Origin of the sequence: Kitasatospora mediocidica KCTC 9733 (genome assembly GCF_000744225.1) — a bacterium.
Taxonomy (GTDB): domain Bacteria; phylum Actinomycetota; class Actinomycetes; order Streptomycetales; family Streptomycetaceae; genus Kitasatospora; species Kitasatospora mediocidica.
Genome location: NZ_JQLN01000005.1, coordinates 975,300 through 1,030,946, shown reverse-complemented (window position 1 = coordinate 1,030,946; position 55,647 = coordinate 975,300). Strand labels below are relative to the sequence as shown.

Annotated in this window: 54 protein-coding genes and 1 riboswitch; of the genes, 35 read left to right on the top strand and 19 right to left on the bottom strand. The window is 72.6% G+C overall.

What is annotated here, in order from left to right:
• The first annotated feature begins 214 nt into the window (after positions 1–214).
• The 3 genes from BS80_RS18595 (at position 215) to ygfZ (ending at position 2,337) form a co-directional block, all read left to right on the top strand.
• Positions 215–817 (top strand): FABP family protein, encoded by a 603-nt coding sequence (locus BS80_RS18595; RefSeq protein WP_035798842.1) that lies wholly within the window; start codon positions 215–217, stop codon positions 815–817.
• Positions 818–890: 73 nt separating this feature from the next.
• Complete coding sequence (locus BS80_RS18590; RefSeq protein ID WP_035798839.1) at positions 891–1,340, top strand: Fur family transcriptional regulator; 450 nt, start codon at positions 891–893, stop codon at positions 1,338–1,340.
• Positions 1,341–1,371: 31 nt separating this feature from the next.
• The gene (ygfZ, locus tag BS80_RS18585; protein WP_035798836.1) at positions 1,372–2,337 is read left to right on the top strand and encodes a CAF17-like 4Fe-4S cluster assembly/insertion protein YgfZ; all 966 of its coding nucleotides are present in this window, start codon (positions 1,372–1,374) and stop codon (positions 2,335–2,337) included.
• Between the two features lie 9 nt (positions 2,338–2,346).
• Here ygfZ and dtd read toward each other — a convergent pair whose 3' ends face one another.
• A complete protein-coding gene (dtd, locus tag BS80_RS18580) occupies positions 2,347–2,781 on the bottom strand; it encodes a D-aminoacyl-tRNA deacylase (RefSeq protein WP_083974890.1) in 435 nt (144 codons plus the stop codon).
• A 371-nt stretch (positions 2,782–3,152) separates the two neighbouring features.
• On the opposite strand from dtd, the gene BS80_RS18575 reads away from it, so the two are divergent.
• Positions 3,153–3,707, top strand: coding sequence for an RsiG family protein (locus tag BS80_RS18575; protein ID WP_051966764.1), 555 nt, complete (start codon positions 3,153–3,155; stop codon positions 3,705–3,707).
• A 58-nt stretch (positions 3,708–3,765) separates the two neighbouring features.
• Positions 3,766–4,731, top strand: coding sequence for an asparaginase (locus tag BS80_RS18570; RefSeq protein ID WP_035798831.1), 966 nt, complete (start codon positions 3,766–3,768; stop codon positions 4,729–4,731).
• Positions 4,732–4,848: 117 nt separating this feature from the next.
• Here BS80_RS18570 and BS80_RS18565 read toward each other — a convergent pair whose 3' ends face one another.
• Positions 4,849–5,343: an inorganic diphosphatase gene (locus BS80_RS18565; protein ID WP_035798828.1), complete on the bottom strand. Its 495-nt coding sequence runs from the start codon at positions 5,341–5,343 to the stop codon at positions 4,849–4,851.
• A 109-nt stretch (positions 5,344–5,452) separates the two neighbouring features.
• Between BS80_RS18565 and dacB the strand changes: the two genes are divergently transcribed.
• The 6 genes from dacB (at position 5,453) to folE (ending at position 12,991) form a co-directional block, all read left to right on the top strand.
• Positions 5,453–6,817 (top strand): D-alanyl-D-alanine carboxypeptidase/D-alanyl-D-alanine endopeptidase, encoded by a 1,365-nt coding sequence (dacB, locus tag BS80_RS18560; RefSeq protein ID WP_051966763.1) that lies wholly within the window; start codon positions 5,453–5,455, stop codon positions 6,815–6,817.
• Positions 6,818–6,867: 50 nt separating this feature from the next.
• On the top strand, positions 6,868–8,031 hold the full coding sequence (locus BS80_RS18555; RefSeq protein ID WP_035798825.1) for a zinc-dependent metalloprotease: 1,164 nt from the start codon (positions 6,868–6,870) through the stop codon (positions 8,029–8,031).
• Positions 8,032–8,228: 197 nt separating this feature from the next.
• Positions 8,229–9,380 (top strand): tRNA lysidine(34) synthetase TilS, encoded by a 1,152-nt coding sequence (tilS, locus tag BS80_RS18550; protein ID WP_035798823.1) that lies wholly within the window; start codon positions 8,229–8,231, stop codon positions 9,378–9,380.
• A 43-nt stretch (positions 9,381–9,423) separates the two neighbouring features.
• On the top strand, positions 9,424–9,978 hold the full coding sequence (gene hpt / locus BS80_RS18545) for a hypoxanthine phosphoribosyltransferase (RefSeq protein ID WP_035798821.1): 555 nt from the start codon (positions 9,424–9,426) through the stop codon (positions 9,976–9,978).
• Between the two features lie 257 nt (positions 9,979–10,235).
• A complete protein-coding gene (gene ftsH / locus BS80_RS18540; protein WP_035798820.1) occupies positions 10,236–12,284 on the top strand; it encodes an ATP-dependent zinc metalloprotease FtsH in 2,049 nt (682 codons plus the stop codon).
• 101 nt (positions 12,285–12,385) lie between these two features.
• The gene (gene folE, locus BS80_RS18535) at positions 12,386–12,991 is read left to right on the top strand and encodes a GTP cyclohydrolase I FolE (RefSeq protein ID WP_035798818.1); all 606 of its coding nucleotides are present in this window, start codon (positions 12,386–12,388) and stop codon (positions 12,989–12,991) included.
• A gap of 26 nt (positions 12,992–13,017) precedes the next feature.
• On the opposite strand, the gene BS80_RS18530 is transcribed toward folE, so the two are convergent.
• Complete coding sequence (locus tag BS80_RS18530; RefSeq protein WP_035798816.1) at positions 13,018–14,205, bottom strand: alpha/beta hydrolase; 1,188 nt, start codon at positions 14,203–14,205, stop codon at positions 13,018–13,020.
• Between the two features lie 363 nt (positions 14,206–14,568).
• Between BS80_RS18530 and BS80_RS18525 the strand changes: the two genes are divergently transcribed.
• The 7 genes from BS80_RS18525 (at position 14,569) to BS80_RS18495 (ending at position 20,898) form a co-directional block, all read left to right on the top strand.
• On the top strand, positions 14,569–16,413 hold the full coding sequence (locus tag BS80_RS18525; RefSeq protein ID WP_083974886.1) for a phosphatidylglycerol lysyltransferase domain-containing protein: 1,845 nt from the start codon (positions 14,569–14,571) through the stop codon (positions 16,411–16,413).
• Positions 16,414–16,446: 33 nt separating this feature from the next.
• Complete coding sequence (gene folP, locus BS80_RS18520) at positions 16,447–17,301, top strand: dihydropteroate synthase (RefSeq protein WP_157536371.1); 855 nt, start codon at positions 16,447–16,449, stop codon at positions 17,299–17,301.
• A 20-nt stretch (positions 17,302–17,321) separates the two neighbouring features.
• A complete protein-coding gene (locus tag BS80_RS18515; RefSeq protein WP_408607390.1) occupies positions 17,322–17,819 on the top strand; it encodes a nuclear transport factor 2 family protein in 498 nt (165 codons plus the stop codon).
• Positions 17,820–18,027: 208 nt separating this feature from the next.
• On the top strand, positions 18,028–18,387 hold the full coding sequence (gene folB / locus BS80_RS18510; protein ID WP_035801807.1) for a dihydroneopterin aldolase: 360 nt from the start codon (positions 18,028–18,030) through the stop codon (positions 18,385–18,387).
• 49 nt (positions 18,388–18,436) lie between these two features.
• On the top strand, positions 18,437–19,036 hold the full coding sequence (gene folK / locus BS80_RS18505; protein WP_035798815.1) for a 2-amino-4-hydroxy-6-hydroxymethyldihydropteridine diphosphokinase: 600 nt from the start codon (positions 18,437–18,439) through the stop codon (positions 19,034–19,036).
• Positions 19,037–19,171: 135 nt separating this feature from the next.
• Positions 19,172–19,663 (top strand): DUF3180 domain-containing protein, encoded by a 492-nt coding sequence (locus tag BS80_RS18500; RefSeq protein ID WP_035798814.1) that lies wholly within the window; start codon positions 19,172–19,174, stop codon positions 19,661–19,663.
• A gap of 92 nt (positions 19,664–19,755) precedes the next feature.
• Positions 19,756–20,898, top strand: a complete 1,143-nt coding sequence (locus BS80_RS18495) for a hypothetical protein (RefSeq protein WP_157536369.1) — start codon at positions 19,756–19,758, stop codon at positions 20,896–20,898.
• Between the two features lie 62 nt (positions 20,899–20,960).
• Here BS80_RS18495 and BS80_RS18490 read toward each other — a convergent pair whose 3' ends face one another.
• Both BS80_RS18490 and BS80_RS18485 read right to left on the bottom strand, forming a co-directional pair.
• Positions 20,961–21,536: a TerD family protein gene (locus BS80_RS18490; RefSeq protein WP_035798811.1), complete on the bottom strand. Its 576-nt coding sequence runs from the start codon at positions 21,534–21,536 to the stop codon at positions 20,961–20,963.
• A 121-nt stretch (positions 21,537–21,657) separates the two neighbouring features.
• On the bottom strand, positions 21,658–22,143 hold the full coding sequence (locus BS80_RS18485; RefSeq protein WP_035798810.1) for a hypothetical protein: 486 nt from the start codon (positions 22,141–22,143) through the stop codon (positions 21,658–21,660).
• Between the two features lie 75 nt (positions 22,144–22,218).
• Between BS80_RS18485 and arfB the strand changes: the two genes are divergently transcribed.
• Positions 22,219–22,650 (top strand): alternative ribosome rescue aminoacyl-tRNA hydrolase ArfB, encoded by a 432-nt coding sequence (arfB, locus tag BS80_RS18480; RefSeq protein ID WP_035798807.1) that lies wholly within the window; start codon positions 22,219–22,221, stop codon positions 22,648–22,650.
• 18 nt (positions 22,651–22,668) lie between these two features.
• Here arfB and BS80_RS18475 read toward each other — a convergent pair whose 3' ends face one another.
• Positions 22,669–23,202, bottom strand: coding sequence for a flavin reductase family protein (locus tag BS80_RS18475; protein ID WP_035798805.1), 534 nt, complete (start codon positions 23,200–23,202; stop codon positions 22,669–22,671).
• A gap of 418 nt (positions 23,203–23,620) precedes the next feature.
• On the opposite strand from BS80_RS18475, the gene BS80_RS18470 reads away from it, so the two are divergent.
• Positions 23,621–25,531 (top strand): GGDEF domain-containing protein, encoded by a 1,911-nt coding sequence (locus tag BS80_RS18470; RefSeq protein ID WP_035798803.1) that lies wholly within the window; start codon positions 23,621–23,623, stop codon positions 25,529–25,531.
• Positions 25,532–25,664: 133 nt separating this feature from the next.
• Complete coding sequence (locus BS80_RS18465) at positions 25,665–26,684, top strand: carbohydrate-binding protein (protein WP_157536367.1); 1,020 nt, start codon at positions 25,665–25,667, stop codon at positions 26,682–26,684.
• Between the two features lie 33 nt (positions 26,685–26,717).
• Here the strand turns inward: BS80_RS18465 and nagA are convergent, their stop codons facing one another.
• The 3 genes from nagA to BS80_RS18450 form a co-directional block, all read right to left on the bottom strand.
• Positions 26,718–27,890, bottom strand: a complete 1,173-nt coding sequence (nagA, locus tag BS80_RS18460) for an N-acetylglucosamine-6-phosphate deacetylase (RefSeq protein WP_035798800.1) — start codon at positions 27,888–27,890, stop codon at positions 26,718–26,720.
• Positions 27,887–28,939 (bottom strand): ROK family protein, encoded by a 1,053-nt coding sequence (locus BS80_RS18455; protein ID WP_083974884.1) that lies wholly within the window; start codon positions 28,937–28,939, stop codon positions 27,887–27,889. Before BS80_RS18455 ends, nagA begins: the two co-directional genes overlap by 4 nt.
• A gap of 125 nt (positions 28,940–29,064) precedes the next feature.
• Positions 29,065–29,994: an SIS domain-containing protein gene (locus tag BS80_RS18450; RefSeq protein WP_035798798.1), complete on the bottom strand. Its 930-nt coding sequence runs from the start codon at positions 29,992–29,994 to the stop codon at positions 29,065–29,067.
• A gap of 170 nt (positions 29,995–30,164) precedes the next feature.
• Here BS80_RS18450 and BS80_RS18445 point away from each other — a divergent pair, with 170 nt between their 5' ends.
• From BS80_RS18445 to otsB, 4 genes are all read left to right on the top strand, one after another.
• The gene (locus BS80_RS18445; RefSeq protein WP_035798795.1) at positions 30,165–30,959 is read left to right on the top strand and encodes a DeoR/GlpR family DNA-binding transcription regulator; all 795 of its coding nucleotides are present in this window, start codon (positions 30,165–30,167) and stop codon (positions 30,957–30,959) included.
• 178 nt (positions 30,960–31,137) lie between these two features.
• Entirely contained in the window at positions 31,138–32,406 is a 1,269-nt protein-coding gene (locus BS80_RS18440; RefSeq protein WP_232246523.1) for an extracellular solute-binding protein, read from the top strand.
• A gap of 49 nt (positions 32,407–32,455) precedes the next feature.
• Entirely contained in the window at positions 32,456–32,686 is a 231-nt protein-coding gene (locus BS80_RS18435; RefSeq protein ID WP_035798792.1) for a DUF3263 domain-containing protein, read from the top strand.
• A 30-nt stretch (positions 32,687–32,716) separates the two neighbouring features.
• Positions 32,717–33,568 carry a trehalose-phosphatase gene (gene otsB / locus BS80_RS18430; RefSeq protein ID WP_035798790.1) on the top strand — a complete coding sequence of 284 codons (852 nt, stop codon included), beginning with the start codon at positions 32,717–32,719 and terminating at the stop codon, positions 33,566–33,568.
• A 36-nt stretch (positions 33,569–33,604) separates the two neighbouring features.
• Here otsB and BS80_RS18425 read toward each other — a convergent pair whose 3' ends face one another.
• Positions 33,605–35,050: an alpha,alpha-trehalose-phosphate synthase (UDP-forming) gene (locus tag BS80_RS18425; RefSeq protein WP_035798786.1), complete on the bottom strand. Its 1,446-nt coding sequence runs from the start codon at positions 35,048–35,050 to the stop codon at positions 33,605–33,607.
• Between the two features lie 19 nt (positions 35,051–35,069).
• Positions 35,070–36,107, bottom strand: coding sequence for a glucosyl-3-phosphoglycerate synthase (locus tag BS80_RS18420; RefSeq protein WP_035798781.1), 1,038 nt, complete (start codon positions 36,105–36,107; stop codon positions 35,070–35,072).
• Between the two features lie 136 nt (positions 36,108–36,243).
• Positions 36,244–36,390: riboswitch (SAM riboswitch) on the top strand.
• 17 nt (positions 36,391–36,407) lie between these two features.
• Between BS80_RS18420 and thrC the strand changes: the two genes are divergently transcribed.
• The 5 genes from thrC to BS80_RS18395 all read left to right on the top strand — a co-directional run bounded on the left by thrC (position 36,408) and on the right by BS80_RS18395 (position 41,085).
• Entirely contained in the window at positions 36,408–37,688 is a 1,281-nt protein-coding gene (gene thrC, locus BS80_RS18415) for a threonine synthase (RefSeq protein ID WP_035798777.1), read from the top strand.
• Between the two features lie 35 nt (positions 37,689–37,723).
• Positions 37,724–38,002 (top strand): MoaD/ThiS family protein, encoded by a 279-nt coding sequence (locus tag BS80_RS18410; RefSeq protein ID WP_035798774.1) that lies wholly within the window; start codon positions 37,724–37,726, stop codon positions 38,000–38,002.
• A 478-nt stretch (positions 38,003–38,480) separates the two neighbouring features.
• A complete protein-coding gene (locus tag BS80_RS18405) occupies positions 38,481–38,687 on the top strand; it encodes a cold-shock protein (RefSeq protein WP_035798772.1) in 207 nt (68 codons plus the stop codon).
• A gap of 319 nt (positions 38,688–39,006) precedes the next feature.
• On the top strand, positions 39,007–40,629 hold the full coding sequence (gene groL, locus BS80_RS18400) for a chaperonin GroEL (RefSeq protein ID WP_035798769.1): 1,623 nt from the start codon (positions 39,007–39,009) through the stop codon (positions 40,627–40,629).
• A gap of 99 nt (positions 40,630–40,728) precedes the next feature.
• Positions 40,729–41,085: a hypothetical protein gene (locus BS80_RS18395; protein WP_035798767.1), complete on the top strand. Its 357-nt coding sequence runs from the start codon at positions 40,729–40,731 to the stop codon at positions 41,083–41,085.
• 3 nt (positions 41,086–41,088) lie between these two features.
• Here BS80_RS18395 and BS80_RS18390 read toward each other — a convergent pair whose 3' ends face one another.
• The gene (locus BS80_RS18390) at positions 41,089–41,739 is read right to left on the bottom strand and encodes an HD domain-containing protein (RefSeq protein ID WP_035798765.1); all 651 of its coding nucleotides are present in this window, start codon (positions 41,737–41,739) and stop codon (positions 41,089–41,091) included.
• An 81-nt stretch (positions 41,740–41,820) separates the two neighbouring features.
• Here BS80_RS18390 and BS80_RS18385 point away from each other — a divergent pair, with 81 nt between their 5' ends.
• On the top strand, positions 41,821–42,507 hold the full coding sequence (locus BS80_RS18385) for a copper homeostasis protein CutC (RefSeq protein WP_035798764.1): 687 nt from the start codon (positions 41,821–41,823) through the stop codon (positions 42,505–42,507).
• A gap of 56 nt (positions 42,508–42,563) precedes the next feature.
• On the opposite strand, the gene BS80_RS18380 is transcribed toward BS80_RS18385, so the two are convergent.
• On the bottom strand, positions 42,564–44,609 hold the full coding sequence (locus BS80_RS18380) for a HelD family protein (RefSeq protein ID WP_035798762.1): 2,046 nt from the start codon (positions 44,607–44,609) through the stop codon (positions 42,564–42,566).
• 307 nt (positions 44,610–44,916) lie between these two features.
• Here BS80_RS18380 and BS80_RS18375 point away from each other — a divergent pair, with 307 nt between their 5' ends.
• On the top strand, positions 44,917–45,150 hold the full coding sequence (locus tag BS80_RS18375) for a hypothetical protein (RefSeq protein ID WP_157536365.1): 234 nt from the start codon (positions 44,917–44,919) through the stop codon (positions 45,148–45,150).
• An 8-nt stretch (positions 45,151–45,158) separates the two neighbouring features.
• Here BS80_RS18375 and BS80_RS18370 read toward each other — a convergent pair whose 3' ends face one another.
• The 3 genes from BS80_RS18370 to BS80_RS18360 are packed head-to-tail and all read right to left on the bottom strand — an operon-like array spanning position 45,159 to position 50,130.
• The gene (locus tag BS80_RS18370) at positions 45,159–46,793 is read right to left on the bottom strand and encodes a DNA repair helicase XPB (RefSeq protein WP_035798759.1); all 1,635 of its coding nucleotides are present in this window, start codon (positions 46,791–46,793) and stop codon (positions 45,159–45,161) included.
• A gap of 45 nt (positions 46,794–46,838) precedes the next feature.
• Positions 46,839–47,582 (bottom strand): peptidoglycan editing factor PgeF, encoded by a 744-nt coding sequence (gene pgeF / locus BS80_RS18365; protein ID WP_035798756.1) that lies wholly within the window; start codon positions 47,580–47,582, stop codon positions 46,839–46,841.
• Between the two features lie 10 nt (positions 47,583–47,592).
• Complete coding sequence (locus BS80_RS18360; protein ID WP_035798754.1) at positions 47,593–50,130, bottom strand: helicase-associated domain-containing protein; 2,538 nt, start codon at positions 50,128–50,130, stop codon at positions 47,593–47,595.
• Positions 50,131–50,292: 162 nt separating this feature from the next.
• On the opposite strand from BS80_RS18360, the gene BS80_RS37825 reads away from it, so the two are divergent.
• On the top strand, positions 50,293–51,282 hold the full coding sequence (locus BS80_RS37825) for a hypothetical protein (protein ID WP_051966761.1): 990 nt from the start codon (positions 50,293–50,295) through the stop codon (positions 51,280–51,282).
• Positions 51,283–51,328: 46 nt separating this feature from the next.
• Here the strand turns inward: BS80_RS37825 and BS80_RS18350 are convergent, their stop codons facing one another.
• Entirely contained in the window at positions 51,329–52,213 is an 885-nt protein-coding gene (locus BS80_RS18350; protein ID WP_051966760.1) for a class I SAM-dependent methyltransferase, read from the bottom strand.
• Positions 52,214–52,287: 74 nt separating this feature from the next.
• A complete protein-coding gene (locus tag BS80_RS18345; RefSeq protein ID WP_035798752.1) occupies positions 52,288–53,241 on the bottom strand; it encodes an ABC transporter substrate-binding protein in 954 nt (317 codons plus the stop codon).
• 70 nt (positions 53,242–53,311) lie between these two features.
• Between BS80_RS18345 and BS80_RS18340 the strand changes: the two genes are divergently transcribed.
• Complete coding sequence (locus BS80_RS18340; protein ID WP_035798750.1) at positions 53,312–53,950, top strand: HAD family hydrolase; 639 nt, start codon at positions 53,312–53,314, stop codon at positions 53,948–53,950.
• Between the two features lie 31 nt (positions 53,951–53,981).
• Here the strand turns inward: BS80_RS18340 and BS80_RS18335 are convergent, their stop codons facing one another.
• Complete coding sequence (locus BS80_RS18335; protein WP_035798748.1) at positions 53,982–54,215, bottom strand: hypothetical protein; 234 nt, start codon at positions 54,213–54,215, stop codon at positions 53,982–53,984.
• Positions 54,216–54,403: 188 nt separating this feature from the next.
• On the opposite strand from BS80_RS18335, the gene BS80_RS18330 reads away from it, so the two are divergent.
• Entirely contained in the window at positions 54,404–55,468 is a 1,065-nt protein-coding gene (locus tag BS80_RS18330; protein WP_051966759.1) for an alpha/beta hydrolase, read from the top strand.
• Positions 55,469–55,647 lie beyond the last annotated feature (179 nt).

Below are 55,647 nucleotides of genomic sequence, written 5' to 3'. Positions count from 1 at the left end.
CGTATCCGTCCGCTATCGACATACCGGGAGCGCACCGTGAGTGGCCTCGAACTCTTCTACGACGGCCTGCTGGCCCTGATGGCCGTCCTGATCACCTGGTTCGCCATCTTCTCCGTGATGAAGCTCTACCAGGGCCAGCGCTGACCTCTCCCGTACGGTTGGACCACGTACGGCTGAGCCGGCACGCCCCCCGCCCCCGACTGCGACCAGGATCATGATCGAGATTCCTTCTGACCTCCACCCGGACGTCGTTTCGCTGGCCTTCCTTCTCGGCACCTGGGAGGGCGCCGGGGTTTACGCCCCGCTGCCGGTCGAAGGGGGCCCGGACACCGAGAAGTGCAACTTCGGCCAGGAGGTCGTGTTCCGGCACGACGGCCGGCCGTTCCTGGAGTTCCGCTCACGGACCTGGGTGCTGGACGACGAGGGCGAGAAGATCCGCCCGCTGGAGAACGAGCACGCGTTCTGGCGCGTCACCAGCAACCAGCGGGGCACCAGCGGCGCGCGTGGCGTGGAGATCTCCTCCGTGCGCGACGACGGCACCGTGGAGATCTGGTACGGCGAACTCGCCGACGGCAAGCCGCAGATCAACGTGACCACCGACGCGGTCGCCCGGATCGAGGGCTCGGCCCCGTACAGCGGCGGCAAGCGGCTGTTCGGCTTCGTCAACGAGGAACTGCTCTGGGTCGGCGAGAAGGCCGCCCCCGAGGTGCCGCTGCGGCCGTACATGTCCGCGCAGCTCAAGAAGGTGCTCAGCCCGGCTCAGTTGATCAAGGACATCAACGACCTGCCGGACGACGGCATCGCCTTCTTCCGCTGATCGCCCGGCCGTCCGGTCGCCGCTGATCCCTACACTGGACCCCCGGGACCTCTATCCGAGCAGGGGCAGCATCGTGGCGAACAACGGGACGACCGCGTCGTCCGACTGGAAGACCGACCTGCGCCAGCGTGGCTACCGGCTCACCCCGCAGCGACAGCTGGTGCTGGAGGCGGTCGACGTGCTCGACCACGCCACGCCGGACGAGATCCTCAACCAGGTCCGGCTGACCGCCAGCGGGGTCAACATCTCCACGGTCTACCGGACCCTGGAGCTGCTGGAGGAGCTCGGGCTGGTCTCGCACGCCCACCTCGGCCACGGTGCGCCGACCTACCACCTGGCGGGTCGGCACACCCACCTGCACCTGGTCTGCCGGGACTGCGACGGGGTCACCGAGACCGACACCGCGATCGCCGCCCCGCTGATCGACAGCCTGCGCACCCAGCACGGCTTCGACACCGACCTCAAGCACTTCGCGATCTTCGGCCGCTGCGCCGACTGCACCGCCAAGCTCCCGCCCGAGTAGCCCGCCGGCCGGGCGTCGTAAGCTGACTGCCATGAAGAGCCCGCTGCTGTCCCTGCCCGGTGCCGTCCCCGCCGAAGGGGCCGACGAAGGCGTCGCGGCCCACTACGGCGACCTCTTCCGCGAGCAGCGCGAGCTGGCGGCGGGCCGGGCGTTCGTCGATCTGTCGCACCGCGCCGTGATCACCTTCACCGGCCCCGACCGGTTGGCCTGGCTGCACCTGCTGCTGACCCAGCACGTCAGCGAGCTGCCGCCGCAGCAGGCCACCGAGGCGCTGATCCTGTCCCCGAACGGGCACGTCGAGCACGCCCTCTACCTGGTCGACGACGGCACCACCACCTGGGCGCACGTGGAGCCGGGCACGCAGCAGGCTCTGATCGAGTACCTGGAGCGGATGAAGTTCATGTACCGGGTGGAGATCGCCGACGCCACCGACGAGTTCGCGGTGGTGCATGTGGCCTCCGGCTCCACCGCGTCCGCCGACGGCGCCGCCGCCGTGCGCGAACTCCCGTACGGGCGTGACCTGTTCCTGCCCCGCGCCGAACTCGCCTCGGCCACCCGTGGGTTCGGCTCGCCGGCCGGGATCTGGGCGTACGAGGCGCTGCGGATCGAGGGCCACCGCCCGCGGCTCGGCTTCGAGACCGACCACCGCACCATCCCGCACGAGGTGGACTGGCTGCGTTCCGCCGTCCACCTGCAGAAGGGCTGCTACCGCGGCCAGGAGACGGTGGCCCGGGTGCACAACCTGGGCAAGCCGCCGCGCCGGCTGGTCTTCCTGCACCTGGACGGCACCGAGGAGGTGCTGCCGCCGCACGGCACCGAGGTGCGGCTCGCCTCGGACGGCCCGGAGGCCCGCGCGCTGGGCTTCGTGACCTCCTCGGCCCGGCACTTCGAGCTCGGCCCGATCGCGCTGGCCCTGGTCAAGCGCAACGTCCCGGTCGACGCGCTGCTGCGGGCCGGCACCGTCCCGGCCAACCAGGACGTGGTGGTCCCGCAGTAGCGGGCCCGCTCAGACCTCCAGCAGCACGGTGAACGGCCCGTCGTTCACCAGCGACACCTTCATGTCCGCGCCGAACCGGCCGGTCTCCACCGTGGCGCCGAGCGTGCGCAGTTGCGCCACCACCTCGTCGACCAGCGGTTCGGCGACCGGTCCGGGCGCCGCCGCGTTCCAGGTGGGGCGGCGCCCCTTGCGGGCGTCGCCGTAGAGCGTGAACTGGCTGATCACCAGCAGCGGTGCGTTCAGGTCCGAGCAGGACTGCTCGACCTCGCCGCCGTCGAAGAGCCGCAGCGTCCAGAGCTTGCGGGCCAGTTGGGCCGCCTTCTCGCCGGTGTCCCCGTGGGTCACCCCGACCAGGACGCACAGCCCAGGCCCCTCGATCGCGCCGACCTGCTCGCCGGCCACCGTCACGGCGGCCCCACTCACCCGCTGCACCACTGCTCGCATGCGGGCCATTCTGCCCGGGGCGCGCCGATGGCCGGTACGCGCCGGTGGTGTGCGCCGTCCGCCCCGGGGCGGACCGGGTGGTGACGGCCACTGCCAGGTCATATCAGCCATACCCGTTCGCCACGGGGCCGTTCGGGTGCATCTGCGCCCCGTCGGCGACCGGGGGGTGGCACGATTCGGGACGGCACCGGGCTCCGGAGGCGGGCGCGAGCGGTCGACCGAGAGTTCGAGCGCTCGTACGTCCGTACCGGACGCGCTCGCTCATGTGGGTGGCGCCGGGCCGGCCGGGGAACCCCGGAGGGGCCGATGGGCGTGCCTCAGTGGAGTGCGGCCGTAAGGGCGGGACCAGGACAACGGCAGGTGGTTGGTCGATGGACACGAACAGAGTGCCGAGCGAGCCCGAGGTGGCCCAGGCGGAGCTGGGGACGCTCGGCCTCGACGCGCTGCGCACCCTGCGCCGGGACGCCCGGGAGCAGGAGGCCGACCTGTCCTACCTGCGCCGCCTGTTGCAGGGCCGGGTGGACATCCTGCGGGCCGAACTCGACCGCCGCACCCTGGACCGCAGGCAGCGACCGGTCCACCCGGACACCCTGCTGCACCGGCTCCCGCAGATCCTGGCCGACGCGCCGTCGCCGGTGCGCAGCTCGGCCCGGCACGTCACGCTGGGCCCCCCGCGCGGCGAGCAGTACCGCGAGGAGGCGGACGCCCTGATGGGTGACGTGCAGCTGGCGGACCTCGCCGCGCACGCCTCGGCGGAGCTGCTGGCCGCGCTGGACCGGCTCACCGCGCACGAGCGCGAGGTCTCCGGCCGGCGCCAGCTGCTGCAGCGGACGGCGGACGGCTGCAGCGCCGAGATCACCCGGCGGTACCGTGAAGGTGAAGCGCGGGTCGACGACCTGCTCGCCGGAGGCACGCCGGCCGACTGAGACCCGGTCGCCACGGACGCCGCCGACACCCTCGTCCGCTCCGGAAGGCTCTCACCCCATGCCCGACTCTGCCGATCTCCTGCCCGTTCTCGCCGAGGTGGTGCGCTCCGGCTTCACCGAGGGCCACCACCGGGGTTCCCTGGTGGTCCTCGCCGCCGACGGGACGGTGGACCTCGCAGTGGGCGCGCCCGAGCGCCCGATCTTCCCCCGGTCCTGCAACAAGCCCTTCCAGGCGGTGGCCACCCTGCGGGCCGGCCTGCCGATCGAGGGCGAGCTGCTGGCGCTGGCGGCCGCCAGCCACTCCGGAGAATCGTTTCACCTGGACGGTGTGCGGACCATCCTGGCCGGCGCGGGACTGGCGGCCGAGGACCTGCAGACCCCGCCCGACCTGCCGCTGGACCCGACCGAGGCCGAGCACCACCTCGCGGCCGGCGGGACCAGGGCGCCGCTGCTGATGAACTGCTCGGGCAAGCACGCCGCCTGGCTGGCCGCCAGCAAGGCCAACGGCTGGGAGACCGCCAGCTACCTGGACCCCGGGCACCCGATCCAGCGGCTGGCCCAGGAGGCGCTGGAGGAGGCCTCCGGCGAGTCGATAGCCGCCCTCGGGACGGACGGCTGCGGCGCGCCGCTGCACGCCGTCTCGCTGGTCGGCCTGGCCCGCGGCTACCGCTCGCTGCTCCTCGCCGAGCCCGGCACGCCGCAGCGCCGGGTGGCGGACGCGATGCGCGCGCACCCGCAGTACGTGGCCGGTACCCGCCGTCCCGACACCTGGCTGATGCAGGCGGTCCCGGGGACGCTGTCCAAGATGGGCGCGGAGGCCGTCCAGGCGGTGGCCCTGCCGGACGGGCGGGCCCTCGCCTTCAAGATCGACGACGGCGCCGGCCGGGCGCTCGGCCCGGTGCTGGCCGCGGTGCTGCGCCGGCTCGGGCTGGACGACGCGGTGCTGGAGCGGATCGGCGCGGCTCCGCTGCACGGCGGCGGCGCGGTGGTGGGCGAGATCCGCGCGGTGGTCGAGGGTCTGTAGCCCGGACACACCGGAGGCCGGGGTCGGTGGAGTGTGTCCACCGGCCCCGGCCTCCGGGCCGAGCAGCCGTCAGGGAGCCTCGAAAGAACGAGAACGACCGGTCGCGACCGAACGCCCTCAGTGGGCGTGGCCGGACTCCTCAAGGCGCTTGACCGAGGCGACGATCTCGGCCTCGGCCTCGATGCGGCCGACCCAGGCCGCGCCCTCGACGGACTTGCCGGGCTCGAGGTCCTTGTAGACCTCGAAGAAGTGCTGGATCTCCAGGCGGTCGAACTCCGACACGTGGTGGATGTCCCGCAGGTGCTCCCAGCGCGGGTCGGTGGCCGGGACGCAGAGCAGCTTGTCGTCGCCGCCTGCCTCGTCGGTCATCTGGAACATGCCGATGGCACGGCACTTGATCAGGCAGCCGGGGAAGGTCGGCTCGTCCAGGATGACCAGGGCGTCCAGCGGGTCGCCGTCCTCGCCGAGCGTGCCCTCGACGAAGCCGTAGTCGGCCGGGTAGCGGGTCGAGGTGAAGAGCATCCGGTCCAGACGAAGGCGACCGGACTCATGGTCCACCTCGTACTTGTTGCGGGAGCCCTTCGGGATCTCGATGGTGACGTCGAACTCCAACGGTTCCTCCAAGGTAGGGACTGACAGAATCCAAGTGTCTCCTACGGGAGGGAGTGCTGTGGAAAGGGGATGGGCAGTGGCAGGGGCAGGGACACGTAGAGGTGCACGGGTGGTGCTGTCGTCGGCCGTGACCGTGGTCGCGCTGGTCGTGGGCGGTACGGGGGCTTCGGCGGACGGGACGGCGGCTCCGGCGGCAGCGGCGCCCGCGCCGGCCGTCCTCGCCCCGGCGGTCACCACGGCGGGGGACGACATACCGACCACCGCCGGCCTCCAGCGCGCGCTGGCCCAGCTGGTGCAGGACAAGGCGCTCGGCACGCTGAACTTCGCGGTGACCGACGGCGGCACCGGCAAGCTGCTGCTCGGCTCCGGCGAGGGGACGCCCGCCACTCCGGCCTCCACCACCAAGCTGGCCACTTCCGTGGCGGCGCTCACCCTGCTGCCGGCCGACACCCGGATCACGACCCGGGTGGTGGCGGGCGCGACGCCCTCCGACATCACTCTCGTGGGTGGCGGGGACCCCACGCTCAGCGGACTTCCGGTCGGTCAGATCCGGATCGCCGGCGCGCCGGTGGACACCGACTCGGCCCCCGCCTCACTGATCGAGCTGGCCCAGCGCACCGCCGCCGCGCTCAAGGCGGCCGGCGTCGCCACCGTGCACCTCGGCTACGACACCTCGCTCTTCACCGGTCCGGCCGCGCACAAGTACAACGACGGGTACAACATCGGCCCGATGGCGTCGCTGATGGTGGACGAGGGGCGCAACGACCCCACCGAGGACACCGACGTCCCGCCCCGGGTGGTCGACCCGGCGGCCCAGGCGGCGGGCAGGTTCGCCGACCTGCTGGGTGCTCAGGGCATCACGGTGGGCGGCAAGCCGGCCCAGGTGGTGGCGGCGGCGGGCGCGGCGCCGCTGGCCCAGGTGCAGTCGCCCACCCTCGCCCGGTTGGTCGAGCGGCTGCTCACCAACTCGGACAACACGCTGGCCGAGGCGGTGGCCCGGCAGGTGGCGATCGCCGCGCACCAGCCGGTCAGCTACGACGGTGCGGCCGCCGCCGTCACCCAGACGCTGCAGGGGCTCGGCATCCCGATGGCGGGCGTCCAGCTGAACGACGGCAGCGGGCTGAACGTCAAGAACACCATCCCGCCGCTGGTGCTCTCCGACCTGCTCGCCCTCGCCGCCTCCCCCGAGCACCCGCAGCTGCGCCCGGTCCTGACGGGCCTTCCGATCGGGGCCTTCAGCGGGACGCTGCTCAGCCGTTTCAACGCCGCCCAGGGCACCGTCGGCGGCGCCGGCATCGTGCACGCCAAGACCGGCAGCCTCAGCAACGTCAACACCTTGGCGGGCACCGTGGTGGACGCCGACGGACGGCTGCTGGTCTTCGCCCTGATGACCAAGACCACAGCCGGCGCGGACACCGCGCGCGCCGCGATGGACCGCATCGTCACGGCGCTGGCCGGCTGCGGCTGCAAGTAAGACCGACCGGCACATGGTGGGCGGCGTCGCGGAGCACGTACGGTGAGGGCATGACGAGCGCGAGCGGCGGTGCCGACATGGTCGACTGGAATCTCGCGGTCGCGACGGCGGTCCGATTGGCCCGGCCGGGCCCCCAGGTGACCCGGGACGAGGCCCGCAGGGTGGTTTCCGAGCTGCGCGAGCACGCCCGCACCGCGGAGGGCGCGGTGCGCGAGTTCACCGGCATGCGCTCGACCAGCCTGACGGCCGAGGGCGCCGCGCCGGTCCTGGTGGTGGACCGCCCGGGCTGGGTGCGCGCCAACGTCGCGGGCTTCCGGACGGTGATCAGGCCGTTGGAGCAGAAGCTCTCGGCCCGCCGGGCCGGCAGCACCGGCGGCGCGGTGCTCGGCGCGGTGGGGGAGAAGGTCACCGGGGTGGAGGTCGGCGCGGTGCTCGCGCTGCTCTCCGGCAAGGTGCTCGGCCAGTACGAGACCTTCGCCGCCGCCGAGCCCGCCGAGCGCGGCGTCCCGCACACCCCCGACAGCCCGGCCGGGCTGTTCGACCAGCCCCGGCTCGGACCGGACCAGCCGGGACCCGGCCGGCTGCTGCTGGTGGCACCGAACATCGTCCAGGTGGAGCGGGAGCTGGACGTCGACCCGCACGACTTCCGGCTCTGGGTCTGCCTGCACGAGGAGACCCACCGCACCCAGTTCACCGCCGTCCCCTGGCTGCGCGACCACGTCCAGGCGGAGGTGCAGTCCTTCCTCGCCGAGACCGACGTGGAGCCGACCGCGCTGCTGGAACGGCTGCGCGAGGTGCTCTCCCCGTCGGACCGCCCGCAGCGCGAGACCCTGCTCGAACTGGTCCAGACGCCCGCCCAGCGCGAGATCCTGAACCGGCTGACCGCCGTCATGTCGCTGCTCGAAGGCCATGCGGACGTGGTGATGGACGGAGTCGGCCCGAGCGTGGTGCCGAGCGTGGGCGAGATCCGGGAGAAGTTCCAGCGCCGCCGGGACAAGGGCGCGGGCCGGCTCGACCTGCTGCTGCGCCGGCTGCTGGGGATGGACGCCAAGCTGCGCCAGTACCAGGACGGCGCGGTCTTCGTGCGCGGTGTGGTGGACCGGATCGGGATGGACGGCTTCAACCGGGTCTGGACGTCCCCGAACACCCTCCCGACCAAGGACGAGATCCACAACCCGGCCGCCTGGGTGGCGCGGGTCGGACGCCAGTCCTAGCCGCGCCCCTCGGACGGGTGATCGGGTGAGGTGAAGATACGTTTCTTCATTCACCCGTCCGTGGGACGGTGGTCGTACCGGTGGCGCGGGTGGCCCGACCGCACCCCCACTTCTGCGACGATCTGTGAGCATTCGGTAACGGGCTGCTATCAGTGCCTCTGGTCGCGTGCCCGCCCCCAGCAGAGGAGTTGCTCACCGTGGGTCCACATCCCGCTGTCGCGGCGATACGCCTGGCCGTCCGCCGCGCCCTCGCCGACCTCGTGGCCGAGGCCGGCGCCGCCTTCACCGCGCCGGCCGCCGTCCCCGCCCGGTCCGGCGCTGTCGCGGCCGTCGCGACGGCCACCGCCGCCTCGCCCGCCACCGTCCTGATCGGCAACGCCCGGCGCCACCCCTCGGGCCTGCCGCGCACCCCCGCCGCCCCCGGCTCCCCGCTCGTCCTGGTCGCCGTCAGCGGCGGCGCGGACTCCATGGCGCTCGCCACCGCCACCGCCTTCGAGGCGCCCAAGCTCGGTCTGCGGGTCGGCGCCGTCACCGTCGACCACGGCCTCCAGGACGGCTCCGCCGCCCGCGCCCTCCAGGTCGTCGAGCGCCTGCGCGCGCTCGGCCTGGACCCGGTGGAGGCCGTCCCGGTCCGGGTCGGCCGCCAGGGCGGGCCCGAGAACGCCGCCCGCGACGCCCGCTACGCCGCGCTCGACGAGGCCGCCGAGCGCCACCAGGCGCTGGCCGTCTTCCTCGGCCACACCCGCGACGACCAGGCGGAGACCGTGCTGCTCGGCCTGGCCCGCGGCTCCGGCGCCCGCTCGCTGGCCGGGATGCCCGCGCAGAAGGGCCGCTACCGCCGCCCGCTGCTGGACCTCGACCGCTCCGCCACCCGGCAGGCCTGCACCGCACAGTCCATCCCGGTCTGGGACGACCCGCACAACATGGACCCCGCCTACACCCGCGCCCGGGTGCGCCACGAGGTCCTGCCGGTGCTGGAGAAGCACCTGGGCAACGGCGTGGTGCAGGCGCTGGCCCGCACCGCCCGGCTCTTCCGCGACGACGCCGACGCCCTGGACCAGTGGGCCGACGTGGTGGAGAAGGACCTCTCCCGGCGTGATCTGCACGACGGTGCGGGCACCCTGGACGCCGTCCGGTTGGCCGAGCTGCCCTCGGCCGTCCGGCGCCGGGTGCTGCGCCGAACCGCGCTGCGGGCGGGCTGCCCGGCCGGTGATCTCTTCTCCCGGCACCTGGAAACGGTGGATCTGCTGGTCACCGCGTGGCGGGGCCAGGGGCCGCTCCACCTACCCGGGGGCGTCGAGGTCACCCGAAGGTGTGGCAACCTGGTGTTTCGGCGGCAGGGCGACTGACGCCGAAACAACAGGACCACGAACACTTGAGGACGTACTCCCGGTGGACGACAAGGACATGGGCGCCGACCTGGCGAAGGTGCTCATCAGCAAGGACGAGATCGACGCCAAGCTCCTGGAGCTGGCCGAGCGGATCGACCGGGACTACGCCGGGAAGGACCTGCTGATCGTCGGCGTCCTCAAGGGCGCCGTGATGGTCATGGCCGACCTCGCCCGGGCCCTGCACTCCCAGGTGACGATGGACTGGATGGCCGTCTCCTCGTACGGCATGGGCACCAAGTCCTCCGGCGTGGTGCGGATCCTCAAGGACCTCGACACCGACATCGCGGGCCGGGACGTGCTGATCGTCGAGGACATCATCGACTCCGGCCTGACGCTCTCCTGGCTGCTCGGCAACCTGGGTTCGCGCGGGCCGGCCTCGCTGGAGGTGTGCACCCTCCTGCGCAAGCCGGACGCGGCCAAGGTCGAGATCGACGTCAAGTACGTCGGCTTCGACATCCCCAACGAATTCGTCGTGGGGTACGGCCTGGACTACGCGGAGAAGCTCCGCAACCTGCCGTTCATCGGTACGCTCGCCCCACACGTCTACGGCGGCTGACGCAGAAGCCGTAGATCAGGGAACAGTCCGCCGGTCCCGCCCGTTGGAGTCGGCGGATGGACAACTCCACAGACACCAGCAGGTCGCGCTTCCACGGAGCGGGGCACCACTGCTGTACGGTCAAATTACCCGCTCTTCGTACGACTTCCAGCCGGCTGGGAGCGGGGTGCACATGCACATACCGGATGCGCCGACGGCCGAGAGCCGTGCAGCGCCGTTGAGTGGCAGGAGGGACGGGGCGGCAACGCCCCGCATGGATGGACGTCAAGCGATACTTCCGCGCGCCGATCGCATGGATCCTCCTGGCCGTCGTCGCCGTCATTGTGCTGATGCAGGTCGTTTCTGACTCGAACGGCTACAAGACGGTGGACACCGGCCAGGTCGTTGCAGCGATCGACGCGGGCCAGGTCAAGCAAGCCCAGATCACCACCGGTGATTCCAACACCGTCAAGATCGAACTGCTCCCGGGCGCCAGCCTCACCAACGCCGGATCGGGCGGCAAGAGCCCGTCCGGCAGCAAGTTCCAGGCCTCCTACATCGGGGACCAGGGCAAGGACATCGCCAACACGTTGCAGAGCCAGGTCAACAAGGGCTCCCTGCCGCAGGGCTACACGATCAGCCCGGAGAAGCAGTCGACCTTCGTCAGCCTGCTGCTCTCGATGCTGCCCATCGTGATCATCGTGCTGGTCTTCCTCTTCCTGATGAACCAGATGCAGGGTGGCGGCTCGCGGGTCATGCAGTTCGGCAAGTCCAAGGCCAAGCTGCTCACCAAGGACACCCCGAAGACCACCTTCGCGGACGTCGCGGGTGCGGACGAGGCGGTGGAGGAGCTCCACGAGATCAAGGAGTTCCTGCAGGAGCCGGCCAAGTTCCAGGCCGTCGGCGCCAAGATCCCCAAGGGTGTGCTGCTCTACGGCCCGCCCGGAACCGGTAAGACGCTGCTGGCCCGCGCCGTCGCCGGCGAGGCCGGCGTGCCGTTCTACTCGATCTCCGGCTCCGACTTCGTCGAGATGTTCGTGGGTGTCGGCGCGAGCCGGGTCCGCGACCTCTTCGAGCAGGCCAAGGCGAACGCCCCGGCGATCGTCTTCGTCGACGAGATCGACGCCGTCGGCCGGCACCGCGGTGCGGGTCTCGGCGGTGGCCACGACGAGCGCGAGCAGACCCTCAACCAGCTGCTGGTCGAGATGGACGGCTTCGACGTCAAGGGCGGCGTGATCCTGATCGCCGCCACCAACCGTCCGGACATCCTGGACCCGGCGCTGCTGCGCCCGGGCCGCTTCGACCGCCAGATCGCGGTCGAGCGCCCCGACCTGCAGGGCCGCCTGGACATCCTGAAGGTGCACCAGAAGGGCAAGCCGGTCGCGCCGGACGTCGACCTCAAGGCCGTCGCCAAGCGCACCCCCGGCTTCACCGGTGCGGACCTGGCGAACGTCCTCAACGAGGCCGCGCTGCTGACCGCCCGCTCGGACAAGAAGCTGGTCGACAACCTCACCCTCGACGAGGCGATCGACCGCGTGGTGGCGGGCCCGCAGAAGCGGACCCGGATCATGTCCGAGAAGGAGAAGAAGATCACCGCGTACCACGAGGGCGGACACGCCCTGGTCGCGGCGGCCTCTCCGAACAGCGACCCGGTCCACAAGATCACCATCCTGTCCCGCGGTCGTGCGCTCGGCTACACCATGGTGCTGCCGGAAGAGGACAAGTACTCGACGACCCGTAACGAGATGCTCGACCAGCTGGCGTACATGCTGGGCGGGCGCGCGGCGGAGGAGCTGGTCTTCCACGACCCGACCACCGGCGCCTCGAACGACATCGAGAAGGCCACCGCCACGGCTCGGGCCATGGTCACCCAGTACGGGATGACCGAGCGGCTCGGCGCGATCAAGTTCGGTTCGGACAACTCCGAGCCGTTCCTGGGCCGCGACATGGGCCACCAGCGCGACTACTCGGAAGAGGTCGCGGGGCTGGTCGACGAAGAGGTCAAGAAGCTCATCGAGAACGCCCACAACGAGGCCTGGGAGATCCTGGTCGAGAACCGGGACGTGCTCGACAACCTGGTTCTGGAGCTCCTGGAGAAGGAGACCCTGAACAAGGAGCAGATCGCCGAGGTCTTCAAGTCGATCGTCAAGCGTCCGGCCCGGCCGGCCTGGACGGGCTCGTCCCGTCGCACGCCGTCCACCCGGCCGCCGGTGCAGTCTCCGAAGGAGCTGGCGCTCACCAACGGCGCCGCCGCTTCGCTGGAGGCCACCGCGGTGGACATCGTGAAGCTCCCGCCGGTCATCGGTGACAGCACCTCCGAGAGCTGACCGAACCGCACGGAATGGATGCCGCGCCCCCGGGGTTTGTACCCTGGAGGCGCGGCATCTCTGCTGCTCAGCAACTTCTCCCCTGCACTAGCGAGGCTCGAATGATCGACCCGGTGACGCTCGACGGTCAGTCCGCCATCGGCACCTTCGACCAGAAGCGCGCCGAGAACGCGATCCGCGAGCTGTTGCTCGCCGTCGGCGAGGACCCGGACCGTGAGGGTCTGCTGGAGACGCCGGCCCGGGTGGCCCGGGCGTACAAGGAGATATTCTCCGGTCTCTGGCAGGAGCCCGAGGACGTCCTGACCACCACCTTCGACCTCGGCCACGACGAGATGGTGCTGGTCAAGGACATCGAGCTGACCTCGGTCTGCGAGCACCACCTGGTCCCGTTCCGCGGGGTCGCGCACGTCGGCTACATCCCCTCGGTCAGCGGCAAGATCACCGGCCTGTCCAAGCTGGCCCGGCTGGTCGACGTCTACGCCCGCCGCCCGCAGGTGCAGGAGCGGCTGACCAGCCAGGTGGCCGACGCGCTGATGCGGATCCTGGAGCCGCGCGGGGCGATCGTCGTGGTGGAGTGCGAGCACATGTGCATGTCGATGCGCGGGATCCGCAAGCCCGGGGCCAAGACCATCACCTCGTGCGTGCGCGGCCAGCTGCGTGACCCGGCGACCCGGGCCGAGGCGATGAGCCTGATCATCGGCCGCTGACCGCCCGTCGGCCGCCGCCGGCCGCGTCAGCTGCGCGGCTCGCGGTCGGGGGGCGGCGCCAGCCGGTCGCTCATCCACTCCAGGGCGGCCGGCAGCTCACGGCGCCAGGTGTCGAAGCTGTGGCCGCCGTCGGGGAGGAAGAGCGACTCCACGCTGAACTCCGGGTGCGCGGCCGCGACCGGCTGGGCGACGGAGAGGAACTGCTGGGTCGCCGGGTAGTTGTCCTCGGTGCGGGTGGAGACCACCAGCATCGAGACCTTGGGTGCGGGCATGTTCTGCAGCCGCCAGGCCAGGTCGTACTGCTGGGCCAGCCCCGGGTTGCCCGAGTAGAGGTCGCCGCTGCTGCCGAACGGGTCCGGCACCACCGTGTAGTCCGCGTGCAGCCCGGCCGCCGCGCTGTACGTGTCGGGGAAGCGCGCGGCCAGCCGCAGGGCGCAGCCGCCGCCGGTCGAGTAGCCGAGGACGCCCCAGGAGCCCGCCGAGCGGCTGACCCGGTAGGCCGAGCGCAGCGCGGTCGGGACGTCCTTGGCGAACCAGGTCTCGGTCTGCGGTCCGCCGGGGACGTTCACACACTCGGTGTCGCGCGGCGCGGCCACACTGGGGCGGGCCATCACGACGATGGTCGGTTCCATCTTCCCGGTCCGCTGGAGGTCCCAGATCGTCTTCGGCTCGTCCATCTCCTTCAGCAGGTGCAGCGGCGTCCCGGGGAAGCCGGCCAGGCTGAGCAGGACGGGGAAGCGGTGCCGCGCGTACTTCGGGTTGAAGTACTCGGGAGGCAGGTAGATGAACATCTGGTCGGAGAGACCGGACTCCTTGCCGTGCACCAGGACCGAGTCCACCCGCCCTACCTGCTCCGGGGTGCCCTGCGGGACGTCGTCCGCCTCCAGACCGCCTTCGGTGGTCGGCTGGACCAGCGCGTCGGTCTTCGGAGGACTGCTCTTGCCCGTTCCGCCGACCGGGGGAGCGAGCGCCAGCGGGGCGTCCCCCGGGTGCAGTAGGTCGTCCCAGGAGGAGTAGAAACCGTACGTGTGATTGACGGCCAGCGCACAGACGGCCAGTACAGTCAGTTGAGTGACCGTCAGCAGGCAGATCCGGCCGAGCATCGGCAGCAGCCGCTGCGGGGCCAGCCTGGGCCAGAACCAGAGCGTTGCCAGAACGGTCAGGACGGCGAGTGCTACCAGGGCATACACCAGACCGCTGCTGGTCAAATTCATGCGACGGGCTCCCCGGGCGGAGGTGGCTGTGCTGTCGGTTCATCATCGGAGTGCGGTCGGGGCACGGCCACCGGAGTTCGTCCCCTACACCGGGGGAACGCGAGGCGAACGGCGTACGGCACGGGCACGGGGGGAGCCGGTCGGACGGCTTCACCCACACGAACCAAGGGCCTAGACTTCGGCGTTGCGCTCTGCGCGGTGCGCGGCCGAGCCGTCTGCCAGGCGTCGCAGCTACCACAAGGCCAAGGGATTACCCCCTCTTGACGGTCATTTTGTCAAGGTAAGGAATACGCATGAAGGTCCATCCCAGCTCATCCCTCAGGGTGACCGGACACCCCTCCGCACCCTCTACGCTGAGTTTTCATGAGCGTTCCCGTGTCCGCTGAGTCGTCTCCCGAGCAGCCCCGTCGCCGAGGTCTGCAGACGCTGCGAACCCAAGCCTCCACCGTCCCCCGCGCCTGGCTGCCGGGGGCGGTCGGCTATGCCTGCCTGCTGATCGGCCTGGTGGACATCGCCAGTGCGATCTTCCCGAAGCTGAAGCGCTCCAGGATGCATACCTGGACCGGCCAGCTGCCCGGCGGCACCACGACCCTCGCCGCGGCCGGCACGCTGGTCATCGGCATCCTGCTGGTGTTGCTCGCGCACGCGCTGCGCCGCCGCAAGCGCCGGGCCTGGCGGATGGTCTGCGTGCTGCTGCCGCTCGGCGCCGCGCTGCACGTCCTGCGCTGGCACCAGATCGGCCCGGCCGTGGTCTCGATGACCCTCTTCGTCGTGGTCCTTGTCCACCGGCGGGAGTTCTACGCCAAGGCCGACCCGCGTACCCGCTGGCGCGCTCTGTTCAACCTGATCGTGATGGGCGCCGTCAGCCTCGCGCTCGGCCTGCTGATCGTCAGCGCCCACCCGCACTCCGAGATGGGCAACCCGGACCTGCTGGCCCGGCTGAAGGAGACCGTCTGGGGGCTGTTCGGCCTGGACGGTCCGGTCGACTACCGCACCGACCGCACCCGTGACCTGGTCGGCTACTCGCTGGCCGCGCTCGGCCTGGTGACCGCCTTCACCAGCGGCTACCTCGCGCTGCGCCCGGAGAAGCCCGAGCCGGAGCTGACCGCCGAGGAGGAGGTCAAGGTCCGCGCGCTGCTGGACCGGCACGGCGAGCGCGACTCGCTGGGCTACTTCGCGCTGCGTCGCGACAAGAGCGTGCTCTTCTCGCCGACCGGCAAGGCGGCGATCTCCTACCGGGTGATCTCCGGCGTGATGCTGGCCTCCGGCGACCCGGTGGGCGACGTCGAGGCCTGGCCCGGCGCGATCAAGGTCTTCATGGCGGCGGCCCGCGAGCACGCCTGGGTGCCGGCCGTGATGGGCTGCAGCGAGGTCGGCGGCGAGGTCTGGACCCGCGAGGCGGGCCTGGACGCGCTGGAGCTCGGCGACGAGGCGATCGTCGACGCGAGCACCTTCTCGCTGTCCGGCCGCGCGATGCGCAACGTCCGACAGATGGTCAAGCGGATCGAGCGCAACGGCTACTCGTGCAAGGTCCGTCGGGTCGGCGAGCTGGACCGCGCGGAGAAGCTGCGGATCGCGGACGCCGCGGCCCGCTGGCGCGGCACCGACACCGAGCGCGGCTTCTCGATGGCGCTGGGCCGCTTCGGCGACCTGGGCGACGACGAGTGCGTGGTGGTCACCGCCCACAAGGCCCCGGAGGAGGGCGAGCCGGCCGGCGGCGACGACCTCAAGGCGGTGCTGCACTTCGTTCCGTGGGGCCCGGACGGCATCTCGCTGGAGCTGATGCGCCGTGACCGCGCGGCCGACCCCGGCCTGAACGAGCTGCTGATCGTGGCGGCCCTGCAGGCCGTCCCGGCGCTCGGCGTGCGCCGGGTGTCGCTGAACTTCGCGATGTTCCGCTCGGCGCTGGCCCGCGGCGAGCGGATCGGCGCCGGTCCGGTGCTGCGCGCCTGGCGCGGACTGCTGGTCTTCCTCTCGCGCTGGTTCCAGATCGAGTCGCTGTACAAGTTCAACGCCAAGTTCCAGCCGGAGTGGGAGCCGCGGTTCCTGGTCTACCCGAGCACCCGGGACCTGCCGCGGATCGGCTTCGCGGCGATGCAGGCCGAGGCGTTCATCACCCTGGGCATGCCGAAGTTCGGGCGCAAGCGCCAGCGGCAGGGGCTGCTGCCGGCTCCGACCGGGCCGGAGTCGGTCGCTCCGGCCGCCTGACCGGGCGGCGGGCGATGGCCGGATAATAGGGCCATGAACAACCCGCTGCCCGGCCTCGCGCACCTCGACCGCTGCGCCGTGATGGGCGTCGTCAACGTCACCCCCGACTCGTTCTCGGACGGCGGCCTCTGGCTCGATCCGGAGGCCGCCGTCGCGCACGGTCTGGACCTGGTGGCCCGCGGCGCGGACCTGGTGGACGTGGGCGGCGAGTCCACCCGTCCGGGGGCCCACCGGGTCACCGAGCAGGAGGAGCTGCGCCGGGTCGTCCCCGTGGTCCGGGAGCTGGCCGCGGCCGGGGTGGTGGTCTCGGTGGACACCATGCGGGCCGCCGTCGCCGAGCAGGCCGTGGCAGCCGGTGCCCGGCTGGTCAACGATGTCTCCGGCGGCCTGGCCGACCCCGCGATGGCCGCGGTGGTGGCCGAGCTGGGGGTGCCGTTCGTGGTGATGCACTGGCGCGGCCAGTCGGCCGACATGGACCGCCTGGCGGTCTACGGGGACGTGGTGGCCGAGGTGGCGGCCGAACTGCGCGAGCGGGCCGACGCGTTGCTGGCCTCGGGGGTCAAGGAGGAGCAGCTGATCCTCGACCCGGGTCTCGGCTTCGCCAAGACCACCGCGCACAACTGGGCCCTGCTGGCCGGTCTGGACGCGCTCACCGCGCTGGGCCGGCCGGTCCTGGTGGCGGCTTCACGCAAGCGCTTCCTGGGTACGCTGCTGGCCGACCCGGAAACCGGGGAGCCGCGGCCGGCCCGGCAGCGCGACGACGCCACGGCGGCGGTGTCGGTGCTCTCCGCACGCGCCGGGGCCTGGGCGGTCCGGGTGCACGACGTCGCGGGGACCGCCGATGCGGTACGGGTCGTGGCGGCCTGGCAGGCTGCCGGGCAGAGCTGACCGAGGGAGTGGGTGGTGGCGTGGCTGGTGACGGCGCGTTGAGCAACGGGGCGGCGGCAGGGTCGCTGGAGGCGGACCGGGAGGCCGTGCTGGCGGCGAACCAGCGCCTCTACGACGCGTTGGAGATAGGCGATCTGGAGGCGATAGAGGACGTCTGGCTCTCCGCCGCGGACGCCGACGACAAGCACGGCGTGATCTGTGTGCACCCGGGATGGCCGGTGCTGCGCGGCCGGGCCCAGGTGACCCGGTCCTACATGCTGATCATGATGAACACGGAGTACATCCAGTTCTTCCTGACCGACGTCGAGGTCGAGGTGCAGGGCGATGTGGCCCTCGTCACCTGTACGGAGAACATCCTCTCCGGGGGCGAGGCCGAGGAGGAGGGCGAGCTCGGCCCGCTGGTCGGCGGCAAGGTCGTGTCGACCAACCTTTTCCGCCGTACCGAGGCGGGCTGGCGGCTCTGGTCGCACCATGGCTCACCGGTGCTGACCAGCGGCGATGACGAGGACGAGGACTGAGGCCCGACGGTGTGCGCGGGGCCGGCGGGAATGCCCCGACGGACACCTGATGTTCACCCTGCTCGACGCACCGTCGTGCGTGGCCGATGCCCGGGCCGGGTAGGAGCGCTCCATCCGTGGCACCGTGCTGTCATGTGCCACGGGTAGATTCGATGGACGGCGGGCGACGAAGCCTGCCGTTCCAAGATCAGGAGCAGTGATTCAGTTGCTGGACCGCGTCACCCTGCGGGGCCTGCGTGCCCGCGGCCACCACGGCGTCTTCGAGCGGGAGCGGATCGAGGGGCAGACCTTCGTGGTCGACCTCGTGCTCCACCTGGACACCCGCCCGGCCGCGTCCGGCGACGACCTCACCCGTACGGCGCATTACGGCGTCGTCGCGGAGGAGGTCACCGCGATCATCGCCGGCGAGCCGGTCGACCTGATCGAGACCCTGGCCCAGCGGATCGCCGACCAGTGCCTGAAGCACGCGGCGGTCGAAGAGGTCGAGGTCACCGTTCACAAGCCGGACGCGCCGATCACCGTGCCGTTCGACGATGTGACCATCACCATCCACCGGGGCCGCGCGTGACGTCCCCGGTGTTTCCGTGTCCGATCGCTTCAGCCGCAGAGGGAATCCGATGAGCACCAGCGACCCGACCGCCTCGCCGACCACGTTCGACCTGGAGCGCCGGGTCGACTCGGCCGACACCACCCTGCACAACCCGCGCTACGCCGTGGTGGCCCTGGGCAGCAACCTGGGCAACCGGCTGGAGACCCTCCAGGGCGCCGTGGACACCCTGGCGGACACCCCCGGGCTGAAGATCAAGGCGGTCTCCGCGGTCTACGAGACGCCCGCTCTCGGTGGTCCGGGCGAGCAGCCCAACTTCTACAACGCCGTGGTCGTGCTGCGCACCACACTGCCGCCGCGCTCCCTGCTGGAGCGGGCCAACGCCATCGAGGACGCCTTCGGCCGGGTCCGCACGGTCCGCTGGGGCGCCCGCACGCTGGACGTCGACATCCTCAGCTACGAGGGCGTCACCAGCGACGACCCGGTGCTGCTGCTGCCGCACCCGCGCGCGCACGAGCGGGCCTTCGTGCTCGCGCCCTGGGCCGACGCCGACCCCGCCGGTGAGCTGCCGGGCCTCGGGCTGGTCGCCGACCTGCTCAAGGAGCTGGGCGGCGAGGGCGCGCAGGGCGTGCTCCGCCGCGAGGACATCCAGCTGCGGCTGCCGGAGTAGCGCGGCGACCGGCCGGTCCGGGCGGGCCGGGGAACTCCGGGAGGGTCCCCGGCCGTACCAATGGGGGGCGTCCGTGCCGGTACGGTGGCCGGGCGCCGCTAAGTGTGACCGTTCCCGGGGAAGGACCCTGTCCGAGTGAAGCTGCTCCGCCTCCGTCTGCTGATGGCCATCGTCGTGGTCTCGACGGCGCTGTCCTGGGCCGGTGCCAAGCTCTGGAACTCGCTGGACTCGCTGCCCGGCGTGCCGGCCGCGGCGCCGGTGGTGCTCGCGGCGGTCGCGGTGGTGCTGCTGGCGACGGCGATCTCGCTGCGGACCAGACTGAAGGCGGTCCGCGACCGGGTCCCCGGCGCCAAGGGCGTCGACCCGCTGGGCGCCGCCCGGGCGGTGGTGCTGGCGCAGGCCAGCGCGCTGGTCTCGTCGGTGGCGACGGGGATCTACGCGGGGCTGGGGATCTTCCTCGCCACGCTGCCGGACTTCAGTGCGCACCAGGGCTCGGCGATCACCGCCGGGCTCGCGGTGGTGGCCGGTGCCGGGGTGATCGCCGCGGCGCTCTGGCTGCAGCACGTCTGCAAGCTCCCCGAGGACGACGGCAACGGCGGCAAGGGCGCGGCCCCCAGCCCTCGCTGACCTCCGCGGCGCCCGCCGGATCCGGTCCGGACGCCGTTCCTTCTGCGGCCCCTACTGGCGGGCCCTCTTCGTCGCACGCTAGTTTCTTGCTCATGCCACGCGGACGCCACCGTCATTCCTCCGTTCTGAGCCGGGCCCTGCCGCCGGCCGCCGCCGCCGTCGTCACAGTGGCCGCTCTGGCCGCGCTGGTCGCCAGCGGCGACACCGAGCTGGTCCGCTCGGTGGGCGTCGCCGCGGTACTCGCGGTGCTGGGGCTGGCCCTGGTGCTCCGTCAGCGCGACCGGGCCGCCCGGGCCGCCGCCGATGTCGCGGCCATCCGCCGGGTCCGGGACGAGGAGCGCTTCGAGGAGCAGCTGGCCGAGGCCGAGTACGCGGCCGAGGTCGCCGAGGAGCGGGCCACCCGGCTCGGCCGGCGGCTGACGGCGGAGAAGTCCCGGCTGGCGAAGGTCGAGACCGAGCTGGCCCGGCTGCTGCGCGAGCGGGCGGTGATGGCGGCCGAGCAGGCGCTGAAGGAGGCCGAGGCGGCCCAGCGGGCGATCGAGGCGACCCGGCCCAGGCACCCCGTCACGGCGGTCGCGTACCTGCGGGCGGCCTCCGCCCTGCGGCACCTGGAGCGGCGCGCGCAGGCGGCCCGGACGCAGCGGGAGGCGGAGCTGCGGGCCGAGCGGCGGCGTTCCCTGGCCGAGCAGGAGCCGGGCGCCGCCCCCGACGCGGCGGGCCGGGGCGACGCCGGCCACCAGCAGGCCCTGGAGGTGCCCCGGATCGGCCGGCTGGAGCCGGCCCACCCGAGCGCCCACCAGACGGCGCAGCAGCCGGTACGGCAGGCTGTGGCAGCCTCCCCGGTGCGTCCGGTGCTGACCGGCCCGGCGGAGCCGCTCGCCGGTGCGCCGGCGACCTCGGTCGCCCCGGTCGAGCGGCAGCGTCCGCGCCCGCAGCCGGCCGGCCAGGGCCGGCCCGGCAACTTCAGCTTCTTCGGCCGCGGTGCGGTGGCGGGCGCTGCGGCGCTGCGGGCGGCCGCCCCGGCGCCCTCGGTCGGCAGCGTCTCCGAGCTGGCGGACCAGCAGCCGGCCCAGCAGCCAGCGCCGGTGACGGTGGCTCAGGATCTCGCGGACGTCCTCGGTGACGAGGTGGCCGGTGCCCCCGTGGGCGGCGCCCCGCGTCCGGCCGTGGTCGACCTGACGCCGGAGGACGAGACCGAGCTGCTCGACCTGCCGGAGCTGCGCGCCGCGCACTGACGCGCGAACACCGGTCCCCCCGACGCGCCGCGTCGGGGGGACCGGTGCTTTTGGCGCCTGCGTCAGAGCGCCACGCCGAAGTCCTGGGCGATCCCGGCCAGGCCGGAGGCGTAGCCCTGGCCGACGGCGCGGAACTTCCAGTCGGCGCCGTTGCGGTAGAGCTCGCCGAAGATCATGGCGGTCTCGGTGGCGGCGTCCTCGGAGAGGTCGTAGCGCGCGAGTTCGGCGTTGCCGGCCTGGTTGAGCACCCGGATGTAGGCGTTGCGGACCTGGCCGAAGCTCTGCGAGCGGTTCGTCGCGTCGTAGATCGACACCGGGAAGGTGATCCGGTCGGCCCCGGCGGGCAGGCCGGCCAGGTCGACGTTGATCACCTCGTCGTCGCCCTCGCCGTCACCGGAGCGGTTGTCGCCGGTGTGCACGACGGTGCCGTCCGGGGAGCGCAGGTTGTTGAAGAACACGAAGTGTCCGGCGGAGAGCACCTTGCCGGAGGCGTCCAGCACGATGGCGCTGGCGTCGAGGTCGAACTCCGTACCGGTGGTGGTCCTGGCGTCCCAGCCGAGGCCCACGGAGACCGCGGTCAGCCCGGGGGCCTCCTTGGTCAGCGAGACGTTGCCACCCTTGGAGAGGCTCACTGGCATGGTGTGTGGTGTCCCTTCGTCGCGTGCTCGTGTCGGGAAGAACGAGGGCGGGGGACCCGGTGGTTCCGGATCGGGGCGACCGATTGCCAAGAAATGCCCATGGATCGGTATAAACGGCAGGTCAGATCCGCGGGAAGCGGCCCTGGACGGTCCAGATGTTCGGGTTGTCGGCGAGCCCGGAATGCAGGTCCGCCAGGTCTGCCAGGACGTCCTGCAGGAAGTCCCGGGCCTCCCGGCGCAGGTCCTGGTGGCGGACCACGGCCGGCGGCTGGTCCAGCCAGGTCGCCGAGATCTCCACCAGGCCGAACCGGCGGGCGAACCGCAGCAGCTCGGTGGACTGGGTGAAGTCCAGGTCGGCGGTCTGCACGGTGGCGGCCCGGCTGCCGCGCGGGTCCTGGTCGAGCTGCTCGACGATGTCGCAGAGCGCCCAGGCGAAGTCGAGCACCGGCACCCATCCCCAGGCTGTGGACAGGTCCAGGCCGTCCGCCTCGAGGAAGACGTCGCCGCAGAACAGGTCGTACCGCAGCGACCGGACGGCCGCCGAGCGGTAGTCGGTCTGCGGGGGGTCCGGGAAGCGGGGGGAGAGGGAGTAGCCGAGCTCGATCACGGGGCCATTCTCCGGTACGCCGGGGCGCTTGATAACCGGGTGACGGCACGCGCACCGGGCGGGGATGATGGACGCATGCCTGAGCCCATCCGCGTCCGGGGATCGGTGGTCGTCCCCGACGCCGAGCTCGTCTGGCGCTTCTCGCGTTCGTCCGGCCCCGGTGGCCAGCACGTCAACACCTCCGACACCCAGGTCGAGCTGCGCTACGACCTGGCCGCCTCGGACGCGCTCCCCGAGGTGTGGAAGGAGCGTGCCCTGGAGCGGCTGGCCGGTCGGCTGGTGGACGGCCGGATCCTGGTCGTCCGGGCCTCCGAGCACCGCTCGCAGTGGCGCAACCGCGAGGTGGCCGCGGCCCGGTTGGCCGCGCTGCTCGGCGAGGCGACGGCGCCGCCGCCCAAGGCCCGCCGGGCGACCCGGCCCAGCCGCGGGATGGTCGAGCGCCGGTTGACCAACAAGAAGCGCCGCTCCGAGGTGAAGCGCGGCCGGGGCCGCCCGGGCGCGGAGTAGTCCCCGGGCGCCCGGCGTTCAGCCGAGCTGGCGGTAGCCGCCGCGGAAGTAGAGCAGCGGCTGCGCGTCCGGCGACGGCACCCGGGCCTCCAGCACGCGGCCGATCAGCAGGGTGTGGTCCCCGGCGGCTATCCGCTGCTCGGTGCGGCACTCGACGGTGGCCAGCGCGCCCTCCACCAGCGGCGCACCCGTGGCCGGGCCGCGGTGGTGCGGGGTGTCGGCGAAGAGCAGCCGGTCGCTGAGCCGCCCCTTCATGGCGAACCGGGACGCCAGCGTGCGGTGCCGCTCGCCGAGCAGCGAGACGGCCCAGAGGTCGTTGCGGGTCAGCAGCTCGTCCATCCGGGAGTCCTCGCGCACCGAGACCAGCACCAGCGGCGGTTCCAGCGACACCGACAGGAACGAGGTCGCGGTCATCCCGGCGTCCTCGGCCGGCCCGGCGTCCTCGCCCAGGTCGTGCACGGTCAGCAGGGCGACCCCGGCGGCCAGCTGGGAGAGGGCGGCCCGGAACTCGTCCGGCGTGGCGAGGGAGGCAGCTGCGGGCTGCGGCGACATGGACACGTACCGCACGGTAGTCGGGGTTCGGGGGCGGCGGCATCGGGCGGTGGTCCTAGGAGGTCCTAGGACCTTCTTCGGAGAGTAGGACCCCCGCTGGGCCGACTGGAGGCCGCCGGATTCACCCTGGGCGGGGCCCGGCTCACCCCCAGGGGTGAAGTGGCAGGGCCCGGCGGCGGGCAGGCGCCTTCAGTTCGGGCCGTCCACGACCGACGTCGAAGGTGGCCATCGCGGAATCGTGTCCGGGCATGACCGAGATGAACCGGGTTTGCCTGTCTATGGGTTGTGTGATTTGAGTCACAAGTGACGACCTATTGCTGACCGAGCGTGCCGAATGCTGTGCTCGCTGTGATTCAGTTCTTCTGGCAATCGGACGATAACCATCAAGACCTATCCGAAGAAGCCGGGGAGCCCCCGCATGGAAGCCGAGTCGGAGCCGTACGTCCGTCTCGCGACCCTCCGCACCTTGCACCGGGTCGTGGCGGACCTCAACGCTGCCCGCAGCCTGGCGGGCACCCTCCAGGCGGTGGTCGAGGGGTCGGTGCACGGGCTCGGGTTCGGCGCGGCCGCGGTGAGTCTGGTCCGGCCCGACGGCGACCTGATGGTGGCGGCCGTCTGGGAGTACGAGGAGCGCGAGTTCGGCGGGCCCTCGGTGCTGCTCGGCCAGGTCGGCTCGCGCGAGTCCTGGGACCGGCTGCTGGCGGTCAGCGATCACTGGGGGACCCTGCGGTTCCTGCCGCACGACCGCGGCTGGGCGGTCGGCGCGGACATCCCGCGCTGGACCGACGACGGCGCGCTCCCGGTCTACGCCAACGACTGGCATCCCGAGGACGCCCTGCTCGCGCCGATGTACAGCGCCGGCGGCGACCTGCTCGGCGTCCTCTCGGTGGACCGTCCGCGCAGCGGCAAACGGCCCGGCGCGTGGACCAGGGAAGCCCTGGAGATGTTCTCCCTGCAGGCCTCGATCGCGATCGGCAACGCCCGCCTGCGGGCCGAGATGCAACGCGCGCTGGCCCGCCTGGAGAAGGAGCAGCAGGCGCTGCTGGCCAGCGAGGAGAGCTTCCGGCAGGCCTTCGAGTACGCACCCAGCGGGATGGCCATCACCGAGCTGCACGGCGCCGCCCGGGGGCAGTTGACCCGGGTCAACGACGCGCTCTGCCGGCTGCTCGGGCGCCCGCGCGCGGCGCTGCGCCAGCAGAGCTTCCTCGACCTGGTGCACCCCGACGACCGCAGCCTGCTGGAGCGCACCAGCGCCGAGAGCGGGCGGGCCGAGCTGCGGCTCTCCCGCCGGGACGGCGGCTACCAGTGGGTCTGCCTGCGCAACTCGGTGGTCGCCGACGCGGCCGAGGGCCCTAGCTTCCTGCTCACCCACGTCGAGGACATCGAGGAGCGCAAGCGCCACGAGTTCCAACTCGCCCACCGGGCCAGCCACGACGCGCTCACCGGCCTGCCGAACAGCGCCGAGCTGCGCAGCCGGCTGGCCCGTCGGCTCTGCCCGCTGCCGCAGGGGCCCGGCGGCGCCGCCGCGCACGGTGCGGCGACCTGCGCGCTGGAGGGCGCGGCCGCCTCGCACAGCCCGTCCGGCTCGTACGGGCCGCACAGCCCGCGCAGCGGCCAGGAGGCGCTGGAGGGCGCACCAGGTGCCACGGGGGCGCCTGGCGGTGCGTCAGGGGCGTTGGAGGGGCTGTCCGGACCGGGCGGCGGCCGTACGGTGCTGATGCACGGCTACGGCGAGCACGAGCGCTATCCCGGCTTCGGCTACGGGGAGCGCGACGCCATCCCGGAACGGCCGGGCTACGGCGAGCCGCCCGCCGACCACGTGCACGCGGTGGTCCCGGTCGACCCCGGCACGGCCCCCGAGCCGTGGAGCGCCCCGTTCCGCTCCGGCTCCGCGCCGGCGGCGCAGAAGGGGCTGGCGGTGGTCTTCTGCGACCTGGACGGCTTCAAGTCCGTCAACGACCGGTTCGGCCACAACGCCGGGGACGCGGTGCTGGTGGAGGTGGCCCGCCGGTTGCAGCAGGTGGTCCGTGAGGGTGACACGGTGGCCCGTCTCGGCGGCGACGAGTTCGTGGTGCTGGCCGACGGCATCGGCTCCGAGGAGGCCACCGAGCTGGCCGTGCGGCTGCGCAACGCGATCATCCCGCCGATGCGGATAGCCGGTCGGGTGATGCGGGTCGGGGTCAGCCTGGGGATCGGCTGGGCGGGCTGCGGGATGAGCATCGAGGAGGTCCTGCACGCCGCCGACAAGCGGATGTACGACGAGAAGCGGGCGCGCGGCGGCGCGGTCCGTGGTGCCCGCGGCGAGCGCTCGCACCGTCGCGCGGGCTGATCCGGGCGCCCGGACGGGTGCCGGTAGCCGGGCACTTACTTTTTTCCTTGTCATGTGCTGCGGGTAGGGTGCCGTGCGTACGGCCACAGACGGCGTTGGTGCAGGAAACGGCATTGGGGAGTTGACCACCGCGATGACGGACGGCAGCAGCGGAGCGCCCGAGAACGGTGCGGGCGGTCCTGCGCAGGAAGACGACCCGTTCGCCTACCTCTACCGTCCGGCGGAGGGTGAGGGCGGGGCGGAGCGCGCCCCGGTGGCGCCGCGCAACGCGTACACCCGCCCGATGGAGGTCGGCCGCGCCCAGTACGGCCAGCAGCCGCAGCACCAGCAGCAGCCCTACCAGCAGTACCCCCAGCAGGCGCAGCAGCAGCAGCAGCGCCAGCAGCCCTACCGGCCGCAGGGCCCGGGGGCCGAGCAGACCACCCAGCTGCCGCAGCAGTCCCGGTACGCCGAGCGCTCCCGTCCGCTGCCCGGCGAGGACACCCCGCGCGGCCGCGGCAAGGGCCCGGTGATCGGCGTGGTGGCGGTGGTCGCGGCCATCGCGATCGGTTCCGGCATCGCGCTCTCGGGCAACGACGCCAAGGACAAGACCGCGGGCGGCCACCCGGCGGCCGGCTCCGGTTCGACGCACGCCAGCGCTCCCGGCACGCCCGGCTCCAGCGCGTCGTCGTCCTCGCCGTCCGCGTCGGCCAGCCCGAGCGGCAGCACCGGCAGCGTGCTGGACGCCTCCAAGGCGCAGGCGCAGAACGCCCCCTCGGCGAACACCATCAAGGGCGCGGTCTCCTCCGACGGCAGCTACCTGACGCTCCAGGCGGGCTCCTCGGTGTCCTGGACGGTCACCGTGCCCACCGCCGGCCAGTACAAGTTCTGGCTGCACTTCAACAACAGTGGCGACCCGGTGAAGGCGGCGGTCGCGGTCAACGGCACCGACCGCAGTGGTGGAGTGACGTTCAAGAACTACGGCGCCAAGGGCGCCGACCCGACGCAGTCCTGGTACTCCACGAACATATGGCCTGACCTCCAGGCGGGGACCAACACCCTCACGGTGTCGGCCCCGTCCGGAGGGTCCGTCCTGGTCGACCAGGTGGCGATCACCGGCATGGACTCGAACAGCTACCCGACTGCCGGGGCCCCGGCTCCCGCGCAGAGCTGATCCGGTCCGCCCCGCGCCCGGCCTGACCTGTCGTCAGGCCGCGGGCGCGGGGGCGAAGCGGTCGCCGCCGACGATCCACTCGCCGCGCCGGACGACCGCGAGCAGGTCGTACGTGCCGGAGTCGAGGACCACCAGGTCGGCGTTCTTGCCGGCCTCCAGGGTGCCGATCGAGTCCGACAGGCCGAGCAGCCTGGCCGGCGTGGTGGAGATCGACTGGACCACCTGCGGCAGGCTCAGCCGGTTGATCGTCATCGAGCGCTTGAACGCCACGTCCAGGGTGAGCGTCGAGCCGGCGATCGAGCCGCCCTCGACCAGCCGCGCCACCCCGTCGGTGACCTGCACCTGGAGCGGGCCCAGCGGGTAGCGGCCGTCGCCCATGCCGGCCGCGCCCATCGCGTCGGTGATCAGCGCGACCCGCTCGGCGCCGGCCGTGCCGTACGCCAGGTCGAGCACCGACGGGTGCAGGTGGGTGCCGTCGTTGATCAGCTCGACGGTGACCCGCTCGTCCTCCAGCAGGGCCACGATCGGGCCCGGTGCGCGGTGCTGGACGCCCGGCATCGCGTTGAACAGGTGGGTGGCGACGGTGGCGCCGGCCTCGATCGCCTCCAGTGCCTTGGCGTAGTCGGAGTCGGTGTGCCCGACGGCCGCGATCACCCCGAGCTCGGCCAGCATCCGCACCGACTCCAGGCCGCCCGGCAGTTCCGGCGCGAGGGTGACCATCTTGGCGTGGCCGCGGGCGGCGTCCACCAGCTTGCGCACCAGCGCCGGGTCCGGGTCGCGGAGCAGGTCGGGGCGGTGCGCGCCGCAGCGGTGCTGCGAGATGAACGGGCCCTCGAAGTGGATGCCCGCCAGCACGCCGTCCTCGACCAGCTCGGAGAGGACGGCCGCCTGCCGGCAGATCTCGTCGATCTCACCGGTGACGGTGGAGGCCATCGTGGTGGTGGTGCCGTGCTCCAGGTGGGCACGGGCGGTGATCAGCGCCTCCTCGGCGATGCCCTCGGTGAACGCGGCGCCGCCGCCGCCGTGCACGTGGAGGTCGACGAAGCCGGGCACCACCGTGCAGCCGGTCAGGTCGAGGTCGTCGGCCCGCGCGGTGCCGCCGACCGACTCGATCGTGCTCCCCGCCACGGTGAGCCGACCGTTCTCGACGACGCCGGTGGGCAGCACCAGCCGTGCGCCGGCCAGCGCTGTGCGCACAGTACTCACGCGGTCACGTCCCGTCCTGTTGACTTCGAATCCTGTCCCACGGGCAGCGGCGCGGGCCGGCCCGCGGCTCGCCGCTCGGCGAGCTGGAAGCCGTCGGCTTCGGTGGGGGGCGGGGTGACCGAGAGCAGGTCCCAGGCGAGGAGTCCCGCGCCCAGGGATGCCGCGGTGTCCTTGAGCATGGCCGGGACGACCTTCGGAGGCATCTGGAAGGTCAGCCGGTCGGTCACCGCCGCGCGCAGGGGCGTGAAGAGCGTGTCACCGGCCTCGGCGAGGCCGCCGCCGACGATCACGGTCGACGGGTCGAGCAGGCTCTGCGCCAGCGCGATGCCGTCCGCGAGGGCCGCCACGGCGTCCTGCCAGACCCGCAGGGCCCGCTCGTCGCCGGCCTCGACGGCCGTCGCGCAGTCCGAGGCCTCGGCCCGTGGGTCCCCGCAAGCCTCGGCCCAGGCCCGGGAGACGGCCGACGCCGACGCCAGGGTCTCCAGGCAGCCGCGGGCGCCGCAGCCGCACAGGGGTCCACCGGGGCGGACCACCACATGGCCGATCTCGCCGCCGTAGCCGTGCGCACCGGCCTCGATCCGGCCGCCGATCCCGATCGCGCCGGCGATGCCGGTGCCCAGCGCGATGAAGAGGAACCGGTCGACGCCGCGGCCGGCGCCGATCCTCCCCTCGGCCAGCCCGCCGGAGCGGACGTCGTGGCCGAGGGCGACCGGCATGGCTTCGCCGTGCGGACCGCCCAGCCGTTCCCCGAGCAGTTTGCGCAGGGGGAGGTCGCGCCAACCGAGGTTGGCGGAGAAGACCGCGATCCCGTTCCTCTCGTCGATCGTCCCCGGTACGGCGACGCCCGCGGCGAGTGGCCGGCAGCCGAAACGGCTCTGGCCCTCGTCCGCGAGGTCGGCGGCGAAGTCGAGGATGGTGGCGACGACGGCATCGGTGCCGTGCTCCCGCCCGGTCGGTCGGCGTGCCTCGAACAGCACGGAGCCGTCCTGGGCGAGCAACGCGGCCTTCATGCCGGTGCCGCCTACATCGAGTGCGATGACGTGCTTCACGGGGGACAGTTTCCCTTGACCGGGGACGAGAGGTCTAGTCCAGTGGCGTTATTGGTCTGAGCCACGGCCAGTGAGCTTGGTCGCGTCCCTCCAGGATGGACCACCCGGGTGCTCCCGGGCAGGGGTCAGAGCTGGACCGAGCGGGTGAGTGCGCGCGGGTGGTCGGGGTCCAGGCCGCGGGCCTCGGCGAGAGCCACCGCGAGCCGCTGCGCCCGGACCAGATCGGCCATCGGGTCCAGGCCCTCCGGGCCCGAACCGGCCACCAACTGGCCGCCGGTGCGGGCGATGTCCTCGGCCAGACCCTCCGGCAGGGTGCCGAACATCCAGGCCGCGCGGCCGGGCGCGGTGATGGCGATCGGGCCGTGCCGGTACTCCATCGCCGGGTAGGACTCGGTCCACGCGCTCGCGGCCTCGCGCATCTTCAGGCCGGCCTCCAGGGCCAGGCCGTTGGTCCAGCCGGCGCCCAGGAAGGTGATCTGCTCGGTGGCGACCAGGCCCTCCGGCAGCGGCTCGGTGACGGCGCGCTCGGCGTCGTCGGCGGCCTCGGCCAGCGTCTTCAGGCCGGGGGCGAGGGCGCCCTCGGACTCCAGGTGGGCGCGCAGCAGGGCCAGCGCGGTGGTGGCGAAGCGGGTCTGCACCACCGAGCGCTCGTCGGCGAAGTCCAGCACGACGACCTGGTCGGCGGCCTGCATCACCGGGGTGGCCGGGTCGCCGGTCAGGGCGGTGGTCGGGGTGTGGCCGCGCAGCCGGTCGAGCAGCGCGAGCACCTCGGTGGTGGTGCCCGAGCGGGTGATCGCCACGACCCGGTCGTAGGAGCGGCCGTACGGGAACTCGGAGGCCGCGAACGCGTCGGTCTCGCCGTGGCCGGCGGTCTCCCGCAGGGTGGCGTACGCCTGCGCCATGAACCAGGAGGTGCCGCAACCGACCACGGCCACCCGCTCGCCGGCGGCGGGCAGGGCGGCCGAGGACGGGCCGGCCAGTTCGGCGGCGCGGCGCCAGCAGGCGGGCTGGGTGGCGAGTTCCTCGGCGGTGAGCGAGCTGCCCGTGGTGGTCATGCCAGTCATGCCGACGTCTCCCTTGGGTTGCGTGAAAGTGATTGATTTATAGCTGTTTTGCGCATGAGTGCGCAATACCCTGACTCGATGGACGGACCTGCCCCGGCCCGTGTGCGGCTCTGTGCGACGCTGTCCCCGCAGTGCTCGTCTAGATGAGGGAGTGGCGCGGCGTGTCCAGATATGAGCGGTGGAACAGTCTCCTCGAACTCCTTGCCGAGCATGGCAAGTTGGAGGTCGAAGAGGCGGCTGCGGCGCTCGACGTGTCGGCGGCCACGATCCGCCGCGACCTCGACCAGCTGGCCCGTCAGCAGATGGTCACCAGGACCCGGGGCGGTGCCGTCGCGCACAACGTCTCCTACGACCTGCCGCTGCGCTACAAGACCGCGCGCAACGCCGGTGCCAAGCAGCGGATCGGCGCGGCGGTGGCCGGCCTGATCGCGCCGGGCGAGGTGGTCGGCCTCAACGGCGGCACCACCACCACCGAGGTCGCGCGGGCCCTGGCGGTGCGCCCCGAGCTGACCGAGCGCGCCGAGGCGGGCGCCGGCCAGCCGCTCACCGTGGTGACCAACGCGCTCAACATCGCCAACGAACTGACCGTGCGCCCGGCGGTGAAGATCGTGGTCACCGGCGGGGTGGCACGGCCGCAGTCGTATGAACTGATCGGCCCGCTGGCCAGTGCCGTGCTCGGTGAACTCACCCTGGACGTCACCGTGCTCGGCGTGGACGCGCTCGACGTCGAGATGGGCGCCACCGCGCACCACGAGGGCGAGGCCAGCGTGAACCGGCTGCTCGCCGAGCGGGCCCGCCGGGTGGTGGTGGCCGCCGACTCCAGCAAGCTCGGCCGACGCGCCTTCGCGCGGATCTGCGGGCTGGACCGGATCGACACGCTGGTCACCGACGAGGCGGTGGACGAGGCGCTGATCCTCGCCTTCTCGGACGCCGGGGTGCGGGTGCTGGCCGTGTGACCTGCGTCATCGCCGGGTCCGGTCGCGTTGCACCCTGTGCAACGCGACCGGACAGTTCGGTAACGTTCTGCGGCCGGAGCCCTCTGGTGTGGACCACTGGGGGTCCGCTTTGGCAACCTTTCGGCCACTCCTCGTAACCCCCGACGAGGATCTCCCGTAGGCCCGAAGGCGGTTTCCCGTGTTGAAGTCCCGGCTCTGTGCCGCCCTCGCGACAAGCACCCTGCTGCTCTCCGGGTGCGGAACGCTGGGACTGGGTTCGGGCGGCCCGGTGACCCTGAAGCTGGTCGCGGCCGACTACGGCGACAGCGAGGCGAACAGCTCCACGCACTACTGGGACGACGTGGTCAGCCGGTTCGAGGCGGCCAACCCCAAGATCAAGGTCGACGTCCAGGTGTTCAGCTGGACGGACATCGACGCCAAGGTCGCCGCGATGATCAAGGCCGGTCACTCGCCGGACATCGTGCAGACCGGCGGCTTCGCCGACAAGGCGCAGGCCAACGAGCTCTACCCGGCGCGCGAAGTCCTCTCGATGGACACCGAGGCCAACTTCCTGAACGTCTTCGACCAGGCCGGGCAGGTGCTCGGCACCCAGTACGGCATGCCGTTCGTCTCCTCCTCGCGGACCTTCTTCTACAACAAGGCGATCTTCCAGCAGGCCGGCATCAGCCAGCCGCCGGCCACCTGGGCCGACCTCAAGACGGACGCCGACCTGATCCGGACCAAGGTGCCCGGGGTCACGCCGTACGCGCTGCCGCTGGGGCCCGAGGAGGCCCAGGCCGAGTCGATGATGTGGATCAACAGCGGTGGCGGCCAGCTCTCGGACGATGCCGGTAACTACGCCGTCAACAGCTCGCAGAACGTCAACACCTTCAACTGGCTGCGCGCGAACCTGGTGGACAGCCACGACACCTACCCCGACCCGTCGGTGGTGGACCGCACGAAGGCCTTCGCCGACTTCGCGGCCGGCAAGGTGGCGATGCTCAACGGCCACCCCACGCTGATCCAGGCGGCCCTCAAGGGGAACATCGGCTACGGCACCGCGCCGATCCCGCGCAAGGACGCGGCCGCCAAGCCGACCACGCTGGGCGTCGCCGACTGGATGATGGCCTTCACGGCGAACGGGCACCGGGACCAGATCCGGACCTTCCTCAACTTCGCCTACCTCAAGCAGAACATGCTCAAGCTCGACGAGACGTACAACTTCCTGCCGGTCACCCAGGACAGCCTGCAGGACATGACCAGCAGCGGGAAGCACAACGACCTCAAGCCGTTCCTCGACGCGCTGCCCAACGCCAGCTTCTACCCCTACGGCGACCCGGCCTGGGACACCGTCAGCACCCGGCTCAAGAAGGACATCGGCAAGGCCGTCAAGGGCGACCCGAGCCAGCAGCTCGGCGCGCTGGAGCAGTACGCGACGGCGGAGGCCAAGAGCGCCCGCCAGCAGTAGTCCGCCGGCAGTGGTCCGCCGCTGGTGGGCCGCTGTAGGACACTGAGGTGTGACCGGAGAACTGAGCGAGCGCGAGATCGCCGTCCTGGCTCTGGAGGGCCGGGCCTGGCGGACCCAGGGGGCCAAGGAGCAGGCGGTCCGGGAGGAGCTGGGGATCTCCAGCACCCGGTACTACCAGCTGCTCAACGGCCTGCTGGACCGGGAGGAGGCGGTCGCGCACGCCCCCGTCCTGGTCTACCGGCTACGCCGGATCCGGGACGCCCGTCGCGCCGAGCGTTAGCGACGGGCCGCCCTGGGTAGGGTCGCTGCCATGGGCCCTGCTGCGTTCGAACCGAGCACACCGTCCGGCCGCGCGGGGCTGGCCGCCCTGCTGGCGTCGCCCGCCGAGGCGGTGGTCGCGCTGGACTTCGACGGCACGCTGGCCCCGATCGTCGCCGACCCCGAGCAGGCCAGGGCCCACCCCGGCGCGGTGCCGGTGCTGGCCCGGCTGGCGCCGCTGGTCCGCGCGGTGGTGGTGGTGACCGGCCGGCCGGCCCAGGACGCCGTCCGGCTCGGCGGCTTCGCGCAGGTGCCGGGGCTGGAGCACCTGGTGGTGCTGGGCCACTACGGCGCCGAACGCTGGGATGCGGCGACCGGGGAGCTGCGGGCCACCCAGGTGCACCCGGGAGTGGCCGGCATCCGGGCCCAACTGCCGCCGCTGCTCCATGAGTTGGGCGCTCCCGAGGGCACCTGGACGGAGGACAAGGGCCGTTCGCTGGCCGTGCACACCCGGCGCACCGCCGATCCGGACGCCGTCCTGGAACAGCTGCGCGAGCCGCTCGCCAAACTCGCCGCCGCGCATGGCCTGGTGGTCGAACCCGGCCGGATGGTGGTGGAGTTGCGCCCGCCGGGGGTCGACAAGGGGGCCGCCCTGACGGAGTTCCTGCGCGCGGTGGGCGCCGGATCGGTGCTCTACGCAGGCGACGACCTCGGCGATCTGGCGGCCTACGCGGCGGTGCGCGAGCTGCGGGCCGAGGGTCTTCCCGGGCTGCTGGTCTGCAGCGGCCCGGTGACCGGCGAGGCGCCGGTGCGGGTGCTGGCCGAGCAGGCGGACCTGGTGGTCCCCGGGCCCGGCGGGGTGGTCGCGCTGCTGGAGAACCTCTGGGCGAGCGCGGCCGGTTGAGTACGGCCGGGTGAGCGGGTCCGGGGTCGGGCGCGGTCAGCCCAGTGCGGTCAGCTGGTCGAGGAACCACTGCTGCGGAGAGAGCGCGACGGCCGCCGCGGCCAGCCGCTTGGTGCGCTCGGTGCGTTCGTCGGCCGGCATCGACAGCGCGCGGTGCAGCGCCTCGGCGGTGGCGACCACGTCGTACGGGTTGATGGTCAACGCGTCCTCGGCGAGCTCCGCGTGGGCGCCCGCCTCGCGGGAGAGCACCAGGGCGCAGCCCTCGTCGCTGACCACCGGGATCTCCTTGGCGACCAGGTTCATGCCGTCCCGGATCGGGTTGACCAGTGCCACGTCGGCGAGCCGGTAGGCGGCCAGCGAGCGGGCGAAGTCGTCCTCGACCTGGAGTATCAGGGGTTGCCAACTCGCGGTGCCGAACTCGGTGTTGATCTCCTCGCTGATCCGCCGCACGGCCTCGGTGTAGGAGCGGTACTCGGCCAGGTCCTGCCGTGAGGGGTAGGCGAAGGCGATGTGCACCACCCGTTCGCGCCACTCGGGCCGGGTGCGCAGCAGGTGGCGGTAGGCCAGCAGCCCGCGCACGATGTTCTTGCTCAGCTCGGTGCGGTCCACCCGGACGATGGTCCTGCGGTCGCCCACCGCCCGGCGCAGCGTCTGCAACCGCTCGTCCACGTCCGGCCGGTGGGACCGCTCGCGCAGGAACTCGCCGTCCGCGCCCAGGCTGTGCACGCCGAGCCGGGTGGTGCGGCCCTGGTACGTGACCGAGAGGTCGTCGTGGTCGACGTCCGCGCCCAGCAGCTGCGCGCAGCAGTCCGCGAAGGCGTGCGCCCAGCGGCGGGTGTGGAAGCCGGCCCGGTCGGCGCCGAGCACGCCGGTCAGCACCCGTACGGCGATGTCGTCGGGCAGCAGCCGGAAGTAGTCGACCGGGGCCCACGGGATGTGCGAGAAGTAGCTGATCCGCAGGTCCGGGCGCAGCTCGCGGAGCAGCGCCGGGGTCAGCGAGAGGTGGTAGTCCTGCACCAGCACGGCCGCGCCCGGGGCGGCCTCGGCGGCCAGCGCTGCGGCGAAGGCGGCGTTGTACTCCTCGAAGGAGGCCCACTGCTCGCGGAACCCGGCGTCGAAGGCCGGCGCGACCGGCGTGTCGTACAGCAGGTGGTGGACGAACCACAGGGTGGAGTTGGCGATCCCGTTGTAGGCCTGGTCGAAGACGGCGGGATCGATGTCCAGCATCCGGACGGCCTGTCCGCCGACGTCGAAGCCGCCGCGGTCCAGCCGGCCCTGCGGGGAGCGCCGGGCGGCTGTCCGGTCGGCGTCGCCCAGCGCCGCGCAGACCCAGACCGCGTTCGGGTCGTCGATCGCGGAGAGTCCGGAGACCAGGCCGCCGCCGCCGCGCCGCAGGGTCAGCGTCCCGTCCGGTGCGCTGCTGAAGGACACCGGACCCCGGTTGGAGGCCACCAGAATGCGTGCGGTCGTCAGTTCGGCCATACCTCCAACCTTGCCGTGGTCAGGAGTCGGCAAACCCCCGGTACTCCGTGACGTCGATCATCGGCGGGCGTTCGAGCGCGATCACCGGGTGGCTGTCGGCGGTGAACGCGCGGGTCCCGGCGTCCCGCGAGAACTGGGTCAGCACGGGCCGGGCGAGGTCCTCGGCGGCCTTGAGCCGGTGGGTGCGGTCGAGGCGTTCCAGCGCGGTGCGGTAGATCGTGGCGGCCATCCGGCCCAGGGCCTGGCCGTCCTGGTGGCGGTGGTGGCGCACGCCGACGTCCACCTGGGCCAGCGCGTCCAGACCGGCCAGCTCCAGGGCGTCCACCAGCAGGCCCAGCTCGACGCCGTAGCCGGTCGGGAAGTGCAGCCGCTCCAGCAGCGAGCGACGGGCCGCGTACTCGCCGCCGAGCGGCTGGACGAAGCCGGCCAGCTGCGGCCAGTGCAGGTTGAGCAGCGGCCGCGCCACCAGCTCGGTCACCCGGCCGCCGCCGGTCGGGTCGACCGCGCCCTCGCCCGCGGCGGAGCCGCTCATCGGTAGAGCCAGCGGACGGTCGTACATCGCCTTGACCAGCTGGATCGCCGGATCGGTGAGCAGCGGGCCGACGATTCCGGAGACGAAGGCCGGGTCGAACTCGCGCAGGTCGGCGTCGACGAAGCAGACGATCTCGCCGGAGGTCACCAGCAGCGAGCGCCACAGCACCTCGCCCTTGCCGGGGACGGCGGGCAGCCGCGGCAGGATCGCGTCGCGGTGCACCACCCGGGCGCCGGCCGCCGCCGCGACCTCGGCCGTCCGGTCCCGTGAGCCGGAGTCGACCACCACCAGCTCGTCCACCAGCGGCAGCCGTTCCATCAGCTCGCGGCGGATCACCGTGACGATCTCGCCGACCGTGGACTCCTCGTCGAGCGCGGGCAGCACCACGCTCACCGTGCCCGCGCGCCCGGCCGCGCGCTTGGCAGCGAGCAGCACGGATTCGGGCCGCTCGGCAGCCGTCCAGGAGCGGCGCCGCAGCCAGGACGCGGCTTCCGGGAGTAGCGCAGGGCTCTGCTCGGCTGGCAAATCTCGCTCCTTGTCTGGTCCATCTCGCCTTGCGGACGGTCGGGGCCGTAACGCGGGCCTTCCGTTACAGTCTTCGTACAGCGGTCAGACCTTCGCACGCCGGGGTCGGCCGCATCGCACGACCACAACTTCATAGAGCTCATCCAGAGGGACTGAGGGAACGGCCCGTCGAAGTCCCGGCAACCTTCTCGCACGGCTACTGACCACTTCGTTGGTCGAGGCCCCGGCGGGACAGGTGCCAATTCCGTCCTGTGTCGCGCCCGCGGCACGGGGAAGATGAGGAGAGAGGCCTCCGCCATCATGGCTGTTGACGTATCTGCACCCACTTCGACCGTAGATCTCGGTCCCGCCGCCGCGCTGTCCTGTCGCGAGTGCGGCACGCGCTTCCCGCTCGGCCCGGTCTTCGCCTGCGTCGAGTGCTTCGGCCCGCTGGAGATCGCCTACGACTTCGGCTCCTACGAGGCCGAGGAGCTGCGCAAGCGAATCGAGTCCGGCCCGGCGTCCATCTGGCGATACGCGCCGCTGCTGCCGGTGCCGGCCGACGTCGCCGACAAGCCCAACCTGAACCCGGGCTGGACCCCGCTGGTGAAGGCCGACAACCTGGGCCGCGAGCTCGGCTTCACCGCCCAGCTGCACGTCAAGGACGACTCGGGCAACCCGACCCACTCCTTCAAGGACCGGGTGGTGGCCTGCGCGATCGAGGCGGCCCGCGCCTTCGACTTCACCACGCTGTCCTGCTCCTCCACCGGCAACCTGGCCGGTGCGGTGGGTGCGGCGGCCGCCCGGGCCGGCTTCAAGTCCTGCGTGTTCATCCCGCACGACCTGGAGCAGGGCAAGGTCGTGATGGCCGGGGTCTACGGCGGCGAGCTGGTCGGCATCAAGGGCAACTACGACGACGTGAACCGGTTCTGCTCGGAGCTGATCGGCGACCCGGCCGGCGAGGGCTGGGGCTTCGTCAACGTCAACCTCCGCCCGTACTACGGCGAGGGCTCCAAGACCCTGGCGTACGAGATCTGCGAGCAGCTGGGCTGGCGGCTGCCCGAGCAGCTGGTCATCCCGATCGCCTCGGGCTCGCAGCTCACCAAGATCGACAAGGGGCTGCAGGAGCTGATCAAGCTCGGCCTGGTCGAGGACCGGCCGTACAAGATCTTCGGCGCCCAGGCGGCCGGCTGCTCGCCGGTCTCGACGGCGTTCAAGGCGGGTCGCGACGTGATCCGCCCGGTCAAGCCGGACACCATCGCCAAGTCGCTGGCGATCGGCAACCCGGCGGACGGGCCGTACGTGCTGGACATCGCCCGCCGCACCGGCGGAGCGGTCGAGGACGTCACCGACACCGAGGTGGTGGAGGCGATCAGGCTGCTGGCCCGCACCGAGGGCATCTTCGCCGAGACGGCGGGCGGGGTGACCATCGGCGTGCTCAGGAAGCTGGTGGAGAACGGGCTGCTCGACCCGTCGAAGGAGACCGTCGCGATCAACACCGGCGACGGTCTGAAGACGCTGGACGCGGTGTCCGACGCGGGCCTGACCGTGACCATCCAGCCCACCCTGGAGTCCTTCCGCGCCGCCGGCCTGGCGTCCTGACCCTCGCACACCTGTCGAAAGCTGGGAGATCCCCCATGAGCTCCACCGTCCGCATCCCGACCATCCTGCGCACCTACACCGGCGGCAGGTCCGAGGTCCCCGCCGAGGGCGCCACGCTGGCCGAGGTCGTCAGTGACCTGGAGAAGAACCACCCGGGTATCAGCGCCCGGATCCTGGACGATTCCGGCAAGCTGCGTCGGTTCGTGAACGTCTATGTGAACGACGACGACGTGCGTTTCGCCGAGGGCCTGGGCACCGCGATCAACGACGGCGCGGGGATCTCGATCATCCCCGCGGTGGCCGGCGGCTGCTGAGACCCCACCGCCCACAGGGCGCCCCGAGCCTGACGAAATGTCAGGTTCGTGGCGCCCTGTGGCGTGTCCGCGGGCGGGTCCGCCAGGGCATAGGCTTCGTCCGGCCGGTGAGATGCCCCGGCTGGTGTCCCGCTCGAACGTGTCGGCGACGTGTCAGAATTCTTCGGACAATTCGCCCGATAGGTCCGCTATGCCCGGCGTGAATTGCCGAGTTCTGTCGCATTCATCCCCGGATATCCCTTAGCGTCCTTCGTGAATTCCCCGCCAGTGGGCCTGTTGCAGAGGGCTTCTATACGGATACATTCAGCCGCGGTCGACGCATCCGTCCGTCCCATCGGCGCCAACTGGCGTTCGTGGGTTGGGCGCTGCGGCGTTCAGGGCTGCACTCAGGGGGGTACCTCGAGTCGGTCCGACCAGAGACCCGGGCCCGCGACCTGCGGACCTGTGAAGGGCCAGCACAGCACTAGGGGAGTTCGGAATGGCTCAGGGCACCGTCAAGTGGTTCAACGCGGAGAAGGGCTACGGCTTCATCGCGGTCGACGGTGGTGCGGACGTCTTCGTCCACTACAGCGCGATCCAGATGGACGGCTACCGCACCCTCGAGGAGGGTCAGCGGGTCGAGTTCGAGATCTCCCAGGGACAGAAGGGCCCGCAGGCGGACATGGTCCGTGCGCCCGCGGTCTGACCTTTCCGAACCTCGGACTCTCGGCTCGCTCGCGGGCTGAAGATCCAGCAGGGTCCGCACCCGATTCCCGGTACCGGGGGTCAGGTGCGGACCCTGCTGTCGTTGGTGGCGGCGCGCCCGTGGCTTGCCGGGAAGAGCTTGCACTCGCCACCCGAGAGTGCTAGTTATTGGTTAGCACTCACAGCTTGAGAGTGACAACGGACCGGGTCGGTGAGGCCCCCGGGAGCGGTAGGGGACAGGACCCCCGCATACCAGGGCCGTCCGTCGCGGGCGCCTGTCGGTCCGGTGCAGTCGACGTCGTCCCGGAGGACCACTTCACATGGCAAAGATCATCGCGTTTGACGAGGAAGCTCGCCGCGGCCTTGAGCGCGGGATGAACCAGCTTGCCGACGCCGTCAAGGTGACGCTGGGCCCCAAGGGTCGCAATGTCGTTCTTGAGAAGAAGTGGGGCGCCCCCACGATCACCAACGATGGTGTTTCCATCGCCAAGGAGATCGAGCTTGAGGACCCCTACGAGAAGATCGGCGCCGAGCTGGTCAAGGAGGTCGCCAAGAAGACCGACGACGTCGCGGGTGACGGCACCACCACCGCCACCGTGCTCGCCCAGGCTCTCGTCCGCGAGGGTCTGCGCAACGTCGCGGCCGGCGCCAACCCGATGGCCCTGAAGCGCGGCATCGAGAAGGCCGTCAAGGCCGTCTCGGACGAGCTTCTCGCGCAGGCCAAGGATGTCGAGACCAAGGAGCAGATCGCTGCTACCGCCTCGATCTCCGCTGCCGACACCCAGATCGGCGAGCTCATCGCCGAGGCCATGGACAAGGTCGGCAAGGAAGGTGTCATCACCGTCGAGGAGAGCAACACCTTCGGTCTGGAGCTCGAGCTCACCGAGGGCATGCGCTTCGACAAGGGCTACATCTCGGCGTACTTCGCCACCGACCTGGAGCGTATGGAGACGTCCTTCGACGACCCGTACATCCTGATCGCCAACTCCAAGATCGGCTCGGTCAAGGACCTGCTGCCGCTCCTGGAGAAGGTCATGCAGAGCGGCAAGCCGCTCCTGATCATCGCCGAGGACGTCGAGGGCGAGGCCCTGTCGACCCTGGTCGTGAACAAGATCCGTGGCACCTTCAAGTCCGTCGCCGTCAAGGCCCCGGGCTTCGGTGACCGCCGCAAGGCCATGCTCGGCGACATCGCCATCCTCACCGGTGGCACCGTGATCTCCGAGGAGGTCGGCCTCAAGCTCGAGAACGCCGGCATCGACCTGCTGGGCCGCGCCCGCAAGGTGGTCATCACCAAGGACGAGACCACCATCGTCGACGGTGGCGGCGACAGCGACCAGGTCCAGGGTCGCGTCAACCAGATCCGTGCCGAGATCGAGAACAGCGACTCGGACTACGACCGCGAGAAGCTCCAGGAGCGCCTCGCCAAGCTGGCCGGCGGCGTGGCCGTCATCAAGGCCGGCGCGGCGACCGAGGTCGAGCTCAAGGAGCGCAAGCACCGCATCGAGGACGCCGTTCGCAACGCGAAGGCGGCCGTCGAGGAGGGCATCGTCGCGGGTGGTGGCGTCGCGCTGCTGCAGGCTTCGGTGGCGTTCGAGAAGCTGGAGCTCGACGGCGACGAGGCCACCGGTGCCAACATCGTCAAGGTCGCGCTGGAGGCCCCGATCAAGCAGATCGCGGTCAACGCCGGCCTCGAGGGCGGCGTTGTGGTGGAGAAGGTGCGCAACCTTCCCTACGGCCACGGCCTGAACGCCGCGACCAACGAGTACGTCGACCTCATCGCCGCGGGCATCATCGACCCGGCCAAGGTCACCCGTTCCGCGCTGCAGAACGCCGCCTCCATCGCGGCGCTCTTCCTCACCACCGAGGCTGTCATCGCTGACAAGCCCGAGAAGGCCGGCGCCCCGGCCGGTGGCGGCATGCCGGGCGGTGACATGGACTTCTGATCCCCTCGCGGGTCAGTCGTTTCATCGATCGCGTGGGCGGTCCCCTTCGGGGGGCCGCCCACGCGGCGTTTGCCGCCCGCGTTGCGGGACAATGGACGGATGTCCAGCGATATCGAAGCAGCCCTGCACAGCGCCCGGGCGCAGATCCTTGCCGACCTCACCGCCCGCGATGTCGCCGACGCGACCGTGGTCTCGCTCGTCGAGGACACCGTGACGCACCGGCGCTGGTGGTTGGAGCAGTGGCCGGACGGGGTGGAGTTCGTGCTCGGGCTGGTCGCGCAGGACGTCCAGGACGCGCTGCTGGAGGCATACGGGCGCTGGCCGCTCTGCCTGGCCTGTGCGGCCGAGGACGACCCGCACGCGCTGAGCGTGGAGCCCGAGCTCGGGCCGGAGCCGCACTGGGTGTGCGGCAAGGAGGGCGTCGTGGTGGCGCCGGTCGGCTCGCTCAGCTCTTAGCTCTCAGCTCTCCAGGACGCTGAGCTCGGCGGCCAGGTTGGCGCGGGCCCGCTCCTCGAAGCGGGCGTGCGCGGCCGGGGTGCGGTAGAGCGTCGGGAGCGCGAGCAGCTGGTGCAGGATGACGGCCCGGCCCAGCCGGAAGGCATCCGCCGGGACGAAGTCGTACTCCGCGCGGACGGCCGCCGTGTACGCCGCGTACTGCTCGGCAGTGCCGCCGAGCACGGCGAGGTCGGCGTCGCAGAGCACCTCTCCGTCGCGGTCGCCGGGCAGCGGGTGGTGCCCGACGGTCAGCCGGACCAGCCGGACCACCTGGGCGATCGGTTCGGCCGCCAGCCCGGCCTCCCGCAGGGCGCGGACGGCGAGTTGGGCACTGCGCTCCTCGTTCTCGGAGCGGTCGGGCCGGTAGACGGCGTCGTGGAACCAGGCCGCGAGCCTGACGGTGTCCGGGTGTTCGGCGTGCTCGGCGAGAGCGTCCACCTGGTCCAGCACCGCCAGCAGGTGGTCGGTGGTGTGGTAGCGGCGCTGCGGTTCGGCCCAGCGGGCCAGCAGGGCGCGGCCGTAGGGCTCCGGGTCGACCGTGGCGCCGGAGCGCTCCAACGTGGCGTTCCAGCGGTCGAGCAGGGCGTCGGTGGCCGGGTGCGGGTCGGTCGGCATGCGCTCATTGTGGACCCGCGCCATGACACATCCACAGGCAGGGTCTCGCCCGGCGGGCGCCGGTATGGCAGGCTGTCTGATATGTCTAGACCAATTTTCGAAGTCATCGCGCTGACCGTGCCCGATGCCCAGGCCGCCCAGTCCGGCGGCGCCGACCGCCTCGAACTGGTCACGGACATGGCCGCCGACGGCCTCACCCCCACCCTGGCGGGCTTCGCCGCGATCCGCGCGGCGGTGGACCTCCCGCTGCGCGTGATGCTGCGCGGCCGGGCCGGCTTCGAGCCCGGCGGCCTCGACGAGCTGTGCGCGGCCGCCATCGCGCTGCGTGCCGAGGGCGCCGAGGAGTTCGTCTTCGGCTTCCTGGACGCGGACGGCGCGCCGGACCTGACCGCGGTGCGGGCGCTGGCGGAGGCCGTCGACGGCTGCCGCTGGACCTTCCACCGGGCGATCGACCACAGCGCCGACCGGTCCGCGGTGCGCGCGGCGTTGGCCGAGCTGCCGGGCCTGGACACCTTCCTGACGGCCGGTTCCCCGGCCGGCGTCTCACACGGACGCGAGGTGCTGGCCGGTGAGTTGGCCAAGGCGGGCGAGCCGGGCTACCGGCCGCAGATCCTGATCGGCGGCGGGCTGTACGCCGAGCACGTCCCGGAGCTGCGCGCGGCCGGCTTCGACGCCTTCCACGTCGGGGGCGCCGTGCGGTCCGAGGGCTGGGACTCCCCGGTGGACGCCGGCAAGGTCGCCCGCTGGCGGGCCCTGATCGACGGCTGAAGCATCGACTGCAGGGGGTCGGGCTCCCGCGCGGGAGCCCGACCCCCTGCCGGGGGTCAGCCCAGCTCGGGCGGCAGCGGCTCGGCGTGCAGCACCGCCAGGCCGGAGACCGCGCGGGTGAGCGCGACGTAGAGCCGTCGCAGCCCGGTGCGCTCGTCGGGCTCGCCGGCGATCACGGCGGCCGGTTCGTCCAGCACCACGTAGTCGTACTCCAGGCCCTTGGCCAGCGAGGCCGGCACCAGCGTCAGCCGGGCCTGCTCGGTGGTCTCCGCGCCCGGGGTCAGAAACGGCAGCCCGGCCGCGGCCAGCGCCTCCTCGAAGAGCGGGATCCGCGCGTCGGCGGTGATCAGACCGGTCGAGCCCTCGCGCTTCAGCGCCGTGCGGCAGGCCTCGACCACCGACTCCACCAGCGTGTCGGGGGTGTGGCGGATCGTCAGCGAGCCGGGGGTGTCGCGGATCGAGCTGGCGGGTGCCAGTCCGGGCGCGATCGTCGGCAGCAGCCGGGAGGCGTAGGCGATCACCTCCTCCGGCACCCGGAAGCCGACGGTCAGCTCCTCGATGTGCGCGGCCGGCTTGCCCAGGTGGTGCAGGGCGTCCGTCCAACTCGCGGTCGCCCAGGGGGTGGTGCCCTGGGCCAGGTCGCCCAGCACGGTGGCCGAACCGGTGCTGCAGCGCCGGCCCACCGCGCGGTACTGCATGGGCGAGAGGTCCTGCGCCTCGTCGACCACCACATGGCCGAGCGAGGCGGTGCGCTGGACCAGGTCGGTGGCCTCGTCGATCAGCACGGCGTCGGCGGGCGTCCAGGGCGCGGTCTTCAGCGAGCGGCCGGCGGTCCGGTGGATCAGCGCCTGTTCGTCCTCGTCCAGCAGGCCCTCGGCGCACTGGGCCAGGAACGCGGCGTCGGTGAGCAGCCGGTGCACCAGCTTGGCCGGGTCGACCGGCGGCCAGCAGGCCTTGACGGTGGCCTTCACCTGCGCCGAGCGGGCCACCGCGTCCTGCACCCGGTCGTCGGGCGCCTCGCCACCCTGCTCCATCTTCAGCAGCACGGCGTGCGCGATGCGCTGCGGCAGCGCCTCCATGGCGGCGCCGTAGCGGATCTCCCGGGTGGTCAACTCCTCGATGATCTCGACCAGTTCGTAGGCCGGGACGCGCCAGCGGCGGGAGCCGCGGATCACCATGCAGGGCTCGGTGGGCAGCGTGATGCCGGAGCGCACGGCGCGGCGCAGCACCTCGGCCATCCGGGCGTCGCCCTTGATCCGCGCGGCCGGGGCGGAGTCCTCGGCGCGGACCTCGACATGCGCCACCAGCTGCTGGACGGTGGCCTGCGCCACGTCCAACTCGCCGAGGGCGGGCAGTACTTGCTCGATGTAGGAGAGGAAGGAGCTGTTCGGGCCGATCACCAGGGTCCCGGTACGGGCGAGCCGGTCGCGGTGCGCGTACAGCAGGTAGGCGACGCGGTGCAGGCCGACCGCGGTCTTTCCGGTGCCGGGGGCACCCTGGACGCAGACCGTACCGGTGATGTCGGCGCGGACGATCTCGTCCTGCTCGGGCTGGATGGTGGCGACGATGTCGCGCATCGGGCCGACGCGGGGCTTCTCGATCTCGGCGGCCAACAGCGCGGAGGCGGTGTCCCGCTCCGCCGGGTCGCTCAGGTTCTCGTCCTCGTAGGCCGTCAACTCGCCGCTGGTGTAGCCGAACCGGCGGCGCTTGTCGACGTCCATCGGGGCCGTCCGGCTGGCCCGGTAGAACGGCTGGGAGACCGGTGCCCGCCAGTCGATGACCATCGGGTCGCCGTTGGCGTCGTGCACGTGCCGGCGCCCGATGTAGAACCGCTCGCCGCCACCGCCCTCCGACTCGTCGGAGGAGACGGCGTGCAGGTAGTCCAGCCGGCCGAAGAAGAGCGGGGTGTGCGCGAGGTCGGCCAGCGCGGCGATCCGGTTCTGGATCTGGTTGTGCAGGACGGCGGCGGTCACCCAGGTGCCGGCGACGTCGGAGATGTTCAGCGCCTGGGCGTCCTCGCGCATGGCGCGCAGCGCGGCGCGGGAGGAGGCGAGGTGGTCGCGTTCCCGTTGCAGGGGGTCAGTGGTGGCGGGGGAGTGCACAGCGAACCTTCCCGGCCGGGTATGCGGTCCCGGCGGTTCTCGTCGTAGCTCACGGTGAAGAACCTGGCCGGTTGCCGAGCGGCCAGGGCCTCCCTCGGCTGCCGACGGACGGCACCACGGTGCGGGAGGGGGCAAGACCGACCACCCTAGACCCAGCGGGCGGTGCGACGCCAAAGCTTTTGGGCGCCTGTCGTGCTCTCGGGGTAGCGCCGTAGGGGTGGCATACGCCGGGAGGACGATGCCGGTCCCGATAGTCGTGACCTTTGGGGTGATGTGTCCGGGATGTCGGGAAACTACGGTGGAACACATGAGCCCCGTATCCATGACGGCGCCCCCGGCAGCGGCCAAAACCCCCCGGGCGCGCACCCCGCAGACCGAATCCGTCCCGATCCCGACGCTCCCCACCCACGGCAGCACGGCGGCCGCCGCCGGCCGCCGCCGAGGCCCGCTGACCACCGCCGTCCGTAACGTCGGCATCGTGCTCGACACCGCCGCGCGGGTGGTCTTCCTCGGCCGCGACGGCGTCGGCGTCAAGCTCTAGCCGGTCGGTCAGACGTCGTCCGCGTCGATGATGCGGTAGGCGTACCCCTGCTCGGCCAGGAAGCGCTGCCGGTGCGCGGCGAAGTCCTGGTCGACGGTGTCCCGGGCGACCACCGAGTAGAAGTGCGCCGAGTGCCCGTCCGCCTTCGGCCGCAGCACCCGGCCCAGCCGCTGGGCCTCCTCCTGGCGGGAGCCGAAGGTCCCGGAGACCTGGATGGCGACGGTGGCCTCCGGCAGGTCGATCGAGAAGTTCGCGACCTTGGACACCACCAGGACGCTGATCTCCTTGGTCCGGAAGGCCTCGAACAGCTTCTCGCGCTGCGCGTTGCTGGTCTCGCCCTTGATCACCGGGGCGTTCAGCACCTCGCCCAGCTCGTCCAGCTGGTCGATGTACTGCCCGATGATCAGTGTCTGGTCCTTCTCGTGCTTCTTGACCAGCGCCTCCACCACCCGGCGCTTGGTCGCCGTGGTCGCGCAGAAGCGGTAGCGCTCCTCCGGCTCGGCGGTCGCGTAGGCGAGCCGCTCGGTGTCGGTGAGGGTGACCCGCACCTCGCAGCAGTCGGCGGGCGCGATGTAGCCCTGCGCCTCGATCTCCTTCCACGGCGCGTCGAAGCGCTTGGGGCCGATCAGCGAGAAGACGTCGCCCTCCCGGCCGTCCTCGCGCACCAGCGTGGCGGTCAGCCCGAGCCGCCGGCGGGCCTGGAGGTCGGCGGTGAACTTGAAGACCGGCGCGGGCAACAGGTGCACCTCGTCGTAGACCACCAGGCCCCAGTTGCGGGCGTCGAACAGCTCCAGGTGGGCATAGGTGCCCTTCCGCTTGGTCGTCATCACCTGGTAGGTGGCGATGGTGACCGGGCGGATCTCCTTCCTGGTGCCGCTGTACTCGCCGATCTCGTCCTCGGTCAGCGTGGTCCGCTTGACCAGCTCGTGCTTCCACTGCCGGGCCGAGACGGTGTTGGTGACCAGGATCAGCGTGGTCGACTTGGCCTCCGCCATCGCCGCCGCGCCGACCAGCGTCTTGCCCGCGCCGCAGGGCAGCACCACGACGCCGCTGCCGCCGTGCCAGAAGCCCTCGACGGCCTGCTGCTGGTACGGGCGCAGCTGCCAGCCGCTCTGGTCCAGCTCGATCGGGTGTGCCTCGCCGTCCACGTAACCGGCGTGGTCCTCGGCCGGCCAGCCGAGCTTGAGCAGCGTCTGCTTGATCTGCCCGCGCTCGGAGGGGTGCACGAGCACGGTGTCCGGGTCCACCCGGGTGCCGACCAGCGGCATGATCTTCTTCGACCGCAGGATCTCCTCCAGCACCGGCCGGTCGGTGGTGGTCAGCACCAGCCCGTGCACCGGGTGCTTGCTGAGCTTCAGCCGCCCGTAGCGGGCCATCGTGTCCGCGACGTCCACCAGCAGCGCGTGCGGCACCGGGTACCGCGAGAAGTTCACCAGCGCGTCGACCACCTGCTCCGCGTCATGCCCGGCGGCCCGCGCGTTCCACAGGCCGAGCGGCGTCACCCGGTAGGTGTGGACGTGCTCGGGCGCGCGCTCCAACTCGGCGAAGGGCGCGATGGCTCGGCGGCACTCGGCGGCTCTGGGGTGGTCGATCTCCAGAAGCAGAGTTTTGTCGCTTTGTACGATCAGCGGGCCGTCGTTCACTTTGAGCGATCCTCCATCGGTCAGACGCAGACCCTCCAGTGTCGCTCACTTCGGGCCGTTTGAGTCCTCCAGCCAGATGTACGAGGCGAAGCGGCCGGTGCGCTGGTCGCGGCGGTGCGAGAAGAGTTCGGGGTCCTCGATGGTGCAGCGGGGGTCGTGGCGGATCTCGCCGATGCCGGCGGTGGTCAGTTGGGCGGTGATGGCGGCGCGGATGTCCAGGGCCGGGGTGCCCTGGCGGGTGGTGGACCAGAGGGCGGGGAGGGTGGCGCTCGCCTCGGCGCGCATGGCTTCGGGGACCTCGTAGCAGTGGCCGCAGGCCATCGGGCCGACGAGGGCGGTCATCCGGGCGGGGTCGGCGCCGGCTTCGGACATCGCGGCGACGAGGTGGGGCACCACGCCGGTGAGGGTGCCGACCCGGCCGGAGTGGGCGGCGCCGACCAGGCGGGCCACTGGGTCGCCGAGCAGGACCGAGGCGCAGTCCGCCGCCAGCGCGGCCAGCGCCAGGCCCGGTTCGCTCGTGAGGACGGCGTCCAGCGCGGGGGCGTCCGCTCCCCAGGGGCGGGAGACCCGGGCGACCGTGGCGCTGTGGACCTGCCGCATCCAGACCACCCGGTCGGGGGCCAGGCCCAGTTCGCGGGCGGTCAGCTCCCGGTTGCGCAGGACGTCCTCGAAGCTGTCCTCGGTCGCGCCGCCCAGGTTCCGGGCGTCGAACGGCGCCTGGCTGAAGCCGCCGTGGCGGTCGGTGACGGCGTAGCGGATGCCGGGGGCGAGTTCGGGGGCGGGTTCCATGCGAGGGGCCTCAGTTCTCGTCGAGTTCGGCGACGCCGGTGATCCGGTGCAGGGCGAAGGTGTTGAGCTTCTCGGCGTGGTGGTCGAAGGCCGTCACGAAGCCGCCCTCGACCTTGACCGGGTCGATGACGCGCTGCGAGGCCAGGCCCTCGGCGTTGATGTAGCCGATCCACATCCGCTCGCCGAGCATCACCGCGGTCTGCAGCGCGGCGAGGGTGTCGGCGGCCGCGGTGCGCGGGAGTTGGCGGGTGTCGGCGCGGGCCGGGCCCTGCGGGGCGCGGTTGGCGGCGGGGCCGGTGACGGTCTCGCGGCGTACGGCGGTGGCCGCCCGGTCGCCGGCCCGGATCGCCTTGACGGCGGCGCCGAGCAGGACCGCGTCCGGTGTCTGGGGGCCTTCCGAGACGGGCGTGGGCGCGCTGCGGTGCGGGGTGCGGTGGCTGTCCGGCCGGGTGATCAGCAGGTCGCCGTCGGCGGACTCGGCGGCCGGGGCGTACCCCATCGTGCGCAGCACGGCGAGGACGGTCTCGGGCGCGGCCTGGGCGGCCAGCACGGTGGGCGCGAGCAGTCGCAGCCGCAGTTCGACGGTGCGGCGGTCGGCCAGCACCTCGGCGAGCAGGCCGCTGTCGTCGCAGCGCAGGTAGGCGGAGGCGGCGCCGACCCGCAGCACGCCGTGCCGCCGGGCCACGTCGTCGATCAGGTAGCTGAGCGGCTGCGGGACGGGCGTGCGCGAGTGCTGGCCGAGGAAGACGTGCAGGTCGGCGGCGCTGCGTCCGGCGTCCAGCGCGCGGCGGATCGACTCGGCGGTGAACCGGTAGACCGTCGCGCCGCCCTTGGACTCGATCTCGGCGCAGAGCGCGAGGGCCTGCGAGAGCGGGGTGAGCAGCGGGCCCGGGGCGATCGCGGTCAGGTCGGGCTGGAGGATCACATGGTCGAGCGGACGCGGCAGCAGCGGCCCGAGCACCGGGCCGGGGTCCTCGCCGGCCAGCAGGGCGCGGGAGTGCGCGGCGAGCGCGCCACGCCCGGTGACGCCGAGCAGTTCGGCCTCGGTCAGGGTCCAGCCGGTGAGCTGGTCGCGCAGGTCCAGCCCGTCCGGGCCGGCCGCGCCGCCGCGCAGCGGGCGCTGCCAGCGCTGGACGGCCAGCAGCGCGGCCGGGTCCGCCACGCCGCCGGGCGGGAGCTGGCCCAGCAGCTCCAGGACGGCGCGCCGGGTGGCGGGGGCGAGCACCCGGTCGAGCTCGGGGCCGAGCGGGGCGCGGGCCTTGCCCTTGGCGTCGGGTGCGCCGGTCAGTCCGGCGACCCGGGTCGCGGCCAGCCAGGTCCGGGCCAGCAGCTCCCAGCGTTCGGTGATCGGCTGTTGCAGCCAGAAGTCGTACGCGGGCGTCGGCGCCCACACCTCGCCGATCCGGGCGGGCGACTCCGACGACTCGCCGTCCGGGGCCAGCAGGCCCGCGCCGTAGGCGAGTTCGAGCCAGAAGGCGGCCTGCTGCTCGGTGCCGTCCAGGGTGAGCGCGGTGCGCTTGAGGTCGCGCACGCCCACGCCGCCGGCCCGCAGGGTGGCGGGGGGCTGCAGGCCCCAGAAGTCGAGCAGCTCCTCGACGGTGCGCACCGCCGTGTACGCCTGGCCGGCCGCCGCGCTGTCCACAGCCTGTGGATCACGCTCGACGGTCGGCACCAGCGTGGGCGCGGTGGGCTCGACGATCTGGTGGCTGCGCCCGCCGCGCAGGTGCAGCGCCAGCTCGCGCGGGAGCACCACGGTGCCCGGGCCGGACGGCAGCAGCAGCCCGCGGGCCAGCAGCCATTCGACGGGGCTGCGCGCGTCGGCGGCGGTCACCGGGCGTCCGGCGTCCGGGACGGTGCCGGTGGGCGGGCCCCAGACCAGCTTGTCGAGCACCCCGAGAGCGGCCTCCGGCGCCTGGGCGAGCAGTGCGGCGCAGCGCTTGCGGTCGGTGAACAGCCCGGTCAGCGCCGCCACGCCGGTCACCGGGTCGGCGGTGCCGGGCAGGCCCGCGCCGGTCACCAGCTGCTGCAACCGGGCCGGGGACATCCCCAGGGTGGCTTCGGCGAGGGTCGGGCCGAGCCGGGTGTTGCCGGGGGCCGCGCTGGTCGGTGCCAGCGCCTCGCGCACCGCGATCACCAGGCGCAGCGCCGAGTCCGGACCCCAGAGCAGGGCCCGGTCGCGCAGCGCGGCGAGCGCGTGCGGCAGTGCGGCGACGACGGCCGCGCGCTCCACCGGCTGGGCGGCCGGGTGCGGCTTGACCCGGGCCGGACCGGCCAGCAGGTCGCGCGCGACGGTGTCCGGGCTGCCGTCGGGCGCGGCGGCCAGCGCCTCGGCGACCTGGAGGGTGAAGCGGTCCAGCCGCTCCAGCGCCCGCAGCGCGGAGGCCCGGCTGGAGAGCCGGGCGGAGAGCTGGGTGAGATCGCTCGGGACCGGGTTGAGCAGATCGGGGCGCAGCCGCAGCAGGGTGGCCAGCGCATCGTCGCTGCGGGCACGGAGCTCTTCGGCGAGGGTGCGGGCCCTGCCGGGCTGTCCGTTCGGCTCAGTGGTCATCCGATCCAGAGTAGTCGGCCCAGGTGAAGCCCGGGAGCCGTGGCCGGGTACGGGTTCCCCGGGCGCGGGCCCGGGCATAGGGCGGGAGGGTCGCGTCGAGGGGCGGCAGTCGGTAGCGTCAGCGGGCGGCAGGGCCTGGAGCACGGAACAGGGTGGCTGGCAATGGCGGGTGGGCAGTCGGACGGACGGCCGGGCGGGCGACCGGAGGACCGGGCGCAGGGGCAGGCCGACGACGGGTACACGGGTGGCCTGTCGGGCGGTGAGTGGTGGCGGGTGGACGGTCCCTGGCGGGTCATCGGCGCCGCGGCCTCCGGCGGCCCGGACGCGGACCCGGAAGCGGGCCCCGGCCCGGCCGGGGCGGCGGACGGCGACGGCGTCTACGTCGCGAACCAGCCGGAGCCCACCCCGCGCCCGGCCGTCGCGGGGCCGCCGGTGCCGGAGGTCCCGGTGCCCCAGTCGCGTTCGATCTTCCGCAAGCGCTCGGTGCCCGCGCCGCCGGTGCTCCCGCCGATGCCCGAGCAGCCCCCGGCCTGGCTGATCGCGCCCCTCTCGCCCGGCCCGGTGCTGCCGAACGTCACGGCCGGCGACTACCCCGGCTGGGACTCCGTACAGATCGCGTTCCCGCCGGACGACACCGAGACCACGCCGAGCGCCGAACCGGAGGAGGAGCCCGCGGCGGTCGAGCCGCCGGCCACCAGGTCGCGCTGGATCCCGCTCCAGCGCAGCCCGGGCAGCGCACCGGTGAGCGGACCGGCGGAGGTGGTGGACGCGCAGGCGCTGCCGAGCCGCCGGTTCCTGAGCGGCCGCCGTCCCTCACCGCTGCTGCTGCTCTCCGCGGTGGTGCTGGTCGGCGGCTCGGTGACCGGACTGATCCTGGTGATGCTGGCAGGCTGGGTGCTCGGCTACCTCTCGCAGCAGTTGGGGGAGCTGACCAAGCGGTTCGCCGTGCTCGGCATCCCGCTGATCACGATGACCGTCTCCACGCTCTGGTTCTGGGGGCGGACCACCGGCCGCTGGGGCGCGCCGCTGGCCAAGGGCAACGCGATGTCGCACGCCGTCTTCGCCTCCGCCCCCGGGGTGCTGCGGCTGGCGGCGGTGCTCTCGGCGGCCTTCCTGCTGCTGGTGGCGATGCGCCGCAGGTCCAAGCCGTAGCGCGCCCGCGCCCAGTGCCGCGGGCGCGCGCTTGGGCGCCTCGGCGCTACCCGCTGAGCGCGGTGGTGTACCGGACCGCGGTGCGCCGGCACAGGCTGCCGTCCGGGCGGGCGAGCGGGGCCAGCTCGGCCAGGGCGGCGTCCCTGGCCTCGTCCAGCCGCTCGGCCGGGATGCTCTCCAGCAACCCGCGCCAGCCGCCGGCCCGCAGCGACTGCCACCAGGCGGCGGCGTCCGGGTAGTGCGTGGCGGCGGGGTGCTCGACCGTGCGCAGGTCGGTGAAGCGGGCGCGGTGCAGCAGCTCGGCGACCTCCTCGGGGGTGCGGCCCAGCGGGTTGAACTTGGCCGCCCTGCTCTGCCTGCGGCGCGCCGCCTCGGGCGGCAGGAAGGCGTTCAGCGCCGCCATCGGGCGGTCCCAGCCCGGCTCGTCGGCGCCGAAGGCGGTGAAGCCGAGCCGCCCGCCCGGGATCAGCACCCGGTGCAGCGAGTCGAGCGCGGCCGCGGGGTCGGGCGTGAAGATCAGCGCGAACGAGGAGAGCGCCGCCTCGAACGAGCCGTCCGGGAACCCCAGCGACTCGGCGTCGTCCACCCGGACGCTGACGTTGCGCAGCCCGCGTCCGGCGGCCTGCGCGGCGGTGGCCCGGACCATCCCGGGCGCGAGGTCCACCCCGGCGACGTAGCCTTCGGGGCCGACCTCGGCGAGTGCGGCGAAGAGCACCGCCCCGCGGCCGCAGCCGACGTCCAGGACGCGGTCCCCGGGCCGCAGCCCGGCCAGTTGGGCGAGTCGGACGCCGACCGGGTTGAAGAACGGGCCGTTGGCCTCGTCGTACTCGTCGGCGGCGAGCGAGAACGCGCGGGCCAGGGCGGCTTTGCGCCGCTGGGCCCCGGACTGCGCGTCGGATGCTGACTCACCTCGGATCTGAGTGTTCGTCATGTCGCCATGGTGGGCCCGCTGTGGCGCACGTCACAAGATGTCGGTCGGGTCGGGCCTTGGCGCTGTTCCGGCGCTCAGGCGCCGAGCAGGCACTGGAGTTGGGCCAGCACCAGCTCGGCGCCGGTGTACCCGATGCCCTCGAACCAGAGCTGGTCGTCCACCGCGAAGGCCCGGTGCGCCCGGACCGCACCGAGCGCCTGCCAGCCCGGGGAGGCCAGCGCGGCGGTGGTCCCGGCCGCCACCGGGTCGCCGTAGGTGGCGTAGAGCAGGATGTCGCCGTCCGCGCCGGCGAGTTGGTCGAGGGTGATCTCGACGTCGAACTGGTCGACGTTCTGTGCGGCGGGCCGGCCTAGCTGGAGGTCGGTGAGCAGCGAGCCGGGGAAGTTCTGCTTGCCGTAGAGCCGGATCCGCCCGCCCTGGACGAACCGCACCAGGCTGATCCGCCGGGTCGAGGTGCTGCCCGGCCCGCCGAGCGCGCGCGACACCTGGGCGAGCTGGCCGTGGTAGGCGGTGGTGATCGCGGCGGCCTCCGGAAGCCGGCCCAGTGCCTGGGCGTGCAGCTGGAAGTTGGCCTTCCAGGGGTAGCCGGTGCTCTGGCTGAGCACCGTCGGGGCGATCCGCCGCAGCGCCTCGGCGTGGGTGTCGTCGCGCAGCCGGCTGCTCAGGATCAGCTCCGGGCGCAACGCCGCGATCCGCGCGTAGTCCGGATCGCCGACCGTCCCGGTGCCGGCCACCTCGGCCAGCCGGGAGCCCGGCCAGTACCCGGGCAGGCACTGGTCGGCCGCCGCCGGGGAGGCGCCGACCGGCGTGATCCCCAGGGTCATCACGGAGTCCAGCTCGGCGGTGTCCAGCGTCACCACCCGCAGCGGCGCGGCCGCCACCGCCACCGGCCCGAGCGCGCTGCCGACCGTGCTGCTCGGCTGGGCCACCGGCCCCACCTCGGCGGTGTCGCCCCCCGGCGTGCAGGCGCCCAGCGTGACGGCAGCCGCCGCACCCAGCACGGCCCGGCGCGGCAGTTGACGAGGCATCGGCGCTCCCTGGCGGTCGGTGCGCCCATCATCCAGCAGACACCCCCCGTGGCCTGGCTAGGCTGGCCGTATGCCTTCCACCGCTGCTTATGACGCTCCGGCCCCGCTCACCGTCGGGTTCGACCTCGACATGACCCTGCTGGACACCCGCCCGGGCATCAAGGCGACCTACGAAGCGCTGGTCGCCGAGACCGGCGTCCCGATCGACGCGGACCTGGTGGTCACCCGGCTCGGTCCGCCGCTCGCCGACGAGCTGGCCAACTGGTTCCCCGCGGAGCACATACCGGAGATGCTCACCCGCTACCGGGCGCTCTACCGCGACCACGCCTTCGCCCCGACCGTCCCGCTGCCGGGCGCGCTGGAGGCCGTCGCGGCGGTCCGTTCCCAGGGCGGCCGGGTGGTGGTGATCACCGGCAAGTACGAGCCGAACGCGCGCCTGCACCTGGAGCACGCGGGCATCGTCTCCGACGCCCTGGTCGGCGACCTCTGGGCGGAGGGCAAGGGCACGGCCCTGCGCGAGCTGGGCGCGAGCGTCTACGTGGGCGACCACCTGGGCGACATCGTCGGCGCTCGCGCGGCCGGTGCGGTGGCGGTCGGGGTGGCCACCGGTCCGTACTCGGCCGAGGCGCTCACCGCGGCCGGCGCCGACGTGGCGCTGGCGGACCTGACCGGCTTCCCCGGCTGGCTGGCCGGCCACCTGGCGGCCTGAGCCGAGGCCTGGGGCCTGAGCGGCGGGACGGCTACGCGGCGTCGGCGCGCCGGCGCTGGGCCCGGGCCGAGCGGAACAGGCCGACCAGCGCGAGCAGGAATCCGAGCGGCATCAGCATGCTCGCCCAGTACGCCGGGGTGGGCAGCGGGGTGAGGTGCAGGAAGAGCGGCACGAAGGTCACGATCGTGGCCAGCGCGCCCACGCAGAAGACGACGGCCCCGGTCCGGATCAGGCCGTCGCCCGAGTCGCTGTTCACCACGGACACCACACAACTCCTGACGATTCGGTTTGAGCGGACGTCCCAGTCTCGCAGAAGACGGCCGCCGTCCCCGCCGATCGGCGGGGACGGATTCCCCCTGAGGGCCCGCTGTCCCGCTCATTTGTTCGGGGACCCTTGGAGAGTGCGGGCGGACGGGGTGCCGCCCGCCCGAGGGGACGGGAGCCGACGGACGGATGGGTCTCACCGCGCGCAAGGTGCCGGCGCTGTCCGCACTGGTCATGCTGCTGCTGGCCGCCAACGCCTGCTTCGCCCTCTGTGACAGCTGGGGCGGCTGGGACGACGGTCTCGGCACCGCCGCCGACGGCCCGGTCATCGTCCGGGACACCTTCTCCGAAGGCGTCCGGCCGCCGGGCGTGCAGGCGATCGGCGGCGAGAACGTGCGCGGCGGCCGGGCGGAGGGCCGTGACCCGGCCGTGGTCGGCAGGCTGGAGCGGGTGCGCATCCCCGGCGCCGGGACCGGGCTGAGCACCGAGGGCTACGTCTACCTGCCGCCGCAGTACTTCCAGAGCGCCTACGCGGACCGCAGGTTCCCGGCGGTGCTGGCGATCACCGCCTTTCCCGACCCGGCCCGCAGCCCGGTCACCCGGCTCGACTACCCCGCCGCCGAACTCCAGCTGATCGAGCAGGGCCGGATGAAGCCGACCGTGATGGTGCTGATGCGCCCGTCCCCGGCACCGGCCCGCGACACCGAGTGCGAGGACGTCCCGGACGGCCCGCGGTCCGAGACCTACTTCACCCAGGACGTCCCGAACGCCGTGCGGGCCACCTACCGGGTCTCGGCCGACCCGAGGGCCTGGGCGGTGGCGGGCGACTCCACCGGCGGCTACTGCGCGCTCAAGCTCGCTCTGAAGCACCCGGGCGTCTACCGCACCGCCGTCTCGCTCGCCGGCTACTACAAGGCCGCCGAGGACCCGGCCACCGGCGACCTGTTCGACGGCAGCGCGCAGCGCCGCCAGGAGGCCGACCTGCTCTGGCGGCTGGCCCACCGTCCGCAGCCCGCGGTGTCGCTGCTGGTCGGCGGCGGCCGCGAGGGCGACGGCGACGACGCCCGGGCGACCCGGCAGTTCGTCGACGCGGTGCGGCCGCCGGCCGGCGTGTCCTCGATCACGCCGGACGGTGCCGGCCCGGGCGCCGGGCTCTGGTCCCGGATGCTCCCCGCCTCGCTGACCTGGCTCAGCGCCCGCCTGACCGGCCCGGACGTCGCGGCCCTGCCGCCGTCGGGAACCTCGGCGGCCTGACGGGTCGTCACTGCCTGCGGTTCCTTGCGGACAGGGAGTTTTGACCGCAGGCCGACAGGGGTATGCAAGGTCTCGCACGGGGTCACCGACGGCCCCGCTTCCTGCCAGGGGGTGTGAGCCAGTGGAGAGTGCCGCGTCGCGACCCGGTCCCGCTGTACCCTGGCCGCCCGCCCGCGCCA

Bases quoted from the DNA above. Each gene is read 5' to 3' on its own strand.
- pgeF (WP_035798756.1), bottom strand. From the start codon at position 47,582: ATGGAACCCGCCCCCGAACTCGCCCCCGGCATCCGCTACGCCGTCACC.
- BS80_RS18470 (WP_035798803.1), top strand. From the start codon at position 23,621: ATGGAAGCCGAGTCGGAGCCGTACGTCCGTCTCGCGACCCTCCGCACC.
- BS80_RS18555 (WP_035798825.1), top strand. From the start codon at position 6,868: ATGACGAGCGCGAGCGGCGGTGCCGACATGGTCGACTGGAATCTCGCG.
- BS80_RS18390 (WP_035798765.1), bottom strand. From the start codon at position 41,739: ATGCCGACCGACCCGCACCCGGCCACCGACGCCCTGCTCGACCGCTGG.
- BS80_RS18375 (WP_157536365.1), top strand. From the start codon at position 44,917: ATGAGCCCCGTATCCATGACGGCGCCCCCGGCAGCGGCCAAAACCCCC.
- otsB (WP_035798790.1), top strand. From the start codon at position 32,717: ATGGGCCCTGCTGCGTTCGAACCGAGCACACCGTCCGGCCGCGCGGGG.
- BS80_RS18395 (WP_035798767.1), top strand. From the start codon at position 40,729: ATGTCCAGCGATATCGAAGCAGCCCTGCACAGCGCCCGGGCGCAGATC.
- BS80_RS18530 (WP_035798816.1), bottom strand. From the start codon at position 14,205: ATGAATTTGACCAGCAGCGGTCTGGTGTATGCCCTGGTAGCACTCGCC.
- BS80_RS18425 (WP_035798786.1), bottom strand. From the start codon at position 35,050: ATGGCCGAACTGACGACCGCACGCATTCTGGTGGCCTCCAACCGGGGT.
- BS80_RS18360 (WP_035798754.1), bottom strand. From the start codon at position 50,130: ATGACCACTGAGCCGAACGGACAGCCCGGCAGGGCCCGCACCCTCGCC.
- BS80_RS18330 (WP_051966759.1), top strand. From the start codon at position 54,404: ATGGGTCTCACCGCGCGCAAGGTGCCGGCGCTGTCCGCACTGGTCATG.
- BS80_RS18595 (WP_035798842.1), top strand. From the start codon at position 215: ATGATCGAGATTCCTTCTGACCTCCACCCGGACGTCGTTTCGCTGGCC.
- BS80_RS18575 (WP_051966764.1), top strand. From the start codon at position 3,153: ATGGACACGAACAGAGTGCCGAGCGAGCCCGAGGTGGCCCAGGCGGAG.
- groL (WP_035798769.1), top strand. From the start codon at position 39,007: ATGGCAAAGATCATCGCGTTTGACGAGGAAGCTCGCCGCGGCCTTGAG.
- BS80_RS18570 (WP_035798831.1), top strand. From the start codon at position 3,766: ATGCCCGACTCTGCCGATCTCCTGCCCGTTCTCGCCGAGGTGGTGCGC.
- folK (WP_035798815.1), top strand. From the start codon at position 18,437: ATGAGCACCAGCGACCCGACCGCCTCGCCGACCACGTTCGACCTGGAG.
- BS80_RS18450 (WP_035798798.1), bottom strand. From the start codon at position 29,994: ATGACCACCACGGGCAGCTCGCTCACCGCCGAGGAACTCGCCACCCAG.
- folP (WP_157536371.1), top strand. From the start codon at position 16,447: ATGAACAACCCGCTGCCCGGCCTCGCGCACCTCGACCGCTGCGCCGTG.
- BS80_RS18405 (WP_035798772.1), top strand. From the start codon at position 38,481: ATGGCTCAGGGCACCGTCAAGTGGTTCAACGCGGAGAAGGGCTACGGC.
- BS80_RS18525 (WP_083974886.1), top strand. From the start codon at position 14,569: ATGAGCGTTCCCGTGTCCGCTGAGTCGTCTCCCGAGCAGCCCCGTCGC.
- BS80_RS18385 (WP_035798764.1), top strand. From the start codon at position 41,821: ATGTCTAGACCAATTTTCGAAGTCATCGCGCTGACCGTGCCCGATGCC.
- ftsH (WP_035798820.1), top strand. From the start codon at position 10,236: ATGGACGTCAAGCGATACTTCCGCGCGCCGATCGCATGGATCCTCCTG.
- BS80_RS18495 (WP_157536369.1), top strand. From the start codon at position 19,756: ATGCCACGCGGACGCCACCGTCATTCCTCCGTTCTGAGCCGGGCCCTG.
- folE (WP_035798818.1), top strand. From the start codon at position 12,386: ATGATCGACCCGGTGACGCTCGACGGTCAGTCCGCCATCGGCACCTTC.
- BS80_RS37825 (WP_051966761.1), top strand. From the start codon at position 50,293: ATGGCGGGTGGGCAGTCGGACGGACGGCCGGGCGGGCGACCGGAGGAC.
- BS80_RS18465 (WP_157536367.1), top strand. From the start codon at position 25,665: ATGACGGACGGCAGCAGCGGAGCGCCCGAGAACGGTGCGGGCGGTCCT.
- BS80_RS18410 (WP_035798774.1), top strand. From the start codon at position 37,724: ATGAGCTCCACCGTCCGCATCCCGACCATCCTGCGCACCTACACCGGC.
- BS80_RS18345 (WP_035798752.1), bottom strand. From the start codon at position 53,241: ATGCCTCGTCAACTGCCGCGCCGGGCCGTGCTGGGTGCGGCGGCTGCC.
- BS80_RS18475 (WP_035798805.1), bottom strand. From the start codon at position 23,202: ATGTCGCCGCAGCCCGCAGCTGCCTCCCTCGCCACGCCGGACGAGTTC.
- ygfZ (WP_035798836.1), top strand. From the start codon at position 1,372: ATGAAGAGCCCGCTGCTGTCCCTGCCCGGTGCCGTCCCCGCCGAAGGG.
- dtd (WP_083974890.1), bottom strand. From the start codon at position 2,781: ATGCGAGCAGTGGTGCAGCGGGTGAGTGGGGCCGCCGTGACGGTGGCC.
- BS80_RS18340 (WP_035798750.1), top strand. From the start codon at position 53,312: ATGCCTTCCACCGCTGCTTATGACGCTCCGGCCCCGCTCACCGTCGGG.
- thrC (WP_035798777.1), top strand. From the start codon at position 36,408: ATGGCTGTTGACGTATCTGCACCCACTTCGACCGTAGATCTCGGTCCC.
- arfB (WP_035798807.1), top strand. From the start codon at position 22,219: ATGCCTGAGCCCATCCGCGTCCGGGGATCGGTGGTCGTCCCCGACGCC.
- BS80_RS18490 (WP_035798811.1), bottom strand. From the start codon at position 21,536: ATGCCAGTGAGCCTCTCCAAGGGTGGCAACGTCTCGCTGACCAAGGAG.
- BS80_RS18350 (WP_051966760.1), bottom strand. From the start codon at position 52,213: ATGACGAACACTCAGATCCGAGGTGAGTCAGCATCCGACGCGCAGTCC.